56 protein-coding genes and 1 tRNA gene (2 of these 57 running past the window's edge) are annotated in these 57671 nt (G+C 45.5%); 12 read left to right on the forward strand and 45 right to left on the reverse strand.

All coding sequences use genetic code 11. From position 1 onward, the window contains the following. From rpoN to AC0VX7_RS21170, 3 genes are all read right to left on the reverse strand, one after another. A protein-coding gene (gene rpoN / locus AC0VX7_RS21160; RefSeq protein WP_475425774.1) for an RNA polymerase factor sigma-54 crosses the window boundary here: on the reverse strand, nt 1-981 show its 5' portion. Its footprint begins 363 nt before the window's first position; only the first 981 of its 1344 coding nucleotides appear in the window; its start codon is at nt 979-981; its stop codon lies off the left edge, out of view. Between the two features lie 126 nt (nt 982-1107). Further along, entirely contained in the window at nt 1108-2199 is a 1092-nt protein-coding gene (locus tag AC0VX7_RS21165; RefSeq protein WP_475425775.1) for a hypothetical protein, read from the reverse strand. A 198-nt stretch (nt 2200-2397) separates the two neighbouring features. Beyond that, a tRNA-Arg gene (locus AC0VX7_RS21170) sits at nt 2398-2469 on the reverse strand. 341 nt (nt 2470-2810) lie between these two features. Here AC0VX7_RS21170 and clpP point away from each other — a divergent pair. Continuing rightward, complete coding sequence (clpP, locus tag AC0VX7_RS21175; RefSeq protein ID WP_215036111.1) at nt 2811-3416, forward strand: ATP-dependent Clp endopeptidase proteolytic subunit ClpP; 606 nt, start codon at nt 2811-2813, stop codon at nt 3414-3416. 95 nt (nt 3417-3511) lie between these two features. On the opposite strand, the gene AC0VX7_RS21180 is transcribed toward clpP, so the two are convergent. The 7 genes from AC0VX7_RS21180 to AC0VX7_RS21210 form a co-directional block, all read right to left on the reverse strand. After that, nucleotides 3512-3769: an HPr family phosphocarrier protein gene (locus tag AC0VX7_RS21180; RefSeq protein WP_041967465.1), complete on the reverse strand. Its 258-nt coding sequence runs from the start codon at nt 3767-3769 to the stop codon at nt 3512-3514. A gap of 22 nt (nt 3770-3791) precedes the next feature. Then, nucleotides 3792-4739 (reverse strand): DNA-binding protein WhiA, encoded by a 948-nt coding sequence (whiA, locus tag AC0VX7_RS21185; protein WP_475425776.1) that lies wholly within the window; start codon nt 4737-4739, stop codon nt 3792-3794. 149 nt (nt 4740-4888) lie between these two features. Next, on the reverse strand, nt 4889-5872 hold the full coding sequence (locus AC0VX7_RS21190; protein WP_041967463.1) for a gluconeogenesis factor YvcK family protein: 984 nt from the start codon (nt 5870-5872) through the stop codon (nt 4889-4891). Then, entirely contained in the window at nt 5869-6762 is an 894-nt protein-coding gene (gene rapZ, locus AC0VX7_RS21195; RefSeq protein ID WP_041967462.1) for an RNase adapter RapZ, read from the reverse strand. The genes AC0VX7_RS21190 and rapZ overlap by 4 nt, the downstream gene beginning before the upstream one ends. Nucleotides 6763-6799: 37 nt before the next feature. Further along, a complete protein-coding gene (locus AC0VX7_RS21200; RefSeq protein WP_041967461.1) occupies nt 6800-7258 on the reverse strand; it encodes an NUDIX hydrolase in 459 nt (152 codons plus the stop codon). A gap of 520 nt (nt 7259-7778) precedes the next feature. Further along, nucleotides 7779-8729, reverse strand: a complete 951-nt coding sequence (gene trxB / locus AC0VX7_RS21205; RefSeq protein ID WP_475425777.1) for a thioredoxin-disulfide reductase — start codon at nt 8727-8729, stop codon at nt 7779-7781. Between the two features lie 412 nt (nt 8730-9141). After that, nucleotides 9142-10650 carry a tetratricopeptide repeat protein gene (locus AC0VX7_RS21210; RefSeq protein ID WP_475425778.1) on the reverse strand — a complete coding sequence of 503 codons (1509 nt, stop codon included), beginning with the start codon at nt 10648-10650 and terminating at the stop codon, nt 9142-9144. Between the two features lie 393 nt (nt 10651-11043). On the opposite strand from AC0VX7_RS21210, the gene AC0VX7_RS21215 reads away from it, so the two are divergent. Next, nucleotides 11044-12015 carry a nuclease-related domain-containing protein gene (locus AC0VX7_RS21215; protein WP_475425779.1) on the forward strand — a complete coding sequence of 324 codons (972 nt, stop codon included), beginning with the start codon at nt 11044-11046 and terminating at the stop codon, nt 12013-12015. Between the two features lie 220 nt (nt 12016-12235). Here the strand turns inward: AC0VX7_RS21215 and hisIE are convergent, their stop codons facing one another. The 8 genes from hisIE to AC0VX7_RS21255 all read right to left on the reverse strand — a co-directional run bounded on the left by hisIE (nt 12236) and on the right by AC0VX7_RS21255 (nt 18863). Next, the gene (hisIE, locus tag AC0VX7_RS21220) at nt 12236-12880 is read right to left on the reverse strand and encodes a bifunctional phosphoribosyl-AMP cyclohydrolase/phosphoribosyl-ATP diphosphatase HisIE (protein WP_475425780.1); all 645 of its coding nucleotides are present in this window, start codon (nt 12878-12880) and stop codon (nt 12236-12238) included. Then, nucleotides 12877-13635, reverse strand: coding sequence for an imidazole glycerol phosphate synthase subunit HisF (hisF, locus tag AC0VX7_RS21225; protein ID WP_475425781.1), 759 nt, complete (start codon nt 13633-13635; stop codon nt 12877-12879). Before hisF ends, hisIE begins: the two co-directional genes overlap by 4 nt. Next, the gene (gene hisA / locus AC0VX7_RS21230) at nt 13635-14366 is read right to left on the reverse strand and encodes a 1-(5-phosphoribosyl)-5-[(5-phosphoribosylamino)methylideneamino]imidazole-4-carboxamide isomerase (protein ID WP_475425782.1); all 732 of its coding nucleotides are present in this window, start codon (nt 14364-14366) and stop codon (nt 13635-13637) included. The genes hisF and hisA overlap by 1 nt, the downstream gene beginning before the upstream one ends. After that, the gene (gene hisH, locus AC0VX7_RS21235) at nt 14363-15004 is read right to left on the reverse strand and encodes an imidazole glycerol phosphate synthase subunit HisH (protein ID WP_475425783.1); all 642 of its coding nucleotides are present in this window, start codon (nt 15002-15004) and stop codon (nt 14363-14365) included. The genes hisA and hisH overlap by 4 nt, the downstream gene beginning before the upstream one ends. 153 nt (nt 15005-15157) lie before the next feature. Next, the gene (hisB, locus tag AC0VX7_RS21240; protein WP_475425784.1) at nt 15158-15745 is read right to left on the reverse strand and encodes an imidazoleglycerol-phosphate dehydratase HisB; all 588 of its coding nucleotides are present in this window, start codon (nt 15743-15745) and stop codon (nt 15158-15160) included. Nucleotides 15746-15769: 24 nt separating this feature from the next. Further along, nucleotides 15770-17038, reverse strand: coding sequence for a histidinol dehydrogenase (hisD, locus tag AC0VX7_RS21245; RefSeq protein ID WP_475425785.1), 1269 nt, complete (start codon nt 17036-17038; stop codon nt 15770-15772). Nucleotides 17039-17067: 29 nt separating this feature from the next. Further along, entirely contained in the window at nt 17068-17691 is a 624-nt protein-coding gene (hisG, locus tag AC0VX7_RS21250) for an ATP phosphoribosyltransferase (RefSeq protein ID WP_215036124.1), read from the reverse strand. Then, nucleotides 17688-18863 carry an ATP phosphoribosyltransferase regulatory subunit gene (locus AC0VX7_RS21255; RefSeq protein WP_475425786.1) on the reverse strand — a complete coding sequence of 392 codons (1176 nt, stop codon included), beginning with the start codon at nt 18861-18863 and terminating at the stop codon, nt 17688-17690. The genes hisG and AC0VX7_RS21255 overlap by 4 nt, the downstream gene beginning before the upstream one ends. A 263-nt stretch (nt 18864-19126) precedes the next feature. Between AC0VX7_RS21255 and AC0VX7_RS21260 the strand changes: the two genes are divergently transcribed. Continuing rightward, complete coding sequence (locus AC0VX7_RS21260) at nt 19127-19678, forward strand: HAD hydrolase-like protein (RefSeq protein WP_475425787.1); 552 nt, start codon at nt 19127-19129, stop codon at nt 19676-19678. A 265-nt stretch (nt 19679-19943) separates the two neighbouring features. Here the strand turns inward: AC0VX7_RS21260 and AC0VX7_RS21265 are convergent, their stop codons facing one another. From AC0VX7_RS21265 to hprK, 5 genes are all read right to left on the reverse strand, one after another. Further along, a complete protein-coding gene (locus AC0VX7_RS21265) occupies nt 19944-20483 on the reverse strand; it encodes an acyltransferase (protein ID WP_475425788.1) in 540 nt (179 codons plus the stop codon). 1 nt (nt 20484) lies between these two features. Beyond that, a complete protein-coding gene (gene ppaX, locus AC0VX7_RS21270; protein ID WP_475425789.1) occupies nt 20485-21129 on the reverse strand; it encodes a pyrophosphatase PpaX in 645 nt (214 codons plus the stop codon). Further along, on the reverse strand, nt 21119-22063 hold the full coding sequence (locus AC0VX7_RS21275; protein ID WP_475425790.1) for a nucleoside recognition domain-containing protein: 945 nt from the start codon (nt 22061-22063) through the stop codon (nt 21119-21121). The genes ppaX and AC0VX7_RS21275 overlap by 11 nt, the downstream gene beginning before the upstream one ends. Nucleotides 22064-22135: 72 nt before the next feature. Next, a complete protein-coding gene (gene lgt, locus AC0VX7_RS21280; RefSeq protein ID WP_475425791.1) occupies nt 22136-22948 on the reverse strand; it encodes a prolipoprotein diacylglyceryl transferase in 813 nt (270 codons plus the stop codon). A gap of 129 nt (nt 22949-23077) precedes the next feature. Next, nucleotides 23078-24013 carry an HPr(Ser) kinase/phosphatase gene (gene hprK / locus AC0VX7_RS21285; RefSeq protein WP_041967444.1) on the reverse strand — a complete coding sequence of 312 codons (936 nt, stop codon included), beginning with the start codon at nt 24011-24013 and terminating at the stop codon, nt 23078-23080. A 271-nt stretch (nt 24014-24284) separates the two neighbouring features. Here hprK and AC0VX7_RS21290 point away from each other — a divergent pair, with 271 nt between their 5' ends. The 8 genes from AC0VX7_RS21290 to AC0VX7_RS21325 all read left to right on the forward strand — a co-directional run bounded on the left by AC0VX7_RS21290 (nt 24285) and on the right by AC0VX7_RS21325 (nt 31852). Then, nucleotides 24285-25658 (forward strand): PTS transporter subunit EIIC, encoded by a 1374-nt coding sequence (locus AC0VX7_RS21290; protein ID WP_475425792.1) that lies wholly within the window; start codon nt 24285-24287, stop codon nt 25656-25658. 81 nt (nt 25659-25739) lie between these two features. Further along, nucleotides 25740-26825 carry a DUF871 domain-containing protein gene (locus tag AC0VX7_RS21295; RefSeq protein WP_475425793.1) on the forward strand — a complete coding sequence of 362 codons (1086 nt, stop codon included), beginning with the start codon at nt 25740-25742 and terminating at the stop codon, nt 26823-26825. Continuing rightward, a complete protein-coding gene (gene murQ / locus AC0VX7_RS21300) occupies nt 26806-27720 on the forward strand; it encodes an N-acetylmuramic acid 6-phosphate etherase (RefSeq protein WP_475425794.1) in 915 nt (304 codons plus the stop codon). Before AC0VX7_RS21295 ends, murQ begins: the two co-directional genes overlap by 20 nt. Nucleotides 27721-27855: 135 nt before the next feature. Then, the gene (nagA, locus tag AC0VX7_RS21305; RefSeq protein ID WP_475425795.1) at nt 27856-29025 is read left to right on the forward strand and encodes an N-acetylglucosamine-6-phosphate deacetylase; all 1170 of its coding nucleotides are present in this window, start codon (nt 27856-27858) and stop codon (nt 29023-29025) included. A 27-nt stretch (nt 29026-29052) separates the two neighbouring features. Beyond that, on the forward strand, nt 29053-29778 hold the full coding sequence (gene nagB, locus AC0VX7_RS21310; RefSeq protein WP_475425796.1) for a glucosamine-6-phosphate deaminase: 726 nt from the start codon (nt 29053-29055) through the stop codon (nt 29776-29778). Between the two features lie 40 nt (nt 29779-29818). Continuing rightward, nucleotides 29819-30544: a GntR family transcriptional regulator gene (locus AC0VX7_RS21315; RefSeq protein WP_475425797.1), complete on the forward strand. Its 726-nt coding sequence runs from the start codon at nt 29819-29821 to the stop codon at nt 30542-30544. A gap of 183 nt (nt 30545-30727) precedes the next feature. Next, nucleotides 30728-30955, forward strand: a complete 228-nt coding sequence (locus tag AC0VX7_RS21320) for a DUF2164 domain-containing protein (protein WP_475425798.1) — start codon at nt 30728-30730, stop codon at nt 30953-30955. A 174-nt stretch (nt 30956-31129) separates the two neighbouring features. Beyond that, the gene (locus AC0VX7_RS21325; protein ID WP_286181193.1) at nt 31130-31852 is read left to right on the forward strand and encodes an N-acetylmuramoyl-L-alanine amidase; all 723 of its coding nucleotides are present in this window, start codon (nt 31130-31132) and stop codon (nt 31850-31852) included. Nucleotides 31853-31887: 35 nt separating this feature from the next. On the opposite strand, the gene AC0VX7_RS21330 is transcribed toward AC0VX7_RS21325, so the two are convergent. From AC0VX7_RS21330 to AC0VX7_RS21435, 22 genes are all read right to left on the reverse strand, one after another. After that, complete coding sequence (locus AC0VX7_RS21330; RefSeq protein ID WP_023613901.1) at nt 31888-32244, reverse strand: phage holin family protein; 357 nt, start codon at nt 32242-32244, stop codon at nt 31888-31890. A 3-nt stretch (nt 32245-32247) separates the two neighbouring features. Continuing rightward, nucleotides 32248-32439 (reverse strand): PspC domain-containing protein, encoded by a 192-nt coding sequence (locus AC0VX7_RS21335; RefSeq protein WP_215036138.1) that lies wholly within the window; start codon nt 32437-32439, stop codon nt 32248-32250. 29 nt (nt 32440-32468) lie between these two features. Then, nucleotides 32469-33578 (reverse strand): DUF4097 family beta strand repeat-containing protein, encoded by a 1110-nt coding sequence (locus AC0VX7_RS21340; protein WP_475425799.1) that lies wholly within the window; start codon nt 33576-33578, stop codon nt 32469-32471. 13 nt (nt 33579-33591) lie between these two features. After that, entirely contained in the window at nt 33592-34149 is a 558-nt protein-coding gene (locus AC0VX7_RS21345; RefSeq protein ID WP_475425800.1) for a magnetosome magnetite crystal formation protein family, read from the reverse strand. Nucleotides 34150-34473: 324 nt separating this feature from the next. After that, on the reverse strand, nt 34474-37353 hold the full coding sequence (gene uvrA / locus AC0VX7_RS21350; protein ID WP_475425801.1) for an excinuclease ABC subunit UvrA: 2880 nt from the start codon (nt 37351-37353) through the stop codon (nt 34474-34476). Between the two features lie 7 nt (nt 37354-37360). Then, nucleotides 37361-39340, reverse strand: a complete 1980-nt coding sequence (uvrB, locus tag AC0VX7_RS21355) for an excinuclease ABC subunit UvrB (RefSeq protein WP_475425802.1) — start codon at nt 39338-39340, stop codon at nt 37361-37363. A gap of 321 nt (nt 39341-39661) precedes the next feature. Further along, nucleotides 39662-39895 carry a CsbA family protein gene (locus AC0VX7_RS21360; RefSeq protein ID WP_192470023.1) on the reverse strand — a complete coding sequence of 78 codons (234 nt, stop codon included), beginning with the start codon at nt 39893-39895 and terminating at the stop codon, nt 39662-39664. A gap of 345 nt (nt 39896-40240) precedes the next feature. Next, nucleotides 40241-41482, reverse strand: coding sequence for an EAL and HDOD domain-containing protein (locus AC0VX7_RS21365; protein ID WP_475425803.1), 1242 nt, complete (start codon nt 41480-41482; stop codon nt 40241-40243). A 140-nt stretch (nt 41483-41622) separates the two neighbouring features. Further along, nucleotides 41623-42189 (reverse strand): helix-turn-helix domain-containing protein, encoded by a 567-nt coding sequence (locus AC0VX7_RS21370; protein WP_475425804.1) that lies wholly within the window; start codon nt 42187-42189, stop codon nt 41623-41625. A gap of 145 nt (nt 42190-42334) precedes the next feature. Next, entirely contained in the window at nt 42335-42742 is a 408-nt protein-coding gene (locus AC0VX7_RS21375) for a GNAT family N-acetyltransferase (protein WP_475425805.1), read from the reverse strand. Then, nucleotides 42729-43415 carry an HAD family hydrolase gene (locus AC0VX7_RS21380; protein ID WP_475425806.1) on the reverse strand — a complete coding sequence of 229 codons (687 nt, stop codon included), beginning with the start codon at nt 43413-43415 and terminating at the stop codon, nt 42729-42731. Before AC0VX7_RS21380 ends, AC0VX7_RS21375 begins: the two co-directional genes overlap by 14 nt. Before the next feature lie 289 nt (nt 43416-43704). Beyond that, nucleotides 43705-46161: a S8 family serine peptidase gene (locus AC0VX7_RS21385; RefSeq protein WP_475425807.1), complete on the reverse strand. Its 2457-nt coding sequence runs from the start codon at nt 46159-46161 to the stop codon at nt 43705-43707. 668 nt (nt 46162-46829) lie between these two features. Continuing rightward, nucleotides 46830-48260: a S8 family serine peptidase gene (locus tag AC0VX7_RS21390; protein ID WP_475425808.1), complete on the reverse strand. Its 1431-nt coding sequence runs from the start codon at nt 48258-48260 to the stop codon at nt 46830-46832. 158 nt (nt 48261-48418) lie between these two features. Next, nucleotides 48419-49075, reverse strand: a complete 657-nt coding sequence (locus AC0VX7_RS21395; protein ID WP_475425809.1) for a response regulator — start codon at nt 49073-49075, stop codon at nt 48419-48421. Then, a complete protein-coding gene (locus AC0VX7_RS21400) occupies nt 49050-50909 on the reverse strand; it encodes a GAF domain-containing sensor histidine kinase (protein WP_475425810.1) in 1860 nt (619 codons plus the stop codon). Before AC0VX7_RS21400 ends, AC0VX7_RS21395 begins: the two co-directional genes overlap by 26 nt. A gap of 229 nt (nt 50910-51138) precedes the next feature. Further along, on the reverse strand, nt 51139-52071 hold the full coding sequence (locus AC0VX7_RS21405; RefSeq protein ID WP_475425811.1) for a peptide ABC transporter permease: 933 nt from the start codon (nt 52069-52071) through the stop codon (nt 51139-51141). Further along, nucleotides 52068-52916, reverse strand: a complete 849-nt coding sequence (locus tag AC0VX7_RS21410) for an ABC transporter permease subunit (protein WP_475425812.1) — start codon at nt 52914-52916, stop codon at nt 52068-52070. Before AC0VX7_RS21410 ends, AC0VX7_RS21405 begins: the two co-directional genes overlap by 4 nt. Nucleotides 52917-52953: 37 nt before the next feature. After that, nucleotides 52954-53469 carry a hypothetical protein gene (locus AC0VX7_RS21415; RefSeq protein ID WP_475425813.1) on the reverse strand — a complete coding sequence of 172 codons (516 nt, stop codon included), beginning with the start codon at nt 53467-53469 and terminating at the stop codon, nt 52954-52956. After that, a complete protein-coding gene (locus AC0VX7_RS21420) occupies nt 53456-53938 on the reverse strand; it encodes a hypothetical protein (RefSeq protein ID WP_475425814.1) in 483 nt (160 codons plus the stop codon). Before AC0VX7_RS21420 ends, AC0VX7_RS21415 begins: the two co-directional genes overlap by 14 nt. Nucleotides 53939-54046: 108 nt before the next feature. Continuing rightward, on the reverse strand, nt 54047-55453 hold the full coding sequence (locus AC0VX7_RS21425; protein ID WP_475428216.1) for an MATE family efflux transporter: 1407 nt from the start codon (nt 55451-55453) through the stop codon (nt 54047-54049). A 59-nt stretch (nt 55454-55512) separates the two neighbouring features. Beyond that, on the reverse strand, nt 55513-55677 hold the full coding sequence (locus tag AC0VX7_RS21430) for a hypothetical protein (protein WP_475425815.1): 165 nt from the start codon (nt 55675-55677) through the stop codon (nt 55513-55515). 22 nt (nt 55678-55699) lie between these two features. Then, on the reverse strand, nt 55700-56218 hold the full coding sequence (locus AC0VX7_RS21435; RefSeq protein ID WP_475425816.1) for a hypothetical protein: 519 nt from the start codon (nt 56216-56218) through the stop codon (nt 55700-55702). 211 nt (nt 56219-56429) lie between these two features. Between AC0VX7_RS21435 and AC0VX7_RS21440 the strand changes: the two genes are divergently transcribed. After that, nucleotides 56430-57671, forward strand: the 5' portion of a protein-coding gene (locus AC0VX7_RS21440; RefSeq protein WP_475425817.1) for a multicopper oxidase family protein. The gene runs 285 nt beyond the window's last position; 1242 of the gene's 1527 nt are visible here — the first part of the coding sequence; it begins with the start codon at nt 56430-56432; its stop codon lies beyond the right edge, outside the window.

Here is a 57671-nt window from a genome sequence, read left to right on the forward strand (position 1 = left end):
TCCAATTAAAAAGAAATCCTCCTGTTTCTCGATAATTTTCATCGATACTTTCAAGAGCGTTTCCTTCCTTTGCACCAGGCTGCGCTGGATCCACTGGTAATCCCCCTGCTTTTCCTGGAGGAATTTATTGACTTCCGGATCCTTGTGTCCAGATAGCTGCTGGAAATATCCTTCATTAAAAGAAACCTTTGGGATCATCGCATCGAACACACTTACCGAGAGTTCGTCACCTTCACGTTTGACCACGACGTCAGGTACGATATAGGAAGGTTTTTCACGCTGAAACGATGCACCCGGTTTCGGATTAAGCTGCTGGATATCGTCATGTACTTTTTGAATTTCCTTTACATCGATATTCAGCATCTTCGCCAGTGCTTTCCACTTTTTTTCAGCAAATAGCATGAAATGGTCACGGATGATCGTTATTGCCAGTTCATTTTCAGGTGTGCGCTTTTGCCTTGTCAATTGCAGCAGAAGGCATTCTCTGAGGTCATTAGCCCCGATTCCGGCCGGGTCCAGCGACTGGAGTTTGAAAAAAGCTGATTCAACAATTTCATGTTCAACATTATATCTTTTTACAAGATTTTCACGATCAAGAGTCAAGTAACCGTTTTCATCTATATTTACAATCAATTCATGTAAAATCATTTTTTCTTGAGGAGTTGCTTTTAGCAAGTTTAATTGTGAAAGCAGATGGTCTTCAAGCGTCTCACCCGCCCCAGCGCCAATCTGCTCAATCAAGTTTTTCTGGTCGCGTTCAAATGTCTTTTTTCTCGTTTTTCGCGTACGGTCCATACTCGCATCAAAATGAGAGATGTTTTTAAAGTCCACTTGCATCAGGGGATTTTCCATTGATTTAGCTTCAAGAAATGCCGCAAGCTCCTGTGCGGAGTATTGCAAAAGTGCAATCGCCTGGGTCAGTTCCTGAGTCATTGCCAATTTTAAAGTCTGTTTTTGCCATAAACCAGCTTTCAAATCCATCCAAATCACCCCTGCACTCATTTTACATGATAAACAGGCTTTGGTGTATGGAAAGAATTTGGTATCCCATTTCCTTCTGCAAAACATTTAAAAACCTCTCGCCCAATTGAGCAAGAGGTTTGATGATTATCTTCTTCTAGATATCCTTCTGTTTGCATTATTTACAACTGGTCTGTTTGTAGTAGTTGCTGGTGGTGGTGTTTGAACTGCAGGTTCCTCAACTTCAGTTACGCAATCAGGCAATACGATCGTGTAGTTCACTGTGACTGTACCGTCCTCATTTTCTGTGATGGAGTTAACTTCGATACTAGTGTTCTCGCAAGTCAGAGGTTCAAATATGGCTGTTTCATCAAGGCAGGTAAAGCAGTTCTGAGTTACAGTTACCTCTTGATAGCAGCACTCATAAACTGGTCCGCCGCATTCGCCTTCCTTAGGCAGATTCAGTTGGACCTGGAATGGCACAGTACGAGTCCATTGCAGCACATCGCAGCAGCAAATCAGAGTCTGTCCGCAGACGAATACCTCCGCAACACCCTCACAAGCTACAGGTGCACTAATTACTTCTTCACCAATACAGAAACCGCTCAAAACGTCGTCGGTTGTCACACCCTCTGGCAGCGTAAAGCAATCAGGTGGGAAAGTGAACGTGCAGTTAAACGTATCAGTTGTTTCTGGACATTCACAAGCATTTGGACACACGATGCAGTCTGGTACGCAAATTTCGTCGCAAACTGTTTCCCCACCAGCAGATATTGACGCACATGCAATTGTTGCAGTCGGTGGCTGGTTAAAAGTGAAACCAAAAAATTGGGAGAAGCCGGGCTGCAATTCACCTAGTACCTCTTGGTCTGGAATAAAGGCTAAGCCCTCTATACGAGTACCTTCTGGACCACATACACCTTCAGGACATCCATCTTGAGGTGTTTGTCCCGGACTTTCGAAATCAACAGGAACCAGTTCGGTTGGGATTGGATCGACATCTGTCTCCCAAACTTCGCTTGCAACAGGATCAGTTATAAAGTCCAGACAAGGCAAATCAATTCCTAATACCCAGTTGCTTAGAGCGGACGTATCATCTCCCACATTATCCACGCGGTAAATCCACCTGTAGCCACTCCCAAAACGCTCAACATCAACCAATGTCACAACAAAGCCATCAATGGTTACCGGCTCAAAGCAGCCTTCCGGAAATTGCTGCAATAAATTAAAATGTGGCATTTACATCTTCCTTTCAAAAATTTTAGAGGTTTTTATGCACCTCTCTATTACTCTATGAAAGGGAGGGGATGCTTGTTTAGGTGAATGCTCCTAGTCGTATACACTAATTTGAAAGTAATAGGAAAATTCACATATTTATAGGTGTTGAAAATAAAAAAATCCCGCCGAGCTTATAAAAGCTCAGCGGGATTTTAATGACGCCCTCGGCAGGAATCGAACCCACATCTCAAGAACCGGAATCTTACGTGCTATCCGTTGCACCACGAGGGCATGTTTCAAGTTAGCGTTACGCTTACCTATTATAGGGTAAGTTCGGTTCCTTTGCAAGGAGGATTTTTTGGAATGTCAGGCGTTGCTCTTGTTTAAAAAAGACATTCTTGGGTAAGATGGATACGGTACAGTAAATTGGAATATACATTATTGTCGAACAGTTTCTGCAGGCTAATCAAGCGATTCGTTTGACCTTTATTGACCATGCGTGTATCATAAAACTACATAGGTGTTCTGGCAAGCGAACCAGTTTATGCCAGCCTGCAATTTGCCTTATAAAAGGCAGTGACTGCTTTTTCAAGGGCAGTAAATGATCTTTACGTTAAAGGAGGAAAACAAACATGAACTTGATTCCTACAGTTATTGAACAAACGAATCGGGGCGAAAGGGCATATGACATTTATTCCCGCCTTTTAAAGGATCGCATCATTATGCTGGGAAGCGGAATTGATGACAATGTTGCCAACTCAATCGTAGCTCAGTTGCTTTTCCTGGAAGCTGAAAATCCGGAAAAAGACATCTCCATCTACATCAATAGCCCGGGCGGCAGCATCACTGCCGGCATGGCAATCTACGATACTATGCAGTTCATCAGACCAAATGTTCAAACAATCTGTATCGGTATGGCTGCTTCTATGGGTGCATTCCTTCTCGCTGCCGGAACAAAAGGCAAGCGTTACGCACTTCCGAACGCAGAAGTCATGATTCACCAGCCACTCGGCGGTGCTCAGGGACAGGCGACAGAAATTGAAATCGCTGCGAAGCGTATTCTTTTCCTTCGTGAAAAGCTGAATACAATCCTTTCTGAGCGCACTGGCCAGCCGCTTGAAGTCATTGCGAAAGATACTGACCGTGACAACTTCATGACAGCTGAGCGCGCCAAGGAATATGGTCTTGTTGACCAGATCATCACTCGCAACGTTCTTGAAGAAAAGAAGGACAAATAAAGCCGAATTAAAAACTCGCTCTCTATCGGGAGCGAGTTTTTTTGCGGTTCCTTTCAGAAACCTGGTTAGTTGCCCGGAATTCTTATTTCAAAAATTTAGTTCTCTTTCTGGATATATTCAGCTAGCTTTTCCACTGCTTCTTCTTCATCATTGCCTTCAGCGATCAGGTTCACGGATGCGCCAGCACTTACGGCAAGGCTCATCAATCCCATGATGCTTTTCGCGTTAACCTTTTTTCCATCCTTCTCGAGAAAAATATCAGATGAGAACCTGTTTGCTTCCTGTACGAACAATGCCGCAGGACGAGCTTGTAAACCAGTTTTCAATTTTACTTCCACCTGTTTTTCCACCATTGCGTTTTCCTCCTCTAGCCCTCTATTTATTTGTAATCTGTCCGGCTCGCAGTTTATCTGCTATTTCATCGATCTTTCTCAGCCGGTGATTGATTCCTGATTTGCTGATCGTACCCCCGCTTACCATCTCGCCCAATTCTTTAAGGGTGACATCCTGGTAGTCGACACGGAGCTGAGCGATTTCCCTCAGTTTTTCCGGTAAAATTTGCAGGCCGACCGTATCCCTTATGAAGCGGATATTCTCTACCTGTCTAAGTGCAGCGCCAATCGTTTTATTCAAGTTAGCTGTTTCACAATTTACAAGACGATTAACCGAGTTCCTCATGTCGCGGACAATCCGGATATCCTCGAATCGCAGCAGCGCATTATACGCACCTACGATGGTCAAAAACTCAGTGATTTTTTCAGCTTCCTTTAAATAGGTGATGAACCCTTTTTTCCGCTCAAGCGTTTTGCTGTTCAATCCAAACGTATTCATCAGCTCACATAATGAGTCATTATGCTCCTGGTACATGGAGGCAATCTCCAAATGATAGGAGGACGTTTCCGGATTGTTCACAGAACCTCCTGCAAGAAAGGCACCTCTTAAATAAGAACGCTTACAACATTTCTTTTTCACCAGTTCAGGTGAAATATCATGGATAATTTCAAAGCCTTCTCCGATAATCTTTAAATCCTCCAGAATTTCCCTGGCCGATTCCTTAAGGCGGACAATATAAACATTATTCTTTTTCAGCCGCATCTTTTTACGCACCAGCAGCTCCACCTGTACCTGATAACTTTTTTTGATCAAGGTATAGATCCGCCTGGCAATCGCGGCATTTTCCGTCTGTATGTCTACGATGAGTTTGCGATTTGAGAAGGAAAGGGAACCATTCATCCGGATTAAAGCTGACAGTTCCGCGTCAGCGCAGCAGCCCTTCACGTCAATATTCGTGAGTTCTTTTTTTGTTTCCGAAGCGAACGACACCTTCTCACCCCCCTGTTTATATAGCGCTGTCACTCTTGTAAATCAGCAAGCGCAGCAGCTGTCTTTTTATTTTTCTGCGGAAGTGCATTTTAGGCTTAATGCACTTAAAAGTACTTTTTCAAAAAGAGACAAACGCTTGCATCCTATATTTACGCGTTATATCTCTTTTTGGTTTCATCTATTATCATAGAATATAAAATTTCTGAAACTTTTTTTGTGTCATGCCTGATAACATTGCCATCGAGCTCAGCGATTTCATCCTGGACGACTTCAATTCCCAATGACATCAGCCGGTCAAGGTCAAAATGGACAGGCTGGGCAAGCTCTTCCTTATAGCGGAGCTCCACATCCGGCGGGATTGTCTCACTATTGACAAGGATTGTATCGATAAAAGCACAGTCCATGTGGTCATAGATCGCTTTTATATGATCACTGGCAGCAAAATCATGTGTTTCCCCTGCCTGGGTCATCAGATTGCAAATATACACTTTCCGTGCCTTGGCTTTGCACACTTCTTTACCAAGTCTCTTTACGAGCAAATTCGGCAGGATGCTTGTATACAAACTGCCAGGCCCGATCACGATCAAGTCAGCTTCCCTGATCGCCTGGAGCGTTTCAGGCAATGGCTTCACGCCCTCTGGATTCAAAAAGACCCTTTTGATCCTTTTTCCTGAGTAAGGAATTTTGGACTCTCCCCTGACAATGCTGTCATCCTCCATCACGGCATTCAGCATGACGCTCCTGTTCGCGGCCGGCAGTACTTTTCCACGCACATTCAGGACCTTGCTCATTTCCTGGATCGCGTGGACAAAATTGCCGGTGATCGACGTCATCGCAGCCAAGATCAGATTGCCGAGCGAGTGGCCGGACAACTCATTGGCTGTATTGAATCGATGCTGGAACATCTCTTCAATCAATGGCTCTACATCTGAAAGTGCAGCAAGGACATTCCGGATATCACCTGGTGGAGGAATACTCATATCCTCCCTCAACCGGCCGGAGCTGCCGCCGTCATCAGCAACAGTGACGATCGCAGTGATGTCGACAGGGTGCTTTTTCAAACCCCGCAACAGGACTGGGAGACCCGTTCCACCCCCGATGATGACGATTCTTGGCAATCCATCACTCATCATTTTATATGTCCCTGCCTTTTCTCGATATCACGGTGAGTCACACGGGTATGGTAGTCTTTCTCGAAAAACTTGGCGATGTGTTCTGCCAGGGCAACAGATCTGTGCTGGCCGCCTGTGCAGCCGATGGCGATGATGAGCTGCGCCTTTCCTTCCCGCTTATAATGAGGGAGCATGAAACTCAGCAAATCTGTCACCTTTTCGAGGAACTTGCTCGTCTCGTTCCATTTTAAAACATATGTCGACACGTCTTCATCAAGACCAGTTTTCGGCCGCATGTGTTCGATATAATGCGGATTCGGCAAAAAGCGGACGTCGAAAACAAGGTCGGCATCGATCGGTATTCCATGTTTGAAACCGAAGGACATGACATTGACGGTAAAAATCGTCTTCTTGTTCACCGAAAACTCCTCAAGGATTTTTTCACGGAGATCCTTGGGCTTCATGCCCGTTGTTTTATAAAGAAGCTGCGCCCTGCCCTTAAGCTCTTCCAAAAGCTCGCGTTCTAGCTGGATGCCTTCAAGCGGCAATCCTGACGGAGCAAGTGGGTGCGAACGTCTCGTTTCTTTATAGCGGCGCACAAGAGTGGAATCATCCGCGTCAAGGAACAATACCTGCGGTGTCACCCAAGAAGTTTCCGCCAGGTCATCCAGCGCTTTGAATAGTGAGTCAAAAAATTCGCGTCCGCGCAAATCCATGACGAGTGCCACTTTGTTCATTTTCGTGCCAGATTCCTTCATTAGCTCAAGGAATTTCGGCAGCAGTGTTGGCGGCAGGTTGTCAACGCAGAAAAAACCAAGGTCTTCGAAGCTCTGTATGGCGACGGTTTTACCTGCGCCAGACATACCTGTTATAATCACGAGCTGGGTATCAGTGCTTGAACCGGTACTCATTTCTCTTTCCCCCCTGCAAATTAAGTTATTAATCGTATCAATTTGGATCGAGCCTGTAATTGATCAGCTCAAAATCCGGTGTATAAGTGAAAGTGCCATAGATAATTCCTTGTCCATGGACCATATATTCTAAGATGTGATAATCACCCGCTGCCATTGGCAGGTCTTTGATGTCGTCAAGCTCATGCCAGGAAATCGTGCCCTCCTCCGATTCATCGAGATTGATGCCATCTGCCTCAGTCGCGTAGAACGTGAACATCATCCACTCAGACACGACTTGATCATCTTCCTTGATGACAAATGTGAAAATCCCTTTGATTTGGGGATTACGAAGGTAAATTCCTGTTTCTTCGCGAAATTCCCTGACACATGAATCCTTCACGGTTTCTCCTGGTTCCATTTTTCCGCCTGGAGCCACCCACCAATTTCGGCGCGGCTTTTGCAGCAGCAAAATCTTATCATCTTTTACTAAAACACAATTCGTCACTCGCTGCATCCAATCCACCTCTTTATATGTAGGCCAACTAGGCTTTTAAAAATCTTCGTATACTTTGCCGTTTTTTACACAGAAATGGCTGCTGTTTTTGATTCTAATCAATATCAAAAAAAAGCAGCATTGAGAAAAAAACAGTCCTGCAAATTAGCTCAACTTTTATTCTTTCCATTATACTATTTTTAGTTTTTCGCCACAATGAATACAAAGATGATATTTTTGTTAAGGAGTAAGTGAATTCTGCAGATTTAAATTCTTGCTGGCGTATGGTGTTATAATCCGTTTCAATGGCCTGTTTCATTTTTATGCAAAAAAAAGAGCACAGGATAACCTGTGCCGTCAAAGGATTATATTTTTAAAAGGGGGTCAATTTCTACTCCTATAATACCCCATGATTGTTTCACTACTGTTACAGGAGAATTAATAAATAATTACGGTTTGTTAATTTATGCCGAGATGGGATGTTTTTACCAACGGATTGGAAAAACCCGCTGAATCATATCCAGCGGGTTTGGCATTTGTATTATGCGTTTGCTTTTAATTCTTCCATCAATTCTTCGACATAATGCTGAGCGTTTTGTGCCGCGATACTGCCGTCGCCAGTTGCTGTAACAATTTGGCGAAGTGTTTTTTCACGAATGTCGCCAGCTGCGAAAATGCCCGGTACCTTCGTTTCCATTTGTTCGTTTGTTTCGATATAGCCGTTGCTGTTCGTGATGCCAAGGCCTTCGAATGGCTTTGTCAATGGAACCATACCGATGTATATGAACACGCCATCAGCCGCGAATTCTTTTTCCGCACCATCTTGTGTCGAAACGAGCGTTACGCTGCCAACCTTGCCATCTTTGTCGTTGATTTGCTTGACAGTGTGATTCCAGATGAAATCAATTTTGTCATTGGCAAATGCACGATCCTGAAGGATTTTTTGCGCACGAAGCTCATCGCGACGGTGAACGATTGTCACTTTTGAAGCGAAGCGAGTCAAGTAAACGCCCTCTTCGACCGCTGAGTCTCCGCCGCCGACAACAACAAGTTCTTTGTTTTTGAAGAATGCGCCGTCACAAACCGCACAGTAAGAAACACCGCGGCCGCCAAGCTCCTGCTCGCCAGGAACGCCAAGCTTTTTGTACTCCGCACCAGCAGAGATGATGATGGAACGTGCTTTGTATTCTTTGTTTCCGGCTTTAATTGTTTTATATTCTTTGCTGTCAATGACTTCTTTTACGTCACCGTAAGCATATTCTGCACCGAATTTTTTCGCGTGGTCAAACATTTTAGTTGAAAGCTCTGGTCCAAGAATATGGTCAAAACCAGGATAGTTTTCAACTTCTTCTGTATTTGCCATTTGTCCGCCCGGCACGCCGCGCTCAAGCATCAGTGTCGACAAGTTTGCACGTGATGTATAAACAGCAGCCGTCATCCCAGCCGGTCCGGCACCGATAATAATGACGTCATAAATTTTCTCTTCTGACATGGTGTACAACTCCTTTTATCAAAATCCGCTAATTTTCGGTCTTCATTCGAAATTAGTATTTCCTGCCTAAACATATCCTATAAAACAAGTGACGCATAGTCCAAAAATATGCTTAAGTTCACGGAATTGACATATAGTTTTTCAATACCCTCTTTTGTATATTTAAAAAAGGCTCTTTTCTCAAACTTTTTTGCTTTTGACTACAAGATAAAATTAAATGACCTACTTTTCTTCGCAAAATTGACTCCTTTGTGAGAAAAGAGCATGCAAACTTAATACCGACCTGCAAAATGGCCTTATAATACGTTAAAATCGGCTTTAGGATTTTAACAACAATTTTACGAAAACAGCTGCCTTTAAAAACGAGAAAAGGGTAAACCTCGTCTCGATTGCTCGGACTTAGTTTACCCTTTTAGATGCTGTCTTCTTCCTGAAGAAACTCGTTTGCCAAATTTATATATTTGGATAGCGTAGATACAGACAATCCGTATTTTTTAGCTACTGCTGCTTTTGATGTCTTGATATTTCTTAACTTATCCCAGAGATAATCAACCGCTGCGGCCCATGCTTTTTTGTTTTTGAAGTCATAGCCAGCCTCAACTGCCTGTTCAAAAACTGAGAACCACATGATGTAGACACCAGCTTCATTATTGCCGATCGGCTGGTGGTGGTCATAAAGGAGCTTTGCTGTTTCATGCGCGCCCTTTACTTCCTCTTCCTTACTGCTTAGTTTGCCGGAAGTTACATACGCAAGATACGATTTTTCCATTTCCGTCATTTTATCCGTTGATGTCTCCGCTGCGAGAATTTCCTTCTTTTTCGCGGAAACAGATGTGAGGAATAGCGCAAAAAGTCGCTCCTCTGGATAATCGCTGTTCAACTGGTTCAGGATGGCCGAAACCTGCGCTTCGAACTTTACGCCTGGTTTGTCTGCCCACGGCTCCATTCCCTCTTTTTCAGGACTGAACTCGAGTACCTTTTTCCAGGCATTCCGTGCTGTATTTTCTCTGCCGGTAAAATAAGAAGCATGAGACAGCCAGTAATAGAAAGCACCGTCGCCTTCAAAACCTGTTTTTTGCAGCTTTTTCAGCCAGCGGTAAGCAAGTTCGTATTCACCGACAAGCGCAAATGTCGCGCCAAGCTTGAACTGGTGCTCCACGTGGATCGGGTGGATTTTTTCAAGAGAGGCCTTAAGATCCTGGCCTTCTTTCTCCTGTCCCTGATAATGCGCGAACACGAGGGCATTGCACAATGCATGCAGGTTGCCGGGATTCTGTTGCAGAACATCATTCAGGATGTCACGAGCCTTAACGGTCTCACCAAGGTAAAAATACGCCAGCGCCAGGTTATTGTAAGCTGACCAATATTCTGGATACTCCTCGATGACTTCCTGGAAAATCTCGATCGCCTTTGGGAATTCGCCGGATTCAAGGTGATTGCGCGCTTCCTCCTGCTTGACGATCAGGTCATCCTCTTCATAATAATCCTCATCCATCTCTTCCGCTTCCATCGTGAGAAGTTCAAGCAGATCGCTCGCGTCCTCGGCGAACTCACCATCTTCATTCAATTCCATATAAAGATTAGCATGCCTGAACGCATCACGGAACAAGCCCAAATGAGCGTAGTTATTCGCTAAGAAATAGTGGCATTCTGTCATGTTTTCATCAAGTTCTTCGAGGACCAAGTGCAAAAGACGGTTAGACTGCTGATATTCACCCAGCTCCGACTGCACGATCGCCAGTTGGCAAACAATCATCGGCTCGCCAGGCTCAAGATGCATCGCACGCTGGAAATACTTTTCAGCCTTTTTTAGGTCCCGCCTGTGGAAAGCCTTGACCCCTTTGGTGAAGTAATATTCACCAGTAGGAACAAATGACAGCAATTGACCTTTTTGCTTCATCGCTTTAGAGTCTTTTCCCATATGATCCTCCATTTATATTTTAGTAAAACTATATCCTTTGAACCTTTGGTTTGTATAAGAATACACATACAGTGTTTTATCGAAGCAACTTTAACTAATGTAGTATAACATACGGACAGAGTGTTCGAGAAGGTGTGGATTTGAAATTGTGGTGTGGGGAGTGTATCCAATTGGTTAAAAAGTGTAGTTTTTTAGCGGTTGGTCGAATTATCGGGAAAAGTGGTCGAATAATCTTTAAATGTGGTCGAAAAAATTAAAAATCCGCCAAATTAATCCAAAAAGTGATCGAATTAATTTGTTTTTCGCCAATATAATTAATCTGTACTTTTAAAAGAGGGATTTTCAGTGCTGAAATCGAATATATGAGTTAGAATTTTTAAGGAGTGATAGAACTTGATAGGAAAAACAAGAGAATATCCTAAAGAAATCATGATTTTGGAAGCCATAGTAAGGCGTTTCCCTCCTGATGACTTCAAAAAAGCGGAGTTCGAGAAGAAACTTTACCGAAAACGGGCAGGGTACAAAGGAGAAAAGACGCTGGATTACTTTCTAGAGCAAATTGACCATTCCGAAATGGTGATTTTGCCTGATTTAAGGATTCCGATCAATAGCACCCATTTCCAAATCGATACCCTCATCATTACCCCTTATTTTCTCCTCATCATCGATTCCAAAAATTACGCTGGAACGCTCATTTTCCTTCCCGAATTCAATCAGCTGATTCGTATACAGAACGATATAGAAGAAGTTTTTCCCGACCCGATTCTCCAGACAAAAATCCAGGCAGCTCAATTAAAAGCCTTTCTTAAAAAACATCATATTACACCTCCACCAATAGAAAACCTTGTTGCTATTAGCAATTCACAGGCCATCATTAAAAATCCAACCAATGACAAGGAGGTTAGTTATAGAGTCTTCAGATCAGCGAATGTCGCCTTCAAGATTCCTCCTCTCTATCAAGAACATACCCAATCCCTCCTTTCAAAAAATGAAATGAAGAAAATCGCCAGACATTTAATAAAGGCGCACGAACCACTGGTTCCAGAACCAAAATCAATGAACCTGCCATTTGATAAAATGGTTAAGGGTGTGCAGTGCCCTGCCTGCGAGGCATTCGGATTGGACTACCGCCAGGGTAAATGGACTTGTTATAGCTGTGGACATCAAACTGCGGATGCCCATATTCAGGCATTGAGGGATTACTTCCTTATTTACGGCCCTTCTATTACTAGCAAGCAATTCCGAGAATTCATGAAAGTCAGATCTCCTTCTACTGCGAAACGCCTGCTATCTTCTATGAATCTCACGTTTGACGGCACAACCAAAGGGCGCACCTACTTCCCGGGCAAAAGCTTCTTTGATTAAAGCTCTTTTCTCAAACTTTGTTGCTTTTGACTACAAAATTGTATTGAATGCCCTATTTTTCTCCGAAAAGTTGATTCTTTATATGAGAAAAGAGCATGCAAATTTAATACCGACCTGCAAAATGGCTTTATATTACGTTAAAATCGGCTTTAAGATTTTAACAACAATCTTTACGAAAACAGCCTTGATTAATTTATGGCAGAAAAAACCCAGCGCAATACTACTCTTCTGCGCTGGGCTTCTTCCTTTTATCCAACACTGCCAATACTTCTTTTAGCGGCAGCTTCTGTTCCTGCAACAGGACCATTAGGTGGTAAAGCAGGTCTGCTACTTCCCACTTCAACTCTTCTGGGTCGCGGTTTTTGGCGGCGATAATGACTTCCGATGCTTCTTCACCGACTTTTTTCAAAATCTTGTCGACGCCTTTTTCGAATAAGTAGGTGGTGTAGGCGCCTTCCGGCATTTCCTGTTCTCGTTTGCGGATTGTTTTTTCCAGCTGTAGCATAACGGCAAAATCGCTCAGTGAAGCAAGCTGATCAGCAGGACGCTCCAAGAGACTTTCCGAAAAACAGCTTACTGCGCCTGTATGGCATGCCGGTCCGGCTGGTTCCACGAGCACCACGAGAGCGTCTCCGTCACAGTCGTATTTCAACTCAACGATCTTTTGGGTGTTGCCGCTCGTTGCGCCTTTGTGCCAGAGTTCCTGCCGGGAACGGCTGTAAAACCAGGTTTCTCGTGTTTCAAGTGACTTGCCTAGGGATTCTTCATTCATATATGCAACAGTCAGGACCTCACGTGTTGCTGCATCCTGGACGACTGCAGTAATCAGGCCGTTTTCATCAAACTTCAATTCTTCTATTTTCATCTTACGGTCACTCCTTTTTCACGGAGATGGGATTTCACTTCTTTAACAGAGGTTTCTCGGTAGTGGAAAATCGATGCAGCCAGTGCAGCATCTGCTTTTCCTTCGTTAAAAGCGTCGGCGAAATGGTCCGCGTTTCCGGCACCGCCCGAGGCAATGACCGGGACTGTGACCGCTTCACTCACTGCACGGGTCAAGGCTAAGTCGAAGCCTTTCTTTTCGCCGTCACTGTCCATGCTTGTCAGCAGGATTTCCCCTGCTCCGAGGCGGACAGCCTCCCTTGCCCATTCAATGACTTCCCAGTCGGTCGGCGTCCGGCCGCCATGGGTATAAACCCGCCATGATCCGAGTTCTGGGTCGTATTTTGCATCGATGGCGACGACGATGCACTGGGCACCAAAGAAATCGGATCCTTCTGAGATTAATTTCGGATTGTTGACAGCCGCAGTATTCAAGGAAACTTTATCAGCACCTGAACGGAGCATCCTCTTCATATCCTCAAGTGTGTTGATGCCTCCTCCGACTGTGAACGGGATTGCCAGCTCTGATGCTACTTCCCTGACTACCTCCACCATCGTCTTCCTTCCTTCAACGGAAGCTGATATATCAAGGAATACGAGCTCATCGGCTCCTTGCTCATCATAAAAGCGCGCTAGTTCGACAGGATCGCCGGCATCGCGAAGCTGCACAAATTGCACTCCTTTTACGACGCGGCCTTCTTTTACATCAAGACAGGGAATGATCCGTTTACTTAGCATCAGGCACCACCCGCTTCCAACGCAGAATTTACCGAAAAACGGCCTTCATAAATGGCCTTGCCAACAATCGCACCGCTGACCCCATCATCACTCAACTGTCGAAGAGCGGCTAAATCATCAAGCGAGCTGACACCGCCGGAAGCGATGACACTTTTGCCCGTTTCCAATGCAAGCTGGCGGGTTGCCTCCACGTTCGGCCCTGCAAGAGTGCCGTCTGTTGCGATGTCGGTAAAAATGAAAGTCTCCGCTCCGGCATCAGCGAATCTTTTCCCAAGCTCGACAGCACTCACTTCGGAAGTGTTTATCCAGCCATGTGTCGCCACAAATCCGTTTTTCGCATCAAGCCCGATTGCGATTTTCCCGCCGTATTTCCTGACCATTTCCTCGGCGAACTCTGGCTTGGAAACGGCAATGCTCCCGATGATGACACGGGTAACTCCGTTTTCAAGATAGTGATTGATATCCTCTTCACTTCGGATGCCGCCGCCGATCTGGATGTTTACACCAAGCTCCTGGGCAGCCTGGATGACAAATTTGTCGTTGACCCGCCTGCCATCCCGTGCGCCATCGAGGTCGACCATGTGAATCCACTCTGCACCTTCATCAGCGAATTTCTTCGCCATTTCAAAAGGAGAATCTCCATATACAGTTTCCTTGTCATAATCGCCTTGCAGCAGCCTTACGCATTTTCCGCCGCGCATGTCGATTGCCGGGTAGATTGTGAATTTCATTCTTCTGTCTTCCTTTCTGTTGCAAGGTTAGCAAAATTGCGGAGCAAGGCCATTCCGATATCACTGCTTTTTTCCGGATGGAACTGCATCCCATAGATATTGTTCCGGCCTACGATGGCCGGTACTTCTACATCATAATAATCACCGACTGCTACCAGAACTTCCGGCTCATTCGTTTTTACATAATAGGAATGGACAAAGTACACATAATCTTCTTCTAGTGATGTGAGTAAAGGAGACTCTCCGGTAAAACGAAGCTTGTTCCAGCCCATATGCGGTACCTTATAGTTTTCCCCTTCTGCCGTCTGGCCGGTAAAACGCTCCACTTTTCCAGGCAGCAGGTTCAAACCCTTCGTCTGGCCATTTTCCGTGCTTTCTTCAAACAGCAGCTGCATGCCCAGGCAGATTCCGAGCACAGGCTTGCCGGTAGCGGCAAAAGCGTGGATCAGCTCAGTCAATCCTGTGCGGTCCAATATTTCCATCGCATCACGGAATGAACCGACGCCGGGGACGAGCAGTGCATCTGCATCCATCAAATTGCCCTTATATTGTGAGATAAAGTATGGCGCATCAAGCCGTTCGAGCGCTTTACTTACGCTGAACAGATTGCCCATGCCGTAATCGACGATGCCTATCATGAGTTAACTTCCTTCCTTTTACAGAGTGCTGGCTTTCTTTCCCTACCAGGAGCATAAGAGCTTCATACTTCTTCAAATTGAATAATCGTGTCTCTTATAATACCCTTAGAGATTCCCTTACAACACCCCTTTAGTACTACGTTTACCGCCCCCTTACAACATCCCTTTCGTTGAAGGAACGCCTTTTACCCGCGGGTCGATGGTCGTTGCTTCATCAAGCGCGCGGCCAAGAGCTTTGAATACTGCTTCAATCATGTGATGAGTATTTTTTCCGTAGTGGACGATGACATGCAGGTTCATTCTTGCTTCAAGCGCAAGCTTCCATAGGAATTCGTGGACTAGCTCGACATCGAAAGTGCCAACCTGCTGGGCAGGGAATTCCGCGCGCATTTCGAGGTGCGGGCGGTTGCTAAGATCAACGACGACCTGCGCCAGGGCTTCATCCATTGGGACAAATGCGTTTCCATAGCGTTTGATTCCTTTTTTATCGCCAAGTGCTTCGCGAAGCGCCTGTCCAATGCAGATGCCAATATCTTCAGTTGTATGGTGGCCATCCACCTCAACATCTCCCTTAGCATCCACCTTCAAATCGAACTGGCCATGCTTCGCGAATAAATCGAGCATATGGGAAAGAAAAGGCACTCCAGTTTCCAGTTCTGTTTTTCCTTCGCCATCGATGCTAAAATCCAAATCTATTTTTGTTTCATTTGTATACCTTTTTACCGTTGCGGTGCGTTCCATGAGCTTTCCCTCCATATGCTTTAATCACGATCTCAGTCTTGCTTCTACGGCCCGGGCGTGGGCTTCCAACCCTTCAAGCCTTGCGAACTCGGCGATTTTTGCTCCGTTATCGTTCATCGCTTTTTCACTGTAAAGGATGATGCTGGATTTCTTTTGGAAATCCTCGACGCTCAACGGGCTTGAAAAGCGCGCTGTCCCGTTTGTCGGCAGGACATGGTTCGGTCCGGCGAAGTAGTCACCTACAGGCTCGGAACTGTATCTCCCCAGGAAAATCGCGCCGGCGTGCTTTATCTTACCGAGTAGCTCCATCGGATTCTCTGTGACGACTTCAAGATGTTCCGGTGCAAGCTGGTTGATGGCGGCAACGGCCTCATCCATATCAGCCGCCACATAAATCGCCCCGAAATTTTCGATTGCCTGCGTGGCGATTTCTTTTCTCGGCAATTGTGAAAGCTGCTTATAGACTTCATTTTGAACGTCAGCTGCAAGTGTTTGGGATGTTGTCACTAAAACCGCACATGCCCGCGGGTCATGCTCGGCCTGCGAAAGCAGGTCGGCGGCAATTTCATTAGCGCGTGCCGTTTCGTCTGCAAGGATGCCAATCTCGCTTGGCCCAGCGATCATATCAATCGCGACATCCCCGAAAACTTCGCGCTTGGCGAGAGCGACATAAATGTTTCCCGGTCCAGTGATTTTATCGACTGGCTTGATTGTTTCAGTTCCATATGCCAGCGCTGCAATTCCCTGGGCTCCGCCGATTTTATAGATCTCTTTTACCCCGGCGATGTCGGCGGCAACGAGCACGCCTGCCGGAAGCTTCCCGTCCCGGCCTGGCGGGGATACCATCACGATCCGTTCGACACCCGCGGTTTTTGCCGGAATGACATTCATTAATACCGAGGACGGATATGCTGCCGTTCCACCCGGCACATAGACACCAACAGAATCGAGCGGTGTCACCTTCTGGCCCAGCATCGTGCCATTTTCCTCAGTCGTCATCCATGAAGGCCGAAGCTGTTTTTCATGGTAGTTACGTATATTGGCAGCTGCCTCAGTAATGATCTCCACCAGCTGACTGCTGACATTTTTATAGGCTTCAGAAATTTCATATTCTGTCACAAGAAATTCATCTAGCACAACAGAATCAAATTTTTCGGTAAAGGTCCTGAGCGCCTGATCGCCAGAAGCCCGTACTTCCGCGATAATGTTCTGTACGGCTTTGCGCTGCTCTTCCGTTCCGCCATCAACGGTCCTTTTTAATGACAAGCTTCCATCTATCTGTAAAATATCCATCGGGAATCATATCCTTTCAGATTCACAATCTATATCACTTCGTTCAGTCTTTTAACCAGCTCACTAATCCGCTCATCCTTGATTCGGTAGCTGACTGGATTAACAATCAGCCTAGAAGTCACGTTTGTAATCGTTTCGTACTCAACAAGACCATTTTCCTTCAAAGTTCTTCCGGTTGAAACGATGTCAACAATCCTGTCGGCTAGCCCGATTAATGGCGCAAGCTCGATTGATCCGTTCAATTTAATAATTTCGACTTGCTCGCCCTGTTCACGAAAATAGGCAGCAGCGATATTCGGGTACTTCGTCGCGATTTTCGGGGCGACATCATTCATTTTTGTATCCGGAAGTCCGGCGACGGCAAGATAGCAGCCGCTGATTTTTAAATCCAGCAGCTCATACACATCACGTTCTTCCTCAAGAAGCACGTCCTTTCCGGCAATCCCGAGATCCGCGACACCATGTTCAACATATGTAGCCACATCCATCGGCTTCGCTAAGATGAATCGGAAATTCTCTTCTTCTACGTCGATAATCAACTTGCGGGAATCATCAAATTCAGGAGGCAAATCAAAGCCAGCGTTGCGCAACAGATCAACTGCTTCGGTAAAAATCCTGCCCTTTGGCATAGCGATGGTCAGTTGTTCATTCACTGCACTCCCTCCTTCCCAACAAGGTAAACGACATTAGCAAACGTATCGGAGCAAGCATCAAGATTGCGTACGGAGCTGATGTCCTGGAGGATTACCCGTTCCCCATCGTCCCTGCGCTGTACTGCAAGCTGGTAAGCCTCTTTTCTACGTTCAGGGCTGAAAAGAATGCAAGTGACCGGCTCGGGTTCACCTAGGTTGCCAATACTTTCAAGCAGTCGGTCGAGCCTGATCGCAAATCCTGTTGCCCCTGTCGATTTTCCGAATTTCTCGAGCAATCTGTCATAGCGGCCCCCATTGCCGATTGGGAAGCCGACCATTCCTGCGTAAACCTCAAATAAAATGCCTGTATAATAGCTCATGTGGCTGACAATTGTTAAGTCAAATTTGATTCGGTCGCTTTCACCAAAGTCTTCGATGATCTCCCAGAGCAGCTTCAATTCATCAAGTGCCGCTCTGCCTTTTCCGTTCTCGACCAATTCGGATGCCTTGCCAATCACTTCCGGACCGCCGCGCAGTTCCAGGAAAGCCAGAAGTCTTTGAGAATCGATTGATGATAGCGGCAGTGATTTGACATGCTCACGATATCCAACATAATTTTTCTCATATAAAAATTTCGTCAGTTCCCTGGCTCGTTCCTCAGTGCCAAGAATTTGGACGAACAATTCATTGACGAAGCCAACATGCCCAACTGAAAGCTGAAACTGTTCCAGCCCAGCTTTTTTCAGCGAGGAAATCGCCAGCGAAATCATTTCGCCATCAGCACTGACGGACTCGTCGCCAATACACTCGACACCAATCTGCTCAAATTCCGCCGGCCTGCCACCTTCACGCTGCTGGGCACGGTAAACATTTGCAGAATAGGCCAATCTTAATGGAACCTGGTCCTTGAATAATTTCGAAGCTGCAACCCTGGCAATCGGCGCGGTCATATCGGGACGCAATACAAGCGTATGCCCCTGCTGATCCAGCAGCTTGAACAGCTGCTGATCAAGGATGGCTGATGCAGTCCCGACTGTTTCGTAATATTCGAGCGCAGGTGTCTCAATGAATTGGAAACCCCATTGCTTCATTTCTCTTTCAATTGAGCTGCGGACTTTTTCCTTTGCTTCATATAATTCCGGAAGTGTGTCCCGCATGCCAAGCGGCTTTTCAAACATGAATAATCTGCTCATTGCTTTCACCCTCTTCGTTGCTGGTGTAATTATCTCTTTACCCTAACATGCTATGTCTTAATTATCTAAATACTTTAGTTCGCTAATATGGTAACAAGATGAAGTTATATGTATTTTATCGTTCCTTTTATTATCCGTCAACCATTAGCTGTTCATGTTTGCTTTTTAAAATAAGGCTGGTAGAATGGTGGCAATCAGAAAAGTGGAAGCGGCGACAAGAGTTGGTGTTAAACGTTTCCCAATATATAAGGAGGCTGGGTGCAATGAAAATCCTCTGGGATCTCGACGGGACAATACTTGATACATGGCCGACATTGGTGGAGGCGTTCACGGTCGTTGCGAAAAAAGACCTGCCGTATGAAGAAGTCCTTCCCCATCTGAAATATGGTACCGCATATGATTTTTACAGAGTCGATAAAAATATGGTAACTGAATTCCGCGAAATTGAACGCACTTTGCCAAATGATCGGAAACCGCTTTTCCCGTTTGTAAAAGATGTATTGTCTGCCTCGGACGCAAATGTACTCGTGACCCATCGCAATCGGCGCTCAACAGAAGAGCTGCTGGAACACTGGGAGCTCGGCCAATTTTTCGAGGAAGTGATTTGCCCTGCCGATGATGGCTATTCGTTAAAGCCGGATATCCATGCGTACCAGTACCTGCATGATCGATATGGTTTGGATCTAGCTGTCGGCGACCAAAGCACAGACCTGATTCCCGCCAGGAAGATTGGTATTAAGACATGCTCCTTCCGTGAAGCAAACGAGTTTGCAGACGAAACCATCTATTGTTATTCAGAATTTCCTTATAAGTAGAGGCAAAATGGCAATCTGGAACATCAGAAGCGATAAAGGGTGAATTCCCTGCCAAATTGAGTGTTGCCAGCAGCCTGTTTTAGATGAAAAATATTTTTATTGGCGAAAAACAAATTATTTCGACCACATTTTGAATTATATTGGCGGATTTTTGATTTTATCGACCACTTTTGGAGATATTTCGACCACATTACGCAATAATTCGACCACATCCAGATAATTCCCAAAACAAAAAAAGCGAAACGGAGTGAAATCCGCTTCGCTTTTACTTTGTTGGTGCTTTTCCGTAAATCTCATCATCAGCCCAGCGTTGTGCCAGTTCTTCCTTCGTATAGATGACCCGCATTGGGTTGCCGCCGACAAAGGCCCCTGCTGGGACGTCTTTGTGGACGAGTGTTCCGGCGGAGACGATGGCGCCGTCACCGATCCTGATGCCTGGCATGATCGTGGAGTTGGCCCCGATCATGACTTCGCTGCCGATCTCGACGTCGCCGAGGCGGTATTCCTTGATCAAGTATTCATGCGCCAGGATGGTTGTGTTATAGCCAATGACCGTATTGCGGCCAACGGAGATTTTTTCCGGGAACATGACGTCGAGCATGACCATTAACGCAAAAGATGTCTGGTCGCCGACGTTCATTTGCAAAAATTTGCGGTAAAGCCAGTTTTTCATGCCGAGAAATGGCGTGTAGCGCGCCACCTGGATGACGACGAAATTTTTAACGACCTTCCAGAACGGGACGGTTTTATACACGTGCCAGAGCGAGTTTGCTCCTTCTACTCGATAACGAGTCGTCCTTCTCATGCTATACTCCCAAGATTGGCAGGAGATCAGCCATGTTCTCTAACATGTAATCTGGATTGTACTGCTCAAGATGCTCTCTTCCCTTAATGGACCAGGCAACGCCTACTGTCTTCGTGCCGGCATTTTTACCGCCGAGGATATCGTGGTGGTTATCGCCGACCATGATGGCACGTTCAGGAGTGGAACCAAGCATGTCCAATGCTTTTAAAAGTGGCTCAGGATCCGGCTTCGCTTTTTTGACGTGGTCAAGCGCGACGACAACCTCGAAAAACTCGTCCAATCCGGTAAGCTTCAAGCCCATCTGGACTACATCCGAACGCTTCGTCGTAACGATTCCTAAATGGAAACCGCTCTCCTTCAACGTTCGGACCGTTTCATACACTCCCTCGAATCCTTTTACCAATAGGTCGTGATTAGCCAGGTTATAAGTCCGGTAAGTGGTGATCATTTCTTCGTAGCCTTCAGGATTCATTGGCTGGAACGTATCCTGAAGAGACGGCCCCAAAAACGGAAGGACATCCTCCCGTTTGTATTGGCCGGGATAATAGGTTTCCATTGTATGGAGAAAAGATGAAATAATCAGTTCGTTTGTATCAATCAGAGTCCCGTCAAGATCGAACAGGACCGTATCTATTTTATTGCTCATATACTGCTTCCTTTCTTTTTGCAATGTCCGCGCGGTTCCAGATCATCGCAACTGTTATCGTCAATAATATCGCCACACCAAGGCGGATCAATAACAGCGGCAGGACTGGAATGCCAAGCGGAATGAAAATCAATGTATCTTCAATGACTGCGTGGCAGGCAACAAGGAAAATGAATGCAAGCGTGACATCCTTTTTGCTTACTCCATCCTCCTTGACTGCCTGGATCATCACGCCTGCGCCGTACGCAAGCCCGATCAGCAGGCCGGCTGCCATTGTCGTCGAGGTGTTCTCCTTCATGCCAAGCGCTCTTGTAACCGGCGCCATCCATCTTGAAAAAACGGCAAGCCATTGCTTATCCTTCATGATTTGCACGACGACCATCAGCGGGATGACGATGATCGCCAGCTGGAATATACCGACTCCTGCCTTAGTGATGCCTTCAAGCAAAATCGCTCCCCATCCAGAGACCTCTTCACTTTTAGAAGGGACCATACCATATTGTGCGATTTCAGAACCGCCGTTCCAAACAAGATTGATTACCACCGCAGATATGAACGCAAGCCCGAGGCGGACGAGGACGATAACCCACAGCTTGACGCCCACCTTGAGAGCTACACTCGATTCAACAAGCATATTATGTGAAAAGCTCAGCATCACCGCAATGATGAAGACTTCTTTTACCGTCAAATCAAGCGTCAGGATTGCTCCGATGGCCGCGTATAAATTAAGGAAGTTCCCGATGACAAGCGGAATCGCCGCATCACCAGACAAACCGAGCAACGACATCAACGGCGTAATCAATTTGATTATCCACGGCAGGACAGGTGTATATTGAAGGATTGAAACAATCAGGGTGACAGGGAAAATGACTTTCCCGAGCGCCCAAGTCGTATTCAAGCCAACCATCAACCCTCTTTTCAATGTAGAACCCATCGAAGCATCTCTCCCATTTTTTAGCCTTAGTTCATTTTATTTATAGGGCTTCTTTTTTAGTAATCCGAAATTCTAGTTCTCTAAGTATAGCACTTTCGAATAACCTTTGACTCTTCTGAAAATCCATAAGCCGATTGCAAAAACAATCAACGCGATTGAGATTGTCTGGGCAATTCGCAATGATTCCGTCAGCATCAAGCTGTCAGTCCGCATTCCTTCAACAAAGAAGCGGCCGATTGAGTACCAGATGACATAGCTGAGGAAAATCTCCCCGCGTCCAAGGTTGACTCTGCGCAATGACATGAGCAGGATGAAACCTAGCAAATTCCAGATCGATTCATATAAGAACGTTGGATGATAATATGTTCCATTAATATACATCTGGTTGATGATGAACTCTGGCAGGTGCAGGTTTTCCAAGAACGCCCTTGTTACTTCTCCGCCATGCGCTTCCTGGTTCATGAAGTTGCCCCAGCGTCCGATTGCCTGTCCTAGGATGATGCTAGGAGCTGCGATATCGGCCAGCTTCCAGAAAGAAACATTCCTGGACTTCGTAAAGAAATAAGTGGTGGCAACAGCACCGATCAATGCACCGTGAATCGCGATGCCCCCATTCCAAACTTTGAAAATCTCGCCTGGATACTGTGCGTAATACTCCCATTGGAAGATTACATAGTAAAGCCTTGCAGATAGTATTGCGATTGGAATCGCCCAGAGCATCAGATCCGCAAAGATATCCTTTGGCAGACCGCGGCGTTCTCCTTCACGCATGGCAATCCATAATGCGAGCGCAATTCCAAGTCCAATGATAACGCCATACCAGTGCACCTCGATCGGCCCAAGCGAAAAAGCAATCGGGTCGATTGGCTGAATATTCTTTTCCATGTCATTTCCCCTTTTTCTATATAAAAATCAATCGTACCAGCACTTTGGCTGTTCTTAATCAAACGTTTGATTAAGAATATTTTTCGTGAAACTGCGAGTGCCGCAGTTATTTATAAAGTACTTTACTACTTAATGTTCGTCATGGTCACCGTCTTCGATGACGTCGGACAGCCTGTTGGTGAATTGTTCGGCTGCATTGACGCCCATGCGCTTCAGCCTGAAGTTCATTGCTGCTACCTCGATAATGACAGCGAGGTTTCGGCCTGGACGGACGGGAATTGTCAGCTTGGTGATATCGGTGTCGAGAATCTTCATCTTCTCTTCATCTAAGCCCAGTCTGTCGTAAGATTTTTTCTGATCCCAAATCTCTAGGTCAATGATCAGGGAAATTCGTTTATGTGAACGTACGGCACCAGCACCAAACAGCGTCATCACATTGATGATGCCTACGCCGCGGATCTCCAGAAGGTGCTCAATTAGATCAGGTGAGTTCCCGACCAGAGTCCCGATATCCTCCTGGCGGATTTCAACACAGTCATCTGCTACTAGACGGTGTCCCCTCTTTACCAATTCAAGCGCGGTTTCACTTTTACCGACACCGCTTTTTCCCGTGATTAGGACGCCGATCCCATACAGATCAACAAGTACTCCATGGACTGCAGTCGTCGGTGCCAGTTTGCTTTCTAGATAGTTAGTCAGATGACTCGAGAGCCGAGTTGTTTTTTGCTTCGAACGCAAGAGAGGTACTGATTCCCTTTCGGCTGCCTCGACCAGTTCAACAGGAACCTCCATGTCTCTTGTGACAATGATTCCTGGCGTAATATCTGTACAAAGCTTTTCCATCCGCTCTGCCCTGTCGCGAGGGTTCAATTTTTCAAAGAAGGTAAGCTCTGTTTTTCCAAGAAGCTGCAATCGCTCTGCAGGATAATATTCAAAATAACCAGCGATTTCTAGTCCTGGTCTTGAAATGTCAGTCGTGGTGATCGGACGATTGATTCCTTCCTCTCCACTGATCAATTCCATGTCAAATTTCTTGATGATGTCTTTAGTACGGACTTTTGGCAATGAAGTTCCTCCTTTATTAGAACGTTAATTTCCCACATGATAACAATACCTTTTATTTTAGCACTTTTTTAAGAAGAACCAAATATAAGGAGACAAAAAACAAGCTGAGTTTCCTGAGATCATCTAAATTGGTATTATCCACTCTTCCTGCTAGTACCAAAGCTATATTTTTCATAAAAGGTATAGACAACTATACAGTAGACTTGTTATCATCATTTTGTAAGCGAATTCATTCTTTTCTGACTATTTTACAATAAGAGGGGGAAACACCATGCGTAATGAAGAACGCCTGGCAAGAGAGATACTTGAGCAGCTTGGCGGCGCGGACAATATTGCTGATGTTGCTTCGTGCATGACCCGCCTGCGCGTCAAGCCGGTTGACTACAGTAAAGTGGATATCGCCGGCATCAAGAAAACTGATGGCGTGCTCGGTGTCGTGGAAGAAGAGACATTGCAGATTATTTTGGGACCTGGAATTGTCACCAAAGTGGCCAATGAAGTTTCTGAGATTACCGGGAAGACTGCCAGTCTAGTAGACGAGTCCGACCCGGATCCTTTCGAAGGACTTGCCGGCCGTACCAAGGACGAACTTAACAAGAAAAATGCGACTCCGTTCAAGCTATTCCTGCGCAGAATCGCCAGCATTTTCATTCCGCTGATTCCAGCGATTGTCGCTTCAGGTTTGATTGCTGGGATTACGAATGTTATTGTCCGTTCTGGCGCGGACCCTGAATCGTCACTGATCCAGATTCTTAACCTGATCGGCTGGGGTATCTTCAGTTATCTTGGTGTGTTTGTCGGAATCAATACTGCTCGTGAATTTGGAGGCTCACCTGCTCTTGGCGGTGCTGCTGGTATCCTGATCATCAACCCGGGTCTGGCAAACATCACATTGTTTGGCGAAGCACTAGTCCCTGGCCGTGGTGGATTGATCGGCGTTATGCTTGCTGCAGTTTTTATTGCGATGCTTGAAAAACGGATCCGTAAATTCGTTCCGTCTTCTTTGGATATCATCATTACTCCTACTCTATCATTATTGATTACTGGTATTGCTACACTATTCGTGCTTCAGCCTGTTGGCGGATGGATTTCCGATTTGATCACCAAGGGCTTGCTTGGAATTCTTGATGTCGGCGGAATCCTGGCAGGATTGGTCCTAGCCGGAACATTCCTTCCTCTTGTTGTTACAGGTTTGCACCAGGGCTTGACTCCTGTGCATATGGAATTGATCAACACGATTGGTGATGACCCGCTGCTGCCAATCCTCGCAATGGGTGGTGCAGGACAGGTTGGTGCGGCATTCGCGATTTACTTTAAGACGAAGAATGAAAGACTTAAAAAGGTCATCAAGGGCGGGCTGCCAGTAGGTATGCTCGGCATCGGCGAACCACTTATTTTCGGTGTTACCCTGCCGCTTGGCCGTCCATTCATCACTGCCTGTTTAGGGGCAGCAGTTGGCGGAGCATTCCAGGCATTCTTTAAGATTGCAACGATTGCCATCGGCGTTTCCGGTATCCCTCTTGTATTCCTTGTCCATACAAATCAAATACTGCTCTACTTGCTTGGACTTCTGATTGCCTACGTATTCGGATTCATCTTCACCTGGACGTTTGGCTTCAAGGAAGAAATGGCAAAAGGGATCTAGAATGCAAATAAAGAAAAGGAGGAGAGCTATTTTCCTCCTTTCTTCTTTTCTATTAATCTGTTTTGATTGGAGGGATTGCCCATGCTTGGCATTTCCGTATATTTGAACAAGGATTTGATGGAGAAAAATGCTGCCTGGATTGAAAAAGCAGCTCAACACGGACTTAAATCGATTTTCACTTCCTTACATATTCCTGAAGATAATCCAGCTGAGTATAAAGAACTTTTACAAAAGCTTGGAGAACTTGCAAAAAAACACAAAATGGAGCTGATGGCGGATGTCTCACCCCGCTCATTGGATTACCTTGGTTTGGACTGGGATCAGTATGATGAGCTGCTAGATTGGGGACTATCAGGTATCAGGGCTGATTATGGATTCACATCACAGCAGATCGTGGAGCTTTCGAATAAAATGAAGATAGGAATAAACGCCAGCACGATAACCAAGGAAGAACTTTTGGCCTGGATCGATGCTGGTTTAAATACCGAGAACGTCGAAGCATGGCACAATTTTTACCCAAGGCCTGAAACGGGGTTGGACAAGGAGTTTCTGATTGAGAGAAATAACACGCTCCGCTCATTTGGCATTACGACAATGGCTTTCGTTCCTGGGGACAAGGACTTGCGCGGGCCGGTGTTTGCTGGTCTCCCAACAATTGAAAAGCATCGCGGCCATCTGCCCCATTTAGCTGCTGCAGAGCTAATGGTCTCCTGTTTTACCGATAAAATCTTAATTGGAGATCACGCTGCATCAGATGAGCAGCTGAAATTACTAGCCTTCCTTGGTGAAAAGATCATTCCGCTGCGGATTGAGGCTGAGAACTCGGAGCACTCCGAATTATTGAGAAAGACTCTGACAAACAGGATGGATCCTGCTCGCGATGTCATCAGAGCAGTTGAATCACGCTCCTTCGCCTCAATGGGAGAAAAACGTGTCCTCCCTTCTAATCAGCAGGAAAGAAAACGCGGGACGATCACCATCGATAATGAACTATACGGGCGCTATGCAGGCGAATTGCAAATAACCGTTAATGACCTGCCACAGGATGAAAAAGTGAATTGCATCGGAAAAGTTATCAAAGAAGACTTGCCTTTGCTTGATGAAATTAAAGCAGGGCAAAAATTTCAATTTATTGTGAGGGATGGACATGGAAATCGCAAAGCTTAATACAGAACAGCAAAACCCGAAAACAATGAATATCGACTTGATGTCGACAGAGGAAATCATTACCTCCATCAACCAGGAAGACACCCTCGTTCCGAACGTGCTCGCAAGGCAGGTTCCGAACATTTCGGAGGTCGTTGACAGGATTGTCGCTTCCTTCAAAAAAGGCGGCCGTCTGATCTATATCGGTGCTGGGACTTCCGGACGACTCGGAATCATCGATGCTTCCGAATGCCCTCCGACGTTCGGAACCGATCCTGGGCTTGTTGTTGGAATAATTGCGGGTGGCAAGGAAGCGATGACCGAGGCAATTGAAGGTGTCGAGGATGACAAACAGCAGGGTCAGGCTGATCTTGCAAACATCAATCTAACAGAGGAAGACATCGTTGTCGGAATCGCTGCCAGCGGTCGCACACCTTATACGATTGGTGCACTGGAGTACGCTAAGGAAATCGGTGCCCTGACTGTATCTGTCGTTTGCAGCAAGGATTCCGAAATGGAGAAAATCTCCGACCACACCATTTCCGCAGTCGTCGGTCCGGAAGTCATTACCGGTTCCACTAGGATGAAAGCTGGTACTGCACAGAAGCTGGTCCTGAACATGCTCTCCACCGCTTCAATGATCAAGCTGGGCAAAGTGTATGGCAACCTGATGGTTGATGTCCAGATGACGAACGAAAAACTACATAACCGCGCTGTCAATATCGTCAAGATGGCAAGCGGTGCTTCTGATGAGGAAGCAAGAACGGCAATCAAGGAGCAAAATTACCATACGAAAGCCGCCATCCTGCAAATCACGACAGGACTCAGGGGAACTAAGGTCAGAGAACTACTGGAAAAGCATGATGGCTACCTGAGAGATGCAATCAGTGATTTTTACAAAGGAAGCGCAAAATAACATTGTCTATACCACCTTGGAATTATCTTGCATAATCTACCGCGGTATAGACAACCCCTATAGGTATTTGTATAATATTAAGTAACAGAGGGTAAAGAAATGAAGAACTAGGACATAACTTTCAGGTGATATAGAATGAATGATTTATTGCTAGTCAATGCCAGAATCTTAACGGAAGATGGCATGATTGAAAAAGGATACATTTATATAAAGGATGGGAAGATTGTTGAAACAGGGTTAGCCTCCTCCCTCCCCCAACATCAGGCGGAGATCATCGAGCTCCCTGAGGAAAGCACTGTTGTTCCAGGGTTCATCGATGTGCATATCCACGGTGCTGGCGGAGCCGACACAATGGATGCCACCACTGAAGCCCTAACGACAATGGCGTCCATTTTGCCTGAGGAAGGTACAACAAGCTTCCTGGCAACGACCATCACCCAGGATCAAAAGGCAATAACGAAAGCACTGGAGAATGCTGGCGATTATATCAGACATCATAACAATCCAGGTAAAGCCGAGGTGCTCGGGCTCCATTTGGAAGGACCATTCATCAATGAATCACGCAAAGGAGCCCAGCCTGCAAAACACATCATCACACCTGATCTCGAGCTGTTTGCGAGGATGCAGGAGGCTTCCGGCAATAATATCAGGCTCGTGACACTCGCTCCGGAAAAAGAAAATGGCTGCGAGCTTATTGCATACCTTGCTGAAAATGGTGTCATCGCCTCGGTTGGCCATTCGGATGCCACCTACGGACAGATGTCTGAAGCCGTTAAGGCAGGCGCTACCCATGTGACCCATTTATTCAATGGCATGCGCGGGATGCATCATCGAGATCCAGGCGTCGCCGGTGCCGCCCTGCTTTTTAACGAGTTGAAAATCGAGATGATTGCAGATGGAATCCATGTCGTTCCCGAAATGCTCGATTTATCAATTCGCGCCAAAGGGACGGATGGAGTCATTTTAATCACCGACTCAATGCGAGCGAAATGCCTTAAAAATGGCAGCTATGATCTTGGCGGGCAGGAAGTCAGGGTTGCAGATGGAAAAGCTCTTTTAGCTGATGGCACGCTTGCCGGCAGTATTTTAAAAATGAAAGATTCTTTAAGAAACATGATGGAATTCACCGGCATCAGTCTTGAAGAAGCAGTGAAGCTGGCCAGTGAGAATCCCGCCAGGCAGCTGAAAGTTTTTGACCGGAAAGGAAGCATTGCTTCAGGAAAAGATGCAGACCTTGTCGTACTTGACCATAACCACGAAGTTGCCATGTCGTTTTGCCGGGGAGTCGCGAGTTACACCCGTTAAAATTCAGCTATGAAAGAGGTGATGACGTTGAAACTGATTACAACTTCAAATTACGAGAAGCTTAGCCAGCAAGCTGCAGAGGAAATCATCTTCCGCATAAAGAGAAATCCATCGCTCAACCTTGGACTTGCTACCGGGAGCACACCGACTGGCCTCTACCAGGAGCTCATCAATGATCATAAGCAGAACAAAACCTCTTACAAAAAAATCAATACGTTCAACCTGGATGAATACATCGGCATTTCGAAAAAAGACCGTAATAGCTATCACTACTTTATGTGTGAACATTTATTTGAGCACATTGACATTCCGCTTGACCAGACGCATATTCCAGATGGAACAGCGAAGGATCTCGACGAGGAATGCAGACGCTATGAACAGTTCATTAATGAGCAAGGCGGCATAGACCTGCAAATTCTCGGTATTGGGCAGAATGGCCATATTGGTTTTAACGAACCTGGAACACCCTTTGACAGCAGAACGCATATCATCGACCTGGCAGAAAGCACGCGACAGGCGAACTCAAGATTTTTTGAATCACTGGAAGACGTTCCTAAGCAAGCAATCACCATGGGGATTGCCTCGATTATGGACAGCGAGGAAATCTTCCTGCTTGTTTCCGGTGCTTCCAAGGCAAAAGCACTCGCTACATTAATAAATGGCGATATCAGCGAACAATTCCCTGCCTCCGCTCTCAAAAACCATGGAAATGTCACGATTTTCGCTGATAAAGATGCGACAGCATTGCTTTAAGCATCTTCTGAAAAATTGCAAGCAGTCAGGAGAATGACCTATGATTGATAAAAATTCACCCATACCTATTTACCACCAGCTCGAGGAGTATATCAAAGCCCAAATCGACAACGGCGACCTCGAGCCAGATGAAGCGATCCCCTCTGAACGCGTCTATGCCGATATGTTCCAGATCAGCAGGATGACGATCAGGCAGGCATTGACGAACCTTGTCAATGACGGATATTTGTACCGGCAAAAAGGCAAAGGCACGTTCGTGAACAAAAAGAAGGTCGAACAGCGCCTGCAGGGATTGACAAGTTTCACAGAAGATATGAGAGAACGAGGACTTACTCCGGGAAGCAAACTCGTTTCGTTTGAAATCATACCATCCGGACGGGAAATAGCAGAGCGACTCAAGCTCAGTGAAAACACACCAGTTTATGAAATCAAACGTGTCAGGCTTGCAGACAATGTTCCGATGGCCCTCGAGACCACTTATCTTCCGGCTAATCTAGTCAAGGGATTGACAGAGGAAATCATCAACCATTCACTTTACCAGTATATCGAAGAAAAATTATCGCTTACGATCCACGAAGCCACCCAGCAAATCGAAGCATCGATTGCGAAGGAACAGGAACTGCGCCTCCTCGAAATCGAAAAAGGCTCCCCTGTCCTGCTGATTTTAAGGACTTCGCATTTAAAGGATGGCACACCATTCGAGTTCGTCAAATCAGCCTATCGTGCAGACCGATACAAATTTGTGCACACCATGCAGCGTGGCTGATGAACAGAAGAGATCCTATCCGGGTCTCTTTTTTTGGCAGTTATTCCTTAATTGCTTTTAGCGAAATGTCGAAAAGGAAAATATCACTCAGCTTATTTCCACGGAAATAATCGAACCCTCTTGTCGAATTATTTGACTGATTAGCTTAAAATGGGGGTACTAAATAAAGAAGGAGTAGATACCATGCTTAAGAACTTCCAGGTTGATGATCACGTCAAGAATCTAATGACAGATGAAATAAAAAGGTATTTCCTTGAAGAACGTGGTGAGGAGCTTGGAGACCTGGCAGCCCTGCTGATCCTTGAATTTTTTGCAGACAAGCTCGCTCCTCATTTTTATAATTTTGGAATCCAGGATGCCCATGAGTTCATTTCCCAGCGGGTAGAAGATATTTTTGAGTTGAATAAGTGATTTTTTGTTCCATGAGTGGATGATTTCCCATAGTAGTGTTAAACAATGTTTCGAAATGAATAATCAGTGTAAAAACCGCCTATATCTGATGTCACTATGTCCTTTTTCCGCCTTTGGTCATATATATACTGATGAGGAAATCTTTTATCGGAAGGTGTGAAAATAGTGAAGATCATGCTAGATGCTGGGCATGGCTACAACACCCCGGGTAAGCGAAGTCCTGATGGTATGAGAGAATATGAGTTTAACAGGGCTGTGGCGAATTATGCCAAACAGCTGCTGGCAGACTATAAGAATGTCACAGTGTATTTTTCTCATTCCGATCAGCGAGATGTGTCATTGAAGGCCAGGACAGATAAGGCAAACAGCCTGAATGTGGATATATTTGTTTCGATTCATGCCAATGCTTTTGGCGGAGGCGGCTGGAGCAACGTCGGCGGTATTGAAACATTTGTCTATCCAACCAGACCGCCTGTGGCTTATCAGTTAGCCCAAAAGATTCAGCGCACTCTTGTCATCTCAACGGGTCTCGATAACCGTGGTGTAAAAACAGCCGATTTCCATGTCCTGAGGGAAACGAAAATGGATGCCGTGTTAGTGGAATGTGGATTCATGACTAACCGCAATGAAATTAAATTGCTTCGTTCTGAAACATATCGCAGAACAATTGCAGAAGGCATTGTTAAAGCATTGGCAGAGCAATTCAAACTGCAGAGGAAGGCAAATGCCGCTCCTGCACCTGCACCCACTCCGCCACCAGCCAAATCCCCTGCGGCAGCCAAGAAAGACGGACTATATAAGGTCCAGGCAGGAGCATTTGAAAATGAGGAAAACGCCAAAGAGCTTGCCGAACGTTTAAGGAAAGCCGGCTTTGATGTCTATATTGATAATGAATAGCTAATGGCCGGCACATATTTGTGCCGGCCTTTTTCCTAGTCTTTTGATTCTCTTAAAAACGTGTTCTGGATGATCAAGTTTGCGACTGACATGATGATCGCCGTAAGCAGCGCCATGCCAAAACTGGATATCTCAAATGAACTCCCCATTAAACTATCCGTCAGCATCAGTGTGATCGCATTGATGACAAACAAGAATAGTCCCAGGCTGAGCACCGTTACAGGCAGTGTCAGCAATATCAAGATCGGCTTAACGAGAACATTCAATATCGAGAGAATGAAACTGGCTCCTAAAGCGGCGCCAAAACCAGATAGATAAATTTCATTCTCGAAATAACCAGCAAGAGCCATGAAGAGAACTGCGTTAATGACAATTCCTAACAACCATCTCATTTTTTAATACCCTTCCCCGTTTGGCAGCACAAACACAAGCACAAGGTAAATCATGGCCATTGGAAAGAATGCCGTGCTGAACGTCAAGATAACAAACAATATGCGTATCAGCGAGGGACTCATCCCAAAGGATTCAGCCATTCCTCCGAGCACCCCTGCCAGCATTCGATTTTTACGTGAGCGGGTTAATCTCATTTCATATCACCCTTCCTATCTCAACAATACTAATGGATTATTTTTTTTACTGCAATTGAGCCGGTTTTGGTATCTGCATGCAGCCTGACAGCTTTTCGGCCTGAATCAGCTGGCTTGAAGCGAAGATTTTTTTGAACCATGTCGCTCTTCTCCTCAACAACCTGGATGCCGTCGAGTTCGATCGTAAAGCCGCCAAGGTTTGACTTCAGCTCGCCACTCGCTGGCGTCTTCTCCGGAAGGAAGACTTCGATGCTTCCAGTAGTCGCCTTCACTTCCACACTTTCGCAATCATTATTATTTACAGTGCAAGTCACGTTTCCGTTGAAAGATTGAAGATCGACATTGTCAAAAGAGCCATCAGCCTTGATTGCTCCATTGATCGTTTCAGCCTCAAGGTCCTTGATTGCGCTTCTGGAGATGTTGATTGTCCCATTCGCTGTTTCTGTTTCCAGCTTGCCGCACTCAAGATTTCCAAGCACAACTTTCCCGTTTGCAGTCTTTGCCCGGCAATCCTTCACTGTTAAGTTTTCACCTTCAATGGATCCATTAAACAAGCGGATTCGAACATTTTCATATTCTTCTTTCGGAATATGGATGACCGCATCAACCTTCATCCACTTCTGCTGCACTGAAAAACGGAGCTTCTGATTTTCGATTGTGAACATGGCGTCTTCTAAAAACTTCTTGCGCGCTTCATCCTGGTTTTCGACACGATACACTTTCGCGCTGCACTCGATACGCACATCCTTTTGTTCCCACGGCACGACCTTCACCGACCCATTGGCCATATCAATATCCACCTGGTTCAAATAAGCATCGCCCTGCTGGAAAATGTGAGAGATATCCACGGACTGGCCAAAATTAAGATCCAAATCGAAATCCTTTATTTTCTTGAAAGCTGAATCGACAAAATCCAGAACCTTATCTTTCATAGAGTTAAATTTGTAAGTATTAAAGTCTTCCTTTTTAAACTCTTCTTTCTTCGCTTCTTCATACTTTACGTCCGTTGACAGATACGTAGAGTTTTCCTGCTGCGGCGTTTTTCCCTGTTCCAGCTGCTCGATTAAGAATAAAGCTTCATCAACCGTCATTTTCCCTTCTTCAACAAGCTTGAGAATCCGTTTCCGTTCTTCCTTCATAAGGTTATCCCCCTCATTTTATATTCAGTACTTTTATCCCTTTAACCAGGTTCCAAATCAATACAATGAAACTCAATATTACCATCAATATTGCGCTGCTAAACATAAGCACCGGGAAGTCTCCCGTTCCTCCGCTCATATCGATGAATACGGCAATAATAATAAGCGGCAGTGGGATCAGCGGAATCAGATGCGACAGCAGCGCCTTCTTCGCATGAACCTTTACATCCTCATCCTCTGATGCAAAATAAGCAACAAGAGGAAACAATATACCAGCAAACATAATACTAAAATAGCACAAAGCAGACAGAATCCTTTTCGTATCCATCCTCTTCATCTCCTTAAAAATTAATACGCTCGGGAACCTGAGAAGTTTCATTTCTTTATGAAAATAGTTCGACAAATTGTCATGTAACCCCTTGTAAAAAACAAGTTCCTGCTGGTGAAAGTTGTGTGAATAAGGGATATGGGGGATTTCCTTAGGTTTTAGCGGCAGAGCAAATTGCGGCTTCGCTTCATTAGTGACCTCTTTTTCCATTTCCTTGTTATTTCGGGCGCCAATAAGCTTCATTGGTGACCTCCTTTTCCACTTTCTTGCAGTTTAGGGCGTCAATGGGCTTCATTGGTGACTTCTTTTCCCATTTTCACGCAGTTTGGGGCACCAATGGGCTTCGTTGAAAGAATACTTTTACCTTAATTCATTACCTGGAAAAATTATTCTCTTACTCAACCCCATTAATTGCACGACAAATCATGATAATTGCTCGAAGATATGTGTTAATTGCACGGTTGTTGATCATAATTGCACCGATAGTCATCATAATTGCACCATTTACCTAATATTGGAATAAAAGGCCACTCCACAAAAAAGAAAAACCCTTCCTGATGGGAAGGGCTATGCATTGCTTGTGCTTTTTTCTTTTTCCTCGATTTGTTCTTTCATCCGCTGTCTGTCTCGTTCCAAAATAGGCTTCAGGTACCTGCCTGTATAGGAGTCCTCAACCTCGGCGATTTTTTCCGGTGTTCCGGTGGCAACGATTGTACCGCCGCGGTCACCGCCTTCGGGTCCGAGGTCGACGATGTAGTCGGCGGCTTTGATGACATCGAGATTGTGCTCAATTACGAGTACGGTGTCGCCATTTTCAACGAGACGCTGCAGGACTGTCAGCAGACGGGCAATGTCATCGACATGCAAGCCGGTTGTTGGCTCGTCCAAAATATACAGAGAACGGCCGGTGGAACGGCGGTGCAGCTCGGATGCCAGCTTGACGCGCTGCGCTTCCCCTCCGGAAAGGGTCGTCGCTGGCTGGCCAAGTGTGATATAGCCGAGTCCGACATCGTATATCGTCTGCAGCTTGCGGGCGATTTTCGGGATATTAGCAAAGAATTCAACCGCTGCCTCAACTGTCATATCAAGGATATCGGAAATGTTTTTGCCTTTATACTTAACCTCCAGTGTTTCGCGGTTGTAGCGTTTGCCGTGGCACACTTCACATGGGACGTACACATCCGGCAGGAAGTGCATCTCGATTTTAATGATTCCATCACCGCGGCATGCTTCACAACGTCCACCTTTTACATTGAAGCTAAAGCGTCCCTTTTTATAGCCGCGGACCTTTGCTTCGTTGGTCGATGCGAACACATCGCGGATATCATCAAACACGCCAGTATAGGTAGCAGGGTTTGATCTTGGTGTACGGCCGATTGGAGACTGGTCAATATCGATGACCTTATCAAGATGGTCGACGCCCTTGATCTCCCTGAATTCACCTGGCTTGCTTTTTGCCCGGTGAATCTTCATCGCGAGCGATTTGTGCAGGATCTCATTGATCAGTGTGCTTTTACCGGAACCGGAAACACCTGTCACGGCCATGAAGGTTCCAAGCGGGAACTTCACATTGACATTTTTAAGATTGTTTTCCTTGGCGCCTTTGATTTCGATATAACGGCCATCCGGTTTGCGGCGCTCAATTGGCAGCGGGATGAACTTTTTACCTGACAAGTACTGACCTGTCAGTGAGTTTGGATCATCCATAACCTCTGCTGGGGTTCCCTGGGAGATGATTTCACCACCATGGACACCTGCTCCAGGACCGATATCAATCAGGTGGTCCGCCGCGAGCATCGTATCTTCGTCATGCTCAACGACAATCAGCGTATTGCCAATGTCTCGCATGTTTTTCAGCGTATCGATCAGTCTGTCATTGTCGCGCTGATGAAGACCAATGGATGGCTCATCAAGGATATACAAGACACCAGTGAGGCGTGAGCCAATTTGGGTTGCCAGCCTGATCCGCTGGGCCTCACCACCGGATAGCGTTCCAGCCGCGCGGCTCATCGTCAGGTAATCCAACCCAACATTGATCAAGAAGCCAAGACGTTCCGTAATCTCACGGAAAATCATATTAGCAATCTTCATTTCTTTTTCCGAAAGCTCAAGACTCTGGAAAAATTGGTGTGCTTCCTCTACCGACAATGCCGTCACTTCACCGATATGGCGGCCGTCAACAAGAACAGCTAGCGTTTCACGCTTCAGCCTGTATCCTTTACAAGTTGGGCAGGCATGCTCGCCCATATACTTTTCCATCTGCTCGCGGATATAATCAGATCCTGTTTCCTTATAGCGGCGCTCTATATTTTTAAGGACACCCTCGAAAACAATATAGTTTTCACGAACCTGGCCCCAGTCATTTTCATAGCGGAAATAAATCCGGTCTTTGTCTGAGCCGTAAAGGATTTTATCCATTTCGTGATCTTGGAGGTCTTTTACCGGTACGTCCATATCGATTCCATAATGATTGCAGATCGCCTCAAGAAGTTGCGGGTAATACTGTGAGCTTGTCGGTTCCCACGGAGCGATTGCATGCTGTTTTAATGAAAGCTCCTTGTTCGGAACGACTAAATCAACGTCTACCTCCAGCTTAGCACCGAGACCGTCACATTCAGGGCATGCGCCAAATGGGCTGTTGAATGAGAACATCCGGGGCTCAAGCTCGCCGATCGAGAAGCCGCAAATCGGGCAGGCATGGTTTTCGCTGAACATCAATTCTTCTTCCCCGATTACATCAATCAGCACATTGCCGTCCCCTAATTTGAGCGCGGCTTCCAACGAATCCGCCAATCGGGCAGCAATCCCTTCCTTGACGACAATCCGGTCGATGACAACTTCAATCGAATGCTTCTTGTTTTTCTCCAGCTCAATTTCGTCTCCGAGGTCATACATCTCACCGTCAATACGGACACGGACATAGCCTTGTTTTTTCACATCTTCAAGAACTTTGACGTGTGTCCCCTTCCTTCCGGAAACAAGCGGAGCAAGGATCTGCAGCTTTGTCCTTTCAGGATATTCGAGCACACGGTCGACCATCTGCTCGATTGTCTGCGATGAAATCTCTATATTATGCACCGGGCAGGTTGGCCGTCCCACCCTAGCGAATAGCAAACGCAAATAATCATAAATCTCTGTCACCGTACCAACTGTTGAACGGGGATTTCGGCTCGTCGTTTTCTGGTCGATCGATATCGCCGGGGACAATCCTTCAATTGAATCTACGTCCGGCTTGTCCATCTGGCCGAGGAACTGGCGAGCGTAGGCAGACAATGATTCTACATAACGGCGCTGCCCTTCAGCATAGATGGTGTCGAACGCCAGCGAGGACTTTCCTGAACCGGAAAGTCCTGTCAGCACGACAAGCTTATCTCTCGGAATGGTGACATCTATATTTTTCAAGTTATGAGCTCTGGCGCCCTTAACTATCAGTTTATCCATAGCCATGTTATCGTCATCCTTCCGCTTTTAACTCAAGAATGAGGTCACGCAACTCGGCTGCCCGTTCGAAATTGAGAGCCTTTGCCGCATCCTTCATTTCTCTTTCCATATTGAATATTACCTGCTCGCGCTCTTTCTTTGTGAGCTTCTTCATACCCTCTGACGGATTGTAGTCTTCTTGTTCCTCTGCAGCCATCGTTGCGCGAATCACATCGCGAATCTCCTTCTGGATGGTCTGGGGTGTGATGCCATGTTTTTCATTATATGCTTCCTGGATGGCACGGCGGCGCGTCGTCTCACCGATCGCCAGCTCCATCGAGTTCGTCATCTTGTCTGCATACATGATGACATGCCCGCGTTCATTCCTGGCTGCACGGCCCATTGTCTGGATGAGTGATCTTTCAGAACGGAGGAAGCCTTCCTTATCGGCATCGAGAATGGCCACGAGTGAAACTTCAGGAATATCAAGTCCTTCTCTTAGCAGATTGATTCCGACGAGAACATCATATTTGCCAAGCCGCAGCTCGCGGATGATTTCAATCCGTTCCAGGGTTTTGATTTCAGAGTGTAAATACTGCACTTTTATGCCAATTTCCTTCAAATAATCGGTCAGGTCCTCGGACATCTTTTTCGTTAATGTCGTGATCAGCACTCGTTCATTACGGTTGGCTCGTTCCTGGATTTCGCCAATCAGGTCGTCAATCTGGCCCTCAATTGGTCGTACATCGATGGTCGGATCAAGCAAACCTGTCGGACGGATGATCTGCTGTACCATTTCTGGAGTGTGCTCCAATTCATATGGACCAGGTGTAGCTGATACAAAGACTGCCTGATTAATATGTTTCTCAAATTCAGGAAATGTGAGCGGACGATTATCCATTGCCGACGGCAGGCGGAAACCGTGGTCAACCAGCACCTGTTTTCGAGCCTGGTCTCCATTAAACATTCCCCTTATTTGCGGCAATGTAACATGCGACTCATCAACAACAATCAAAAAGTCATCCGGGAAGTAATCAAGCAAAGTATATGGAGTCGCACCAGCAGGTCTTAAGGTCAGATGGCGCGAATAGTTTTCGATGCCGGAGCAGAAGCCCATCTCACGCATCATCTCAAGGTCATACCTTGTGCGCTGTTCGAGCCTTTGTGCCTCAAGAAGCTTTTCTTCGGCGCGCATTACTTCCAGTCGCTCTTCCAGCTCTTTTTCGATGTTCTCGATCGCAACCCTCAGCTTTTCCTCACGGGTTACGAAGTGGGAAGCTGGGAAAATCGCTACATGGTCACGTTCGCCGATGATCTCGCCAGTCAGCGCATCAACCTCACGGATCCGGTCAATCTCATCGCCAAAGAACTCGACCCTCATGCAATGCTCGTCACGTGAGACCGGGAAAATCTCGACGACATCGCCGCGGACACGGAACGTCCCGCGTTTGAAGTCGATATCATTTCGTTCATACTGGATATCGACCAGCTTGTGGAGCAGCTTGTTCCGCTCAATTTCCATACCTGTCCGGAGTGACACGACCATGTCGCGGTATTCATCCGGATTACCGAGACCGTAAATGCAGGAAACACTGGCAATGATGATGACATCCTTGCGCTCGAATAGCGACGATGTAGCCGAGTGGCGCAGCTTGTCAATCTCATCATTGATGCTCGCGTCCTTTTCAATGAATGTATCCGTCTGCGGCACGTAAGCCTCTGGCTGATAGTAATCATAGTAACTGACGAAATACTCAACCGCGTTGTTCGGGAAAAATTCCTTGAACTCGCTGTACAGCTGGCCGGCAAGGGTTTTATTATGGGCGATGACAAGCGTCGGCTTGTTCACTTCCTTGATCACATTGGAAATCGTGAACGTCTTCCCTGTTCCTGTCGCGCCAAGAAGCGTCTGATGCTTCTTGTTATCGCGAATTCCTTGTACCAGCTCTTTAATTGCCGCAGGCTGGTCTCCCTGCGGAGAATACTTCGAGACTAATTCAAATTGGTCCTTCACAGAAAAGCCTCCTGTAATTTAAATTTCTAGGCTCTTTTCGTAAACTTAGTCGCATTCTTTGATTCAGAAACTTTTTCAAAAAGAGCTTTCCTATATATAAGCCTTACATAGTTGTCAAAAAGTCATATCCTCATTCTACCACAAAGAAGGGAAAACAAACCAACAAAACGCGAACAAACATTCGAATTAGTTTCTAAGTTTTATAAGGTGATGCTGGAGATTGTCGAATCCTCGTTAATCAAACGTTTGATTGAAGTGGACTTATTCCTTTTACAATAAGAAAAACCCGCCGGACACAATCCGACAGGCTTACTTTTTAAATTATGACTGCTTCTTGTTGCGCTTCATCATCCTGTTAGCAAAATAGAAACCGACAGTCAATGAAAAGGCATCGACGACAATCAGCAGGAAGGAATCTGTATACCCTTTATAAACAGAAGCCGCAATCAACGCAACCGTCAATACGAGCGCAAGGATGTGGTTATAGGCAACCCTTGTGAAAAACACAACCATGAAACCAGGCAGGAACAGTGCGGACAAATATTTCAGCACCAATTGATTAAACACCTCATTCAGAGAAATAACGAAAATTTAGAATCATCTTTTTAAAATATAACTTTTTTAGAGGCTGGTTACAAGAAACATCCTCTTAAAAGAAGTTTGTTTTCGCATTGATTGTTGCTTTTACTAAATCAGCATAAAAAAAGGCTGTTTCCGTAAAGAGTGTTGTTAAAATGAGAAAAGAGCATGCAAATTTAATACCGACCTACAAAATGGGGATATATTACGTTAAAATCGGCTTTAGGAGAATGGCAACGTTACCTCCAATTTTGTATTTAAAAGCAACAAAGTTTGAGAAAAGAGCCTAAAAGAAAAAGCATGCGGATGCATGCTCATTATTTATATATTCACTTCACTTAAAACCTTGGTCGCCCAGTCACTCGCCTCGCCATAGAGCCTGAATAGCTCTTCCACCGGCATAGTGGTTGGATTGAAGGTCAGCTCCACATCTTCGTGAAAGGCGTGTTCGATGTCTTTTAAAAATTGGAGCATGACGTATTCGTCGTTCTTTTCACCGGATAAGGCATCTTTCAGCTCATTGCTTAACGGCAGGTCTTTTAGCAGTTCCTCCATCGGATGGTGCAGTAAGGAATCCATCAAGGAAAACATACCAAGCAGGAAGTATTTTGACGCCAGCACTTCTCTGCCTACCTTCCTGCCGATCAATTCGCCTAGTTTCCCGCGCTTTAGCGATAGCTCGATGATTTCCCGTTCCTTGGTACCGCCCGAACCTTTGTCGGCTCCCCTGATCGCCAAAACATAAATCCATTTTTTGATTTCATTGAGTCCTAATAGAATGATGGCTTGCTTTATGGAGGAAACCTCATTCCTTGGCCTGAAAACCGGGTTATTGATCAGCCTCAGAAGTTTATAGGAAAGAGAAATATCCTTTTCGATAACGTCCTTAATCTTTTCAAGATCAGGCTCTGGACTCTCGATTTCTTTTAAAATCTGAAAATACGAATGATAGTAGGATGGGATATCATAGCTGTTCAGGATCACAGGTTTGCTAAAATAAAAACCCTGGAAATAGACGAATCCGTCTTCTTTTGCCTCAATGTACTCTTCAATCGTTTCGACTTTTTCAGCAAGAAACTGAATGTTATGCTCCTTAATAAAACGGATCATTTCCTGCCTGTCACTTCGGCTTGTCGTCCGGAAATCAATCTTGATAATATCTACATAATCTAAAATTCGAACAGTCAAGTCGTTCCACTGCGAAACAAAGAAATCGTCAAGCGCAATCGTGTATCCATGCTCCTTCAGTTCTTTGCAAATCCCCAGGATGTCTTCATTCAGCTCCACAGTTTCCAGGATCTCGACAACGATGGATAAGGGATTGAAATAGGAAGGCACACCCAGTTTTAATAGTTTATCAGTAAAATTGATAAAACAAGGCTTGCCATTCGATAATTCTTTGATACCAATATTCAAGAAACTATTTACGATTACATCTGTTGTAGCCTGGTCCCCATCAGTGTGCTGATAATTATTGACCGAGCTGTTCCTGTATAGCAATTCATAAGCAACTGTCTTTTCATTTATATCAAATATAGGCTGCCTCGCAACATAAGTATCCATAAAGACTCCTCCCGCGGACGTGAGACGATATTTCTGTAAATATTAAACAATACTATTGTAGGAAAAATATACTATTATTTTACAAGTATTACAAGAGTCTAAAGTATTTACCATATATTGCAGGCTTTTTCATAATAAATTCATTCAGTGAGGCGTTTGATTTTTTTACGGATGGACTCTCTTGTCCGCCCGAGCATATCAGAGATCTCTGCCAGCGTTTTTCCGCAGCAGTACCATTCAAGGACGAGATTTTCTTCGTGCTTGGTCCATGCTTTGTAATTCGTTACTTGCCGTGGAATTTTACGTTCTTCTGCTACCCAATAGGGTTCAGGAGGAAGTGCGTCAGGTTCGAGCTTGGAAAAGTCAATTTTATGGCGGTTTTTTTCTGCCCACGCCCAAAAATCATCGGTGTTGATAAATGTGAATTTCTTCTTGCTGCGGGTAATCCGCAGATGGGAATCCAGGTCATGATTAAGAATCCACTGCATGACGGTATTTCGGTCAATCTTGAGGACTTTAGCAAGTTCTCCTGCTGTAAGCATTCCTGTGTAGGATTTTGTGTGGGAGAGCCCTAATCTCGTAATCTTCACTTCTAGGGCAGTGATACTGCGGTTCAGCCTTCTGGCAATAGTAGATAATGATTGGCTGCCAAGCTGGTCTTTGATCATCTGTAAATCTTCAGGTGCGTACTTCATTTTAGAGCTCAACCATCCTTTTATCCAAAATTACTACTTCTTTTTTTCGCTTGGCTAATTAAACCACATTTAATGCTCAAGAAGAATACTAGCTACGGTATAAATTCTACTTTCCCAACAACAAATTACACAGGTATATTCTTCCACATAGGACTACTCAGTACTTTCGATACATTCCATAGGAATTAGGAAAAGTGTAGTCAAAACCAAATTGTTCATACAGCTTGTTAGCCGGGGCATCCGCAATCAGACTCACATACGAGCCTTCATATGTATGCTGATCAAGGTACTTCATAAGCCCCCTCAACACCAGTTTTCCAAGCCCCTTCCCCTGATAGGCAGGCTTAACGGCGATATCGACTACTTGAAAAAATGAGCCACCATCACCAATGATCCGGCCCATCGCCACCAACGTCGACTCATCATAAACAGTAACAGAAAACAATGAATTCTGCAGTCCGATTTCCGCCGCCTCCTGCGATTTCCCGCTCATTCCTGCTTCAAGACGAAGATTGATATAGTCTAAGGGGCTCGGGGGATCGTATGAAACATTAAAATCGGTCATTCTGTTCAACACCTTTTTGTATAATACCTAACAATTCTTCCAGCTCCTCGATGGTAAAATCCGCTTCCGCACTATGCCAATAGTCATCTCGCTTCCAAATCCCAATCATTCCAGCCCTTTTGGACGCTGTCACATCATTTTCAGGATGGTCACCTACAAATATACTGCCAGCTGCTGATACCGAAAGAGCTTCCATCCCCTTCTGGAAGATTCGGGAATCTGGCTTCCTCAATCCCACTGCTTCCGAGATCTTGATGGAATCAAAGTAACCCTCGATTCCCAAAGCTTTTATATTGGCCATCTGGAATTGGGTTTTGCCATTCGAAATGATGCCCAGCTTCATACCCATTTGCTTTAGTTGCCCAAGAACCTCATGCAGGTTTTGGAATCCCGCACACGAATGCTTGAAATTTGTTATGTAATCTTCTAACAGCTCTTCCCATGTCAGGTCCACTACGTTAAATTCCTTTAAAAGCTGCCTGTATACTTTGTCCTTCCATACGTACCCGCGGGCATCCAATTCAATAAATCTATTTTTATAACGCTGCTTGTCTATCCCTTTCAATTCAGTCTTATAGCGTTCGTACTTTTCATCAATAAATTTTATAAGAGATGTCTCGCGGTCCAGCAAGGTTCCGTCAAAATCAAAAAAGATTGCTTCTATTTGGCTCAACCAAATTCCCCCTCTTTAAAAAGAATGGATCTTTACGAATAATCGTTGATTTCTGTACAATGGATGGTTTCTGGATTAGAGCCTATTTTTTAGTTACCGTTTTTGACTTCTTGAGCGATTTTCGGGTAATGCAGGGCTCCTGCTTTTACCGTTTTTCTCTTCTAGGGCGATTTTCGGGCAATGCAGAGCTCCTGCTTTTACCGTGTTTCTCTTCTAAGGCGAATTTCAGGCAAATGCAGGGCTCCTGCTTAAAAAAGAACAGGCCATTTCGGCCTGTTCTCATTCTACCTTATTTTAGAAAAGCGTTATAGTAACGCGTCATAGCAACTGCAAAGTCACCGCGTGTATTTTTTACAGATGGGTTGAAGCTTGCTGTTACCTTTGGTTTCAGATCATAAGGACCTTGTGTCACAGCGAATTTTGCATTGAGGATATTCAGGTCCAGAGCCACCTGGACATAGCCTTTCAAATGGTCAGGAACTTCTGTTGCGTCTGAGATTGCAATTCTTTCGTCATTATACTGGACTGTCAGCTGTCCGTCGAATTCCTCTGCTTCCTTTTGCAGACCTAATGATTGAACCAGTGAGTATGCCAGTTCCGCGCGGGTTACGCCATCCTTAGGGGAGAATTTGCCGTTTGCTGCTGTCAAAATGACCCCTTTCTGGATATGGTGTTGATCACGGAAGGAAGCTCCTTTTGCCGTTGCTGCTTCAACAAATGGAAGGTCTGAGCTTGATACATCAGAAAAGCTCGGCACTGCCGGCAATGACTGCTTAATCTCAGCACCCATCACCAAGTATTTTGCCAGCTCTGCTCTTGTTAAAAGCCCATCAGGTTTGAAGGCTCCATTCGAGAAGCCGTCGAATAATCGTTCACTCACGCCCATTTTTATCGCATCTGCTGCCGGGTGGCCGGCAATATCGTTCAATCCGGAAAAACCGCTGACCTTTGTGAAGGCCATTTCTCCCTTTACCGTTTCAGGCAAAGCCAGGCCAAGTGGATTCGCATCAGCGCCGCGAAGTCCGCGGATTTCAGCCTTCCATGCACCAGGTGCCGGAGAAGTCACCGATACTGTGCGATCATAGTAGAGCGGGAACAGCAGGCTGACACCCGAGCTGTATTCTGTGCCATCCGGAGCGATCAGCACAAGGTTGATCGGATTGCCCGTTTGTTCCATGAGACCTGCTCCATTTACTTTTGCCATAAGGCTGGACATTCCTTCTGCGACTGTGAATTCATATTGATTGTCAGAGATAAATGTAAGCGGGTTGTAATCAACCGAAAATTCCTTGCGTTCTGTTGAAGATTCAACATTGCTATAGAAGGTCTGGGTTGAATTTAACGTCGAACCATAAGCCGTATCGTTGAACGCTTTATCAATTGCACCATAAGCATTCACATATCCTGCGCCGACTTCCCATGTTTCATAGCCTGGCATATTCGTAGCGGTCCGTTCAAGGATCTGCTTGACTTCAGCAGGAGATAATAATGGATTGGCTTCAAGCATTAAGGCAACGATACCCGCAACATGCGGAGTCGCCATCGAAGTTCCGCTCATTGTTGTGTAGTACGGTAGGTAAGCCGGTTCGATTGTTTCGGCATCCTGGTCTGCTGCAAGGCTTGATACAGGTGCGAGGACTCTTGTTGATACAATATCGACTCCAGGAGCCGTTATGGTCGGCTCATCCTTCCACGTCCACTCCTTTCCATCCATTGTAAAAGTTCCGCCTACACCTTTCGTGCCTCTTGAAGAAAAATCAGCCAACGTTCCATCTTTGACTCCTGCAGCGACTGAAATGACCCATGGGGCTTTTGCGTATGGGTTATGTGTGTTTTCCCCGGGTCCTTCATTACCTGCCGCAAAAAGAACGGTAATTCCGCGTTCATGCGCTTTTTTGCTGGCAATATTGATCGGGTCGTTGGGATCGAAGTCTCCTGACGAACCCCATGAATTTGTGATGACACGAATATTGTACTGTGACTGATGGGTAATCGCGTAGTCGAAACCGCCGATGCCATCAAGGACGAACAACGCCGCTCCTGAACCGTAACCGATCAAGTCCGCACCCGGTGCAGCTCCTTCATATTTTCCGCCAGACATAGCGCCTGTTCCACCGACCGTGCCGGCTACATGTGTACCATGTCCAGAGTTTGTATCAGTGTTCGGTACGTTTTCCTGGTATGTGACCGGAAGCAAGCCTGGTGCAAGTGCATTCAGGTTTGTGGAGCCCATGACATTCTGGACAAGGTTTTTGCCCAATTCATGGTCTTTATGTGTTCCGTCAATTCCACTGTCGTTCACGACGACCCCAATTCCCTTTCCTGAAACAGGCAGGCCGCCGTTCGCTTTGCGGAAGCTGTCATCCGTCCTGGCTTTATCGACGCCAGTGATTGCAGTGGCATCAGCATTGAAGTAAGTAAGTTTTCTGTTCATGTAAATAGATTGAACTTCCGGATTTGCCGCAAGCTTTTCGATTTGCGTCTTTGTTGCAATGACTCCGGCAATAGGCAGTGATTTCATGCTAATCCCCGTTTCAATGCCGTGCGTTTTTAACAGCGAGAGCTGGGTGTTCGTAGGTGCACCATCGCCTTTAAAAGTAACAATAACCTCGAGTGAGCTTGCAGTGTCTAGCGCCTTGCTGACCAGCGGATCAATGACCGCCAGGCTGCTCGCCTTCCCCTGTGGTGCAGCAAATACCGGGAACATGAGCAACAAGGCTAACAGCAGATACATAAAACGTTTCATGATATTCTCCTCTCAATCTATAAAATTTTGAATATTCCTAACTTAATTATCATGAAATCACAGCTGTAAAACTATTCTTCAAAGGTTATAAAATCAAATTCCGGAATGTCTATTCTGGCATCGTACAAAAGTTATAGATGAGGTAGTGCTGATGTTTTTTTGATTAAGATTTTCCAAAATGATTGTATCGGTGGAGTTGAATTTTTGTATTTTCCGGACTCACAGTGATGTTATTTTGCTCTTTCAAATTTTATTGGCGGTTTTCACAATTTTATTGGCGAAAATAATGATATATTGGCGAAAAATAAATTTTATTGGCGATATTAAGCAGTTTATTCGCGAAAATCTATTTTTATTGGCGACTTGGAAATTTTCAATGATTTTTTCCAGTTCAAAAAGATAGCGAAGTTTTCCCAGCCAGAAAATGAACCGAATCCAAAGTCACTTCCTCCTTAAGAAGACCTTTTATAGAGTCAACTTCCCTTAAAAGCCTTTTACAGAGCCAATTTCTCCTTATAAAAGGCCATTTCCCTAGTTCGGATTTCCTCTTCCAAGTAAGAAAAGAGTTATCACACTTAATTCGCTAGTTTTTCACTTCAGCACTGCAAAAAATCCTTCGCGGCGGAGTAAAAATCTCCCTTGCCGGGGCAAGGGAGATCAACTAATCATCATTTTTTCTTTTTAAAAGCTGCATCGACCGCATTATAAGCATTCACGTAGCCAGCGCCGACTTCCCATACAGCATAATCCGGCATGGATGTTGCTGTTTTTTCGAGAATCGACTTTACTTCAGAAGGCGACAGCAATGGATTAGCTTCGAGCATCAAGGCGATGATTCCGCCGACATGCGGAGCAGCCATCGATGTTCCGCTCATCGTCGTGTAATAAGGCAGATATGCCGGCTCAATGTACTCAGCATCGGCAGTCGCACCAAGCAACACGAGCGGGCTGATGACTCTCGTCGAAATGATGTCGACTCCAGGTGAAGTCACTGTCGGCTGATCCATCCACTTCCATGTCTGGCCATCGACAGTTACTGTTCCTCCCCGTCCCTCTTCGCCGCGAGAAGAGAACTCAGCTAGCTTTCCGGACTTATCTCCAGCTGCTACTGTAACGACCCAAGGAGCTTTTTTATAATTTCCGGAAATCGTTTTAGCGTCCGGACCTGAATTCCCTGCAGAGAAAACCGTTACGATTCCACGATCATACAGTTTTTTCGTTGCGATATTAATAGGATTGTATGGATCAAAGTCTGTCCCGGCATCGCCTGTGTCTCCCCATGAATTCGTGATGACGCGGATATTGTACTGCTGCTGATGGGTCAGTGCATAATCAAAACCGCCAATAGTATCAAGCATCGCGACCGCCGCGCCTGATCCGTAGCCAATCAGGTTCGCGCCAGGTGCTACTCCTTCGTATTTTCCGCCTGACATTTCGCCAGTTCCGCCAACAATACCAGCGACATGCGTTCCATGGCCGGAGCTTGAATCGGTATTCGGAACATTTTCAACATAAGTTACTGGCAACAAGGTAGCATCAATCGCATTCAAGTTGGTCGAGCCCAATACATTTTGGACAAGATGGCTGCCAAATTCCAGGTCCCGATGCGTCCCGTCAACACCGCTGTCATTGATGACGACACCAATTCCCTTACCTGTCACCGGCAAGCCGCCATTCAACTTTCTCATTGTGTCATCTGTTCGAACCTGGTCAACTCCCGTGATATCTGTAGCTTCAGCATTTTCATATTCCAGCTTTTTATTAAGATAAATAGATACGACCTGATCACTTTGTGCAAGCTGATCAATCTGTGATTTTGTCGCGAGAATACCTGCGATTGGCAGGCTGTTCAGTGTCAAACCCTTCGTGATGCCAAGATTCTTCAGCAGATTCACCTGCTCCGGCAAGACCCCCTCATCACTTTTAAAAGTAACGATCGCTTCAACCGGGTTGATGGCCGTCAGTAAGGTTTTCGTCAGCTCGGAGTCAACCACAGCTTTGACAGGCTCGACTGCTTTTGTCGTCGTTCCAGGAACAATCGAAGCAAAGACCGTCGCGGCCATAAGAATAAATGATAAAAATGCAGCTTTAAACTTCATTCAATTTTTCAGCTCCTTAGCTATTTTTCTTAATATTCCCACAATATTTACATGAAAACCATTCTGCATTGTATTTAAAAAATAATATCCTCTGTACTAATCTTGGATACTACTAAAGTAGTATCCAAAAGAAAAAGAGCCCTCCAATGAGGACTCTTTTATGCTCCGCTTGATGTCGGCGGGATTGGGACGAGCTGGTGCTGGACGGCATGGATGACGACCTGGGAGCGGCTTTTGACGTTCAGCTTTTTGAAGATTTTGCTGACGTGGATTTTGACGGTTTTGTCGCTGATGAACAGGCGGTCGGCGATTTCTTTGTTGCTCAGGCCTTCGACGAGACAGAGCAGCACTTCCTTTTCACGCTCGGTCAAGGTTGTGTCCTCCTGCTTAGTTTCTTTTTGCTGATGGAAGGCGAGCAGCTTCCTTGTCATTGATGGATGGATGACCGATTCGCCCCGGGCGACGGTCCGGATTGCCTCGACGACCTGGTCGGAAGGCGCGTCTTTTAATAGATAGCCGTCCGCTCCTTCACGGATGGCCGACATGAAGTATTCCTCGTGGCTGTGCATTGTCAGCACAAGGATTTTGATATGTGGGTAGTTCTTTTTCAAAATACCAGTGACTTCAACACCATTTTTCATCGGCATGTTGATATCCATTAAGATCATATCCGGCTTGCAACTTTCCACCTTCAATAGCGCGTCGTCTCCGGATACAGCCTCACCGACGACTTCGATATCTTCTTCAACTGATATAATATTCCGCAGTCCGTCGCGGAGTACGGCATGGTCATCCACTAGCATGAGCCTGATCATTCGTGGTTTCCCCCTCGATTCCCATTCTAGGAACGGTGATGCTGACTTCCGTTCCTGAACCTTCCTTGCTGTCGATCTGCAGGGAGGCGTTGATTTTTTCAGCAGCATCGTTCATTTGCAAAATGCCGAAATGCGGCTGGTTCCTCGCCTTCAGCATCGCCTGGAACAGCGAGAACCCTTTTCCTTCATCCTTGATTTTCAACAGTATATGCTCAGTTTGATAGCTTAAGAGAACTTCTACCTTCGTAGCCTGCGAATGCTTGATGGCGTTGTGCAGGCTTTCCTGGAATGTGTCGAACAGAACTTTTTCGACCATCGGACTAAGCTCCTGCTCCTGCCCCCTGATCTCGAATTCGATATCCTGCGGGTATTCCTTCTGGACAGCTTCGATTTTTCTTAAAATTGCTTCAGCCAGTGTCGCTTTTTGAGTCGGATACGGGCGCAATTCATAAATTGATTCGCGTACTTCTTTCAGGCTCTCCCTCAGGCCAATGACACTCTCGTCCACAAGCTTCCTTGTTTCTTCAGGGTTTTTAGTGAACTTCTTTCCCGCCGTTTCCAGCTTCATGACTGCCCCGGCAAGCGTCTGGGCCACACCGTCATGGATGTCGCGGGCAATCCGGTTCCGTTCCTCAAGGACAATCACCTTTTCTTTTTCGGTAAAAAGCATCCGAGTCTTGATGATGACGGCCAGCTGGTTGGCAAGCGTCGCAATCGATTGGACATCGTGGTCCTCGAAGCTTTTCGTCCGGCTTCTGGCGATGATGAACATCCCGATTGTTTCGTTCTCGATGACAAGCGGCGAGTAGACAAACGCCTTCACGTCTTCCTCAAAACAGGCAGCGGCAACACCGCCATCCTTTTTGCGATCATTAAAAACCACTGGGCTGCGCATTCCATCAAATTCAGATAACGCCTCTGGCGGCAACTCGCAATTCGATACTGTCCTGCCATCTTTGAAGCTAAGCTCCCATTCGCCATCTTTTTTGATCCATAATAAACTTGCCTCTGCACCAATCAATTCATTGAAGCTCCCTCGTAAAGCTGAAAGCCAGTCCTGTGAAGGCAGCATCTGATTCAACTCAGAGGTGATCGAAAAAAGAAGCTTCAAACGGTTCTTTTCTCTTTTCAGCCTGGCAATCGTCGCGCTCAGCAGGGAAATCCCGACAAGCGGCGAGAAAAAGAAGAAGTAAGCAAAGACATCGATCTCCCCGCGATTTTGGCTGCCAACGACATACAGGGTAATTCCGTAAATCAAGGAAATACCCGCACTATTCAGTTCCGTGAGACTCTTTTGCTTCCACATTTTAAAAGAATAATGCTGCGGCCTGATGATGAGAACGAGGTCGACAATCAGGTTGTTGACCAGAACATAGACTGCCAGCAGGAAAATATAACCTAACATACCCTCTATAATCGGAGTGAGTGCCAGCTTTTCCAGGAGAGGTTCTGTTAGAGGCAGCAACATCGCGGCAGCGTAAAAACTGATCACGAGCTGGGCGGGGTTGAACAGTACCGTCCGGAGTGGCCTTCTATGGATGAGGTTCACAATCAGGACAGCGGCCGCATAAGCAATCGCAGTGTGGGGAAATCCATACAGCAAAAATAACACGTAGACTACCGGGAATGTGATCGCTGTATGCCCTCTCCAAACCGGCATTGGATAGTACTCGCTAATAAGCAGGAATAAAAATAAAAGTGCTAAAACAACCGGTTCGCTGGGGAGTTCCAATTTTACTAGAGAGAGAAGGATGAGCAGCCAGCCAATCAATGATACCGAGTTCATGAACAACTTTGCAGACTTTTCCCTTCTCTGTGAAAGTACCTGATCCAAACAGCTACCTCCTCCTGAGTTTAGAATTTTCAGTTAATTAATTTTATCGCGGGAGTGCTCAAAACACAAATAAAACCCACTCACTGGCCGAATGGGGATACCACTAGCCAATGAATGGGCCAAACTCATGAAGAGTTTTGTTGAACACTATTATGGCAAAATTTTCGCGCGCAGACTATTCATCAAACGGGGTATTTTTATAGTACGAAAGTGTTATAGCGAGTTGCCCCTAAATCCCTCGATTGTTCCTGACCATTTCCTTTTGCTTAAAAAAGTCGCTTAAAGCCTTATTGATCATCGCCACACTTAAGGCGGTCAGAGTGAAGAACAGGATCGGCACATAGACGATCCATTCATGCGCGAGCATAAAACGTTTGTTCACCCCTATTAAACCAGACCATTCCTGGGTCACCGAGGTTGGCGGATCGCCGTCCCCGATGATGGTGCCGCCAAACAGGATGATCATGACGCCAAGATGGACAAGAAGTGTCAGCACCTGCAGAAACTGCTGGCCGAACATCAAGACCCACTCCTCGTACAGCTGTGGCAGGACATGTTTGAAGTATATATGCCGTTTGCTCCCGCCCAGCGTGATTGCCGATTCAATGAACTCTTCTCTCCACACCCTGCGCTTTTGCTCAATCAACTGAACAGTCAGAGCCGGCAGCGCGATTAAAATCAAGATGATGAATTCATACAACGCCCTGACCCAAAAAGGATGATGGAAGCCATCGATTGTATAAATGACCACTGTGCTCAAAAGGAAATACGAAATCAGCGTTTGCGGAAAAAATGACAATGGCTCAGAGATTGCTTTTATCAGATTGAAGATCCGTTCTGGAACACGGAATAAAAAGTAACTGAGCAGGATTGATAAAACCATCCTGAAAAAAGCAACGACAATGACGATGCCAATTGAATATTTCGCCCCTTCGATCACCGTGTGAAGCATGTCATAGCCATACATATCCGAGCCAAAAAGGAAGACATCGAACGGCGGGTATGGAGGGGACTTCTCCAGGGTCCCATCTTCATTATAGAATAGCGGTGCCTGTCTGATTTCCCCGTCATTGAAAACAGTGTTCAAAATGCTCAATGTCAGCAGGATGGTCAGGAATGAAGCACCGAATATGAATTTTTTCGTTTTCAATAATCTGGTCATATCGATAACCTTCTAAAATCTATTAGTCTATAAATCATGAAAAACGGTGTAAAAAATAGAATGCAGCTGAACACGAACAACTCGATCGATATATGCTTGATATTGAACAGCATTAACCCGTCCAGGTTAAATATATACTCGACCATTACAAGCGTGGAAAGCATCATCCAGATGATCGTTTTAAAATGTCCGAGCAAATCCTGCCTGATATTGCGGATTACGTGGATATTCAGCATATACAGATACGATAATCCTTTTGCCTTAGCGAAGGTGATGTACTGTTTATCCAATTCCTCAAAAATTTTAAGGACCATGATCTGTGTCAAAAAAAGAAAAATCGGCAGGCTAAGGCTGATGAGCGGCAGCAGGAACGCCCGGTTTTCACTCCCAAGCGAAACGGTCTGAATAAACTTCACGCCAAATGTCTTGTAGCTCCAGATTACGATTGCCTGTAGCAGGAACATCCACAAAACATCAGGGACAGAGCGGATGATTTCTATAAAACTTAAAATATAGTCTTTTTTCTTTTCAAAAAAGAGGACGATCAAATAAGAAAGCAAGAATGCAATGGCCAACGCCGTCAAAAAGGCAATGCCCAATGTCTTCATCGAGTAGAAGAAGCGTTCCATCACCGCCGGCAGCATCTCGCGCTCGCCATTGTAAGTCAAATTGCTTAAAGTGAAAATTTTAACAGTCAATTCCCTGACAGTATGAAAATAGCCCTCACTGTCAAAATTTAAATCCCTCATAAGGACTGGAAGACTTCCAACTAGAATAAACAGAAGCACACCGGCTATGTACTGCAAAATAACAGTTATGAACCTTATTGAACTTTTTACCACCATAACGAATCCCCTCAACCTCTACCCTTAGTCCTTAAAATTATAATTGAGTTTTCTGATTGTTTCCAGTTTTTTCATGTCGGATGCTTAAGTGGTAGAACACAATGATCATCGTCTGGGATAGCAGGTAGATCGGGAATGACCAATACATTTTATAGCCTTTGTCAAAATGGTACAGGCCAACCTTCAGCCCAACCCACTCCAGCAGCAACGAGAATGCCGACCACAATACGATATAAGGAATGGTTTTGAGCCGCCTAATGTTCCATTTCACGTAAAAATAGAGAAAGAAATAACCGTAAGGGCCATACATGATATAGCTAAGGAAATCGATGAACTGATAGGATGAGTTGTCGTTGACGTCATAAAAATCCCAGGGTATGATTGAGATGGTATGGTCGTAAAACAAGCCTATGTAGATGCCGAAAATATAATACCCGACACTCTCCAGCTTGCTGAAAATTTTTGGGGCGAACCATATGGCCAGGTTCGTAACGATGATGCTGATAATCACGAACCATTCATTTTCATTGAACGCAGTATCATAAACTTTCATTTTGACGATTCTCCAATGTCTGTATAAATGATACCAGCTTTAAAACCCCTACTGCCGAAAGCAGAAAGCCGGCATTCAATAAAATCGTATAGAAAAAGTTCCACTTAACATAAGTGAAGATTTGGAATTGCACAGCCAGCTCATGCATGGCAAGCATGATTACCAATGAGATCAAGAAGGCCGCTATTTTATAAAATAGCGTTTTTGCTCGTACATAATAATTTGCAAAAAGCACGGTGACCATCGGTGTCAGCACGTCCCGGCATAGAATCAAGCAAACAAACAGCCAATCATCCTCAGTCATTTTAAAAAGATGCCATTCCATCGCAAAAACCGTCACGCATTGGCGCGTAATGATTGCGACACCCATGAAGACCATCGCGTTCTGGAGGAAATTCAGCGGTTTTTGTACATGATAAGCGAAATGCAGCAGCAATATTGTAATCGTTATGTAAATGGAAAGAGCCATAAAAACATCCTTAAGTAAAAGTTTCACACTCCTTACTTTGTCCTTCTTCTAGCATACTAACCGTTAGAATGTAAAATAAGCATACAGCCTTGAACTGTATGCTTGTGGTCAATAATTATTGGCGCAGGCAGACATGTTTTCTTTTGTAGTTTGTGGGTGGCAGTGCGATTCTGGATCTGGAGCTTTTTCAAGTGCCATCCATTTTCCGCGCTTGAACTGGATCGCCAGGACAACGGCACGGAATGCAATGTCAGCGCCAATCGCAATCCAGACGCCCGCAAGTCCCCAGCCCAGCTTGATTCCGAGAACATAGACAAGGACAGTTCGTACAGCCCACATCCCGAATCCTGTCAGGTACATCGGGAACTTGGTGTTGTTCGCACCCTGGAATGCGCCTGTCAGCACCATCAATACAGCCAGAAATGGCTGGAACACTCCTGAGATTTTCAGTGCAGTCCCTATATTGTTGATAACCTGTTGATCTTCGGTAAAAAAGCTGCCTGCCCAGTCCCCGAGGAAAAAGAGCAGAGCACCGAGCACAGTCATTGAGCCGACTGTGAGATATGTCGATAATCTGGCATAGTGTTTAGCCTCCTCAAGATTTCCGGCTCCGATTTGCTGGCCGACGAGAATTGTCGCAGCCGTCGCAAAACCATATCCGATCATATAGGAAAAAACCTCGACGTTGCCAGCAATTTGATGTGCTGCAAAAGCGTTGGTCCCAAGGGCTACAACAAAACCAAAATAGACGATCTGTCCGGCGCGCATGACCAACCTCTCCCCTGCTGCTGGAGCTCCCAGCGTTGTCAACTCCATCAAATGAGTCTTGTCAATACTCCAGTAATCCTTGCGGAAGGTAAGAGTTTCTTTACGATTCACATAGTAAAACAAGGCAATGCTGCCGATTAGCCGTGAGAATACCGTTGCCAATGCGGCTCCGACAATGCCCATTTCCGGTATGAACAAAAACCCGAAGATTAGTACGTAATCCAAAACAGCATTGACAATATTGATGACAATACTGACCTTCATCGGTGACTTAGTATCTCCAGCACCACGCAGGATAGCGCTTAAAACGAACATAAAACTCATCACTATGGACGGAATCCCGACAATCCTAAAATAAAGGGCTCCTGCCTCGAGAACTTCCGCTTCTATACCCATCAGTTTCAGGAGCGGCTCTGCAAAAATCAATGTTATGATTCCTGTTAAAATACCAAAAATCACAGCCAGGACGATGGATTGCTGTGAAATATGCCGTGCTTTTTCCGGCAGGTTCGCACCAAGGAAGTTCGCGATCCTGACATTGGCCGCAACCCCGATTGCCATGAACAAAGCAAAATAGATAGCCAGTACAGCATTGGTAACACCAACTGCAGAGACCTCGGCTAACCCAATTTTCGAGACAAAATAGGTGTCAACAAAACCGAGGATCGTCTGGAAGAAGTTCTCGATTACTGCCGGTACAGCCAGCACTGTAATGATTTTAAGACGTCCTTTATTCGTTTGCGGCATGCTTACTTTACCTTCAATGACTTTATCCTTCAACACATCCAACCTCCTTTACTGAAGAACTAAAACAAAAGCACACCATAACAGTGTGCTTGCATTCCCTGCTCAGAATGATGTCCATGATTCTCATGCATTGTACCGCCGACCTGGCTGCTGTCTCCATGTAAACCGTCTTGCAGTGAATGGCTATGATGGCTGCCACTACCATGTTCCGGTTCACGATTCATCTTCTCGACCCCGATTTATAAATTATTCTTCCATCATATGGCTGAAATGATTCACTACCTTTTTTTGTTCATCAGGTGTACCGAGAGGCGTTACGTCCGCTTCATTTTCTTTAAGGTACTCTGTAACCATATTAAGGAGCTGCACTTGCTGGAGAGCCATTTCAATATGTGTTTGCTTAACTTTCGGATCCTTCATTTTAAGAGCGGAGACGAAGTTATCCTTTGCCATTGCCTCAGTAGAAGCCTTGATTTCCATCGCAATATGCCTGTCCATTTTTTGAGTGCCTCTCGATGTCGTTTCGAGTTGGCTCTGCGGGAGCTCATCGAAATCAGGAAGCTTCTCGAATTCACTTTTATCTGTATCAAGCATGTCCATCATGATTCGCACATGGCTTCTCATGATTCCTACTTTTCTATTAAGCAACTCAAGTAATTTTTCATCCTTTGCTTCTTTTGCCAGAAGCTTCACCTTCATGATCATGCCGTCATGGGCGGGTAAGTGGGATGTGATTAACCCTAAATCAGAAGCTGGTAGTAACATATAAATATTCCTCCTATTTATTCGTTTTATTAAATAACAACTACCACTTTCAGGGAAGCCTAAACTCCATAGAAAATGCATATTTAGCTGATACGGTTTATTTTGTTTGCAAGATAAATATAGTGCTTATAAAATACAGTGCGAGGTATATAGAATGTAAATAAAGCAGCTTGAGAAAAATAACGAGGACACCAAAGGAGGGCGCAAAAAGTTGAAAAAGATTGGCATAGCAGCAATCATCATTCTTGTATTAGTCATAGCCGGTGGCTGGTTTTTCATGAGAAGCATGGGCGGTATGGGCGGAAATATGCCCGGTCAGGGCGGTGGCATGATGAACGGCGGAGGTATGGGAAATGGCGGCATGATGGGAGGCGGTTCCGGGCAGGTTGAGGATATGAAGAATGACTCTATCGCAGAGGGAGAAAAACCCCTGCCAATCCCGCCAATGCTGGAAGATGAGAACCCCGACCCTGGCAAAGCAGAATTTACTCTTGTTGCGCAAAAAGGATCTGTGGAATTTTTAAAAGGGAAAGCAACAGACACATTCGGCTACAACGGGGACTATTTAGGACCGGTTATTCGTGTGAAGAAGGGCGACGATGTGTCCGTTAAGGTAAAAAATGAGTTGGATGAAGCAACAACAATTCACTGGCATGGACTCGAAGTGGATGGCGAGGATGATGGCGGACCGCATAGCGGAATCCAGCCGGATACTACCTGGAACCCTGAATTTACGATCGAACAAAATGCAGCCACGTTGTGGTACCACCCGCACCTGCTTCATAAAACAGGTGAACATGTATACAAAGGGCTTGCCGGGTTATTTTTAATCGATGATGAAGAAAGCGAGAAACTGGACCTGCCAGATGAATATGGCGTGAATGATATTCCGTTGATTGTCCAGGATAAGCAGCTCGATGAAAATGGCCAGTTTGACTATGATTTGAGCATGCACGATGTGATGATGGGACTTCAGGGTGACACGATTATGGTCAATGGAGCCATCAACCCATATGTTGAGGTTCCGAAAGGCAAGGTTCGCTTCAGGCTGCTGAATGGCTCGAATGCGCGGATCTATCAGTTCGCTTTAAGCAATGGTCAGGAATTCTACCAGATTGGTACGGATGGCGGGCTTTTGGAAGAACCGGTGAAAATGGATCGCCTAGTGTTGAGTTCAGCAGAGCGTGCAGAGCTAATTGTTGATTTTTCCGATTATGAAGAGGGAGAAACCGTCGAGCTGACTGACCAGGGTATGTCGTTCATGAAGTTTGTCGTGACTGGCGAGGAGAAAGGGCCAAAAGATATCCCAACCCAATTGGTTGACATACCTGAAGTGGACGAATCAATGGCTGCAAGGACAAGAGAGTTTGTCATGTCTGGGATGGGCCGAAATGTCACCATCAATGGCAAACAAATGGATATGGACCGGATTGACGAGCAGCTCAAACTTCAT

The sequence above is a fragment of the Mesobacillus sp. QJM3NY_10 genome (assembly GCF_056173465.1).

Coding starts and splice junctions, on each gene's coding strand:
- hisF (WP_475425781.1), bottom strand. CDS start 13,635: ATGCTAAGTAAACGGATCATTCCCTGTCTTGATGTAAAAGAAGGCCGC.
- AC0VX7_RS21330 (WP_023613901.1), bottom strand. CDS start 32,244: ATGAGATGGTTGTTAGGAATTGTCATTAACGCAGTTCTCTTCATGGCT.
- uvrA (WP_475425801.1), bottom strand. CDS start 37,353: ATGGCTATGGATAAACTGATAGTTAAGGGCGCCAGAGCTCATAACTTG.
- trxB (WP_475425777.1), bottom strand. CDS start 8,729: ATGTCAGAAGAGAAAATTTATGACGTCATTATTATCGGTGCCGGACCG.
- AC0VX7_RS21295 (WP_475425793.1), top strand. CDS start 25,740: ATGCTTGGCATTTCCGTATATTTGAACAAGGATTTGATGGAGAAAAAT.
- AC0VX7_RS21180 (WP_041967465.1), bottom strand. CDS start 3,769: ATGGTGGAAAAACAGGTGGAAGTAAAATTGAAAACTGGTTTACAAGCT.
- AC0VX7_RS21430 (WP_475425815.1), bottom strand. CDS start 55,677: ATGAATCGTGAACCGGAACATGGTAGTGGCAGCCATCATAGCCATTCA.
- AC0VX7_RS21190 (WP_041967463.1), bottom strand. CDS start 5,872: ATGATGAGTGATGGATTGCCAAGAATCGTCATCATCGGGGGTGGAACG.
- hisB (WP_475425784.1), bottom strand. CDS start 15,745: ATGGAACGCACCGCAACGGTAAAAAGGTATACAAATGAAACAAAAATA.
- AC0VX7_RS21405 (WP_475425811.1), bottom strand. CDS start 52,071: ATGACCAGATTATTGAAAACGAAAAAATTCATATTCGGTGCTTCATTC.
- AC0VX7_RS21395 (WP_475425809.1), bottom strand. CDS start 49,075: ATGATCAGGCTCATGCTAGTGGATGACCATGCCGTACTCCGCGACGGA.
- AC0VX7_RS21290 (WP_475425792.1), top strand. CDS start 24,285: ATGCGTAATGAAGAACGCCTGGCAAGAGAGATACTTGAGCAGCTTGGC.
- murQ (WP_475425794.1), top strand. CDS start 26,806: ATGGAAATCGCAAAGCTTAATACAGAACAGCAAAACCCGAAAACAATG.
- AC0VX7_RS21420 (WP_475425814.1), bottom strand. CDS start 53,938: ATGGCTCTTTCCATTTACATAACGATTACAATATTGCTGCTGCATTTC.
- AC0VX7_RS21200 (WP_041967461.1), bottom strand. CDS start 7,258: ATGCAGCGAGTGACGAATTGTGTTTTAGTAAAAGATGATAAGATTTTG.
- nagA (WP_475425795.1), top strand. CDS start 27,856: ATGAATGATTTATTGCTAGTCAATGCCAGAATCTTAACGGAAGATGGC.
- AC0VX7_RS21320 (WP_475425798.1), top strand. CDS start 30,728: ATGCTTAAGAACTTCCAGGTTGATGATCACGTCAAGAATCTAATGACA.
- hisH (WP_475425783.1), bottom strand. CDS start 15,004: ATGATAGGCATCGTCGATTACGGCATGGGCAATCTGTTCAGCGTAAGT.
- AC0VX7_RS21165 (WP_475425775.1), bottom strand. CDS start 2,199: ATGCCACATTTTAATTTATTGCAGCAATTTCCGGAAGGCTGCTTTGAG.
- hisIE (WP_475425780.1), bottom strand. CDS start 12,880: ATGAAAATAGAAGAATTGAAGTTTGATGAAAACGGCCTGATTACTGCA.
- AC0VX7_RS21415 (WP_475425813.1), bottom strand. CDS start 53,469: ATGAAAGTTTATGATACTGCGTTCAATGAAAATGAATGGTTCGTGATT.
- AC0VX7_RS21335 (WP_215036138.1), bottom strand. CDS start 32,439: ATGAGATTAACCCGCTCACGTAAAAATCGAATGCTGGCAGGGGTGCTC.
- AC0VX7_RS21385 (WP_475425807.1), bottom strand. CDS start 46,161: ATGAAACGTTTTATGTATCTGCTGTTAGCCTTGTTGCTCATGTTCCCG.
- AC0VX7_RS21275 (WP_475425790.1), bottom strand. CDS start 22,063: ATGGGTTCTACATTGAAAAGAGGGTTGATGGTTGGCTTGAATACGACT.
- AC0VX7_RS21265 (WP_475425788.1), bottom strand. CDS start 20,483: ATGAGAAGGACGACTCGTTATCGAGTAGAAGGAGCAAACTCGCTCTGG.
- ppaX (WP_475425789.1), bottom strand. CDS start 21,129: ATGAGCAATAAAATAGATACGGTCCTGTTCGATCTTGACGGGACTCTG.
- AC0VX7_RS21345 (WP_475425800.1), bottom strand. CDS start 34,149: ATGAAGCTTATTGGCGCCCGAAATAACAAGGAAATGGAAAAAGAGGTC.
- lgt (WP_475425791.1), bottom strand. CDS start 22,948: ATGGAAAAGAATATTCAGCCAATCGACCCGATTGCTTTTTCGCTTGGG.
- AC0VX7_RS21425 (WP_475428216.1), bottom strand. CDS start 55,453: ATGCCGCAAACGAATAAAGGACGTCTTAAAATCATTACAGTGCTGGCT.
- AC0VX7_RS21375 (WP_475425805.1), bottom strand. CDS start 42,742: ATGACCGATTTTAATGTTTCATACGATCCCCCGAGCCCCTTAGACTAT.
- AC0VX7_RS21340 (WP_475425799.1), bottom strand. CDS start 33,578: ATGAAGGAAGAACGGAAACGGATTCTCAAGCTTGTTGAAGAAGGGAAA.
- rapZ (WP_041967462.1), bottom strand. CDS start 6,762: ATGAGTACCGGTTCAAGCACTGATACCCAGCTCGTGATTATAACAGGT.
- hisA (WP_475425782.1), bottom strand. CDS start 14,366: ATGAAATTCACAATCTACCCGGCAATCGACATGCGCGGCGGAAAATGC.
- clpP (WP_215036111.1), top strand. CDS start 2,811: ATGAACTTGATTCCTACAGTTATTGAACAAACGAATCGGGGCGAAAGG.
- AC0VX7_RS21260 (WP_475425787.1), top strand. CDS start 19,127: ATGAAAATCCTCTGGGATCTCGACGGGACAATACTTGATACATGGCCG.
- AC0VX7_RS21410 (WP_475425812.1), bottom strand. CDS start 52,916: ATGGTGGTAAAAAGTTCAATAAGGTTCATAACTGTTATTTTGCAGTAC.
- AC0VX7_RS21255 (WP_475425786.1), bottom strand. CDS start 18,863: ATGAGCAGATTATTCATGTTTGAAAAGCCGCTTGGCATGCGGGACACA.
- AC0VX7_RS21325 (WP_286181193.1), top strand. CDS start 31,130: ATGCTAGATGCTGGGCATGGCTACAACACCCCGGGTAAGCGAAGTCCT.
- AC0VX7_RS21315 (WP_475425797.1), top strand. CDS start 29,819: ATGATTGATAAAAATTCACCCATACCTATTTACCACCAGCTCGAGGAG.
- AC0VX7_RS21435 (WP_475425816.1), bottom strand. CDS start 56,218: ATGTTACTACCAGCTTCTGATTTAGGGTTAATCACATCCCACTTACCC.
- AC0VX7_RS21390 (WP_475425808.1), bottom strand. CDS start 48,260: ATGAAGTTTAAAGCTGCATTTTTATCATTTATTCTTATGGCCGCGACG.
- AC0VX7_RS21210 (WP_475425778.1), bottom strand. CDS start 10,650: ATGGGAAAAGACTCTAAAGCGATGAAGCAAAAAGGTCAATTGCTGTCA.
- AC0VX7_RS21365 (WP_475425803.1), bottom strand. CDS start 41,482: ATGGATACTTATGTTGCGAGGCAGCCTATATTTGATATAAATGAAAAG.
- hisD (WP_475425785.1), bottom strand. CDS start 17,038: ATGGATATTTTACAGATAGATGGAAGCTTGTCATTAAAAAGGACCGTT.